Genomic DNA, 57,671 nt, shown 5'->3' on the forward strand with positions numbered 1-57,671 from the left:
ATCTTCCACTGGCTGTGTGACTGCCTACGATGGTGCGGAAGCATCTTCCACTGGCTGTGTGACTGCCTACGATGGTGCGGAAGCATCTTCCACTGGCTGTGTGACTGCCTACGATGGTGAATAAGGATATATAGCCTAGCTCACTTTAGTCGTATGACAGTTAACTTGCAGTTGCTATCGTAGTGATTTCCTAGGCTGTGTGTTGTTGACGAGGTTGACAATGTTGAGTTGCGATCAAAACTTGACTTTATCCTGAGTTTTGTTAGCTTTATTGATCTACCTCGTCTTCTTCTAAGTCATTGGGCTTATCACAAAGAAATCCCTACTCTTTGTTAGAGTTAGAGATTGTGTGAAAACTCGTTGGCTGTGATTTTTGGCACTTATTTATCCCCCCTAACCCCCTTTTTAAGGGGGATTTAGGGGGATATAAAACTTTGTGCTACCGACAAAAATTGCGTTTGGTTGGTGCGTTAAATAATGCTTTAAGAAACTGTACCTTACCTAAGATGATAACCCTAACTTCTATGCTTCAAAATAATCATCTCAAAGACCGCCGTCTTCAGTTTATCCGAACCCACCAAGAGGCTTTTGATGTTCAGCCAACCTTCCCTCTTCCTCTTTTTGAAGAGATAATTCTTGAGATAGAAGGTTCTTGTTATGTTGAATCCTCTTGCCAAGTTGAGGGTGGCCGACTGCTAGCAGGGCGTCATGAGGTTTGTAAATATCCAGGAAAGACTTGGCCGGAATCTCTAGCTCAGGCATTTAAGCTCTTAGATAAAATCGAGAATCGGTTGGGTGTACGCATTAATCGTGACTTGTTTGAGCAGTTTTCAGCAGCACATATTGGCTCTCGCAAAATCACGAACAACACTATTGGCATTCACTTGGGTTCAAAGCTTGAAGATTCCAGTGCAGTGTTCTATCTCTATATCGATGACGAGGAAGATCCTGAAGAATTAGCAAGGACAGCGATCGCTCTCGATGGCGGTCACTACTCAGATGAATTAACACAGGTGTTGATTAGAGATACTAAGGCAATTGCCTTTAAACTTTTCTTAGACGGTCGTAGTAGTGTCGATATATGTCCTTATGCTCCAGCACAGCCTGGATCATTAGGAACTAGAGGAAAGTATCTTACAGCCTATATACGAAAATACTTTTCACAGAAAGTGAATTCTATTTTCAGTGGCTCTTATCTCCTCATGGCATGCTTCTCTAAAGCCTATGCAACCCCAGTCTTATGGTTTTACTTCACAAACATCAAAGACATACCAAAATATTTTTTATTTAATAGCTTAGGTGATAGAATATATGATTTTTGTCAAAGTCAAAGTTGCATCACAGGTACTGGTGTGACTGTTACAGAGCCAGAGTTAGAGAAGAGTCGATTAGAAAATTTTTGTTTCTACTACGATCAACGTGACGGATGTCAACCGCATCCGGGATTTTGATTTTTATTGAAAATGACTCTGACAACGAGATCAAAACTTAGAATAACCGATCGATATCAGGGTTGTGATTTTGTCAGAATCAAACAGTAATATGAAGTCGCAAAAAGAACGCTATAGCGGTTCTCAATAAAATGAGGTACACACCGCTCGCAACTGATGCCCACGGAGGCATAAGCCCACGGAGCCCTATGCCCTATGCCCGCGAGATCACCTCATCTTACTGAGAAAGGCTATACATATCAATCTCCCCGTCACCCTCTCCCCGTCAATCATCTGTAGCAAACACTCTGCTGTCATCGACTAACCCACCTAATTGTGTTTTGTAATTGTCCATCGCCATGAGCAATAACCCCTTCGCTGTTTCCCTCAACCCTTTTGTCCAAGTCAAAAGCACCGAAGACTACTACACCCTGAAGTCGGCAGAATCCGATCCGACCGCTTTGCTAAGCTTAGCAATAACGTATTCAAAACTGCTCTTCTCTTTCCCTATTCTTCTAGTGCTTCCTGCTGAGTTGAAAATCTTTGAATTCGTCTTTGAATATCTCCTAAAATGCTCCGTACCTTGTTTAAATCACTTGTTAACAAATGGTCTGATAAAATGTCAAGAACTATATCTAAATCAACAGAATAGTTTAACAACAGTAAAAGGATATCATTTTCATAAATGCTGGCACGGCTAAATTGTCCTTGACGGTAGAGAGATGGCAAGGCATAACACTTTAAAATTAGGAGTCCTACCACTGTGACACATCGAAATTTTCGGTTTCCAAAGCTTTGCTCTCCTACAAACTCTTGCGATATTTTTCGGAAGAGCTTATTTTGGGTTAACAATACGTCAATTTGTAATCCCTCAAATCTTCCACGAAGAAATTTTTGATCTTCACTCTGGATACCAATCTCTGGTAAAGTTTCAAGCTCGGCACGAGCCAGGATCAGGTCAATATCTTGAGTATTGCGACCCTCCACATAGCTGAGTAGAGCTACCCCGCCAACCAGAACATAACGAATCTCTCGTTGGGCCAGCGCGTCAAACAATCGTTCAACAGTCTGAAAAAAATCATAACCTTCTGACATTACACCACCCCAATTCTTAACATCAAATAAGATTCCATTTCTGATAATTTCACCGATCGCTATTGCCATTGACTCACTTTCCCAATCATCGTTTCCCATTATCTACGCTATGAGCCATCACCCCTTCGCTGTTTCCCTCAACCCTTTTGTCCAAGTCAAAAGCGCCGAAGACTACTACACCCTGCACTCGGCAGAATCCGATCCGACCGCTTTGCTAACCCTTGCCACAACGCCCGGAATCGGTATTGCTCTCGATCGTCTCAAGGCAGGCAACACCACCACCGCATCTCTCGTGCAAGGGTTAGCCGAAGTTGATGGTCGGGCAGCCGCGGAACAGTTTGCACTGACGCTACAACAATTGGATGAGCGGGGTTGGTTGAGTTACGCTGTGTTGCCGCTGGCAGTGGCGGTTCCGATGGTGGAATCTGCCGAATTGAATCTGACCGAACCCTACTGGACACAAACCCGTCTGGGCCTGTCTCGCTTTGCCTACCAACATCCCTACGAAGGCACAATGGTGCTGGAGTCCCCCCTCTCCAAGTTTCGGGTCAAACTCCTCGACTGGCGAGCAAGTGCGCTGCTGGCTCAACTCGCCCAGCCCCAAACCTTAGCAACACTGACGCCACCGCCCTACCTCGGACCAGAAACCGCCTATCAGTTCCTCAATTTGCTGTGGGCAGCGGGATTTCTGACGGCTGACCCTGAACCTCCCTCGCTCCAGCTTTGGGAGTTTCATAACCTGCTGTTCCACAGTCGCAGCCGCAACGGTCGCCACGACTACCCAGTCATAGCTCATGACATTGAGCAGTGGTCTGATTTCCCGGTAGTGAAGCCACCAATGAGCGACCGGATTGTGCCAATGCCGCGTCCGAACTTGGGGGCGTTGATGTGTAACGATGCCACGCTCACGGAAGCCATCGAAGCACGAAAATCGGTTCGAGAATATGACGATAACCATCCGATCTCGATCGAGCAACTAAGCGAACTACTGTATCGCACCGCCCGTGTTAAGGAATTACTTAGCACAGAAGAGTGGTATGGTAAGAATTGGCGAGAAATACTAGATTTTAAAGCAGATATTGAATATGGCGAGTTGAGCCGTCGCCCCTATCCTGGTGGCGGGACAATGTATGAATTAGAAATTTATCCGGTAGTACGGCTTTGTCAAGGCTTGAACCAAGGAGTGTATCACTACGACCCTCTGAATCACCAGCTAGAGCAGATAGTCGAATCGGAGGATGATATCTTCGCTGCATTAGGTTATGAATTTCTCAGTCAAATAGGCCCACAAGTCTTCTTGGTGATTACGGCACGGTTCGGTCGGCTATTTCGTAAGTATCGATCTATTGCTTATACAGCAGTGCTTAAGCACGTTGGCGTGCTACAGCAAAACTTATACTTGGTGGCAACCAATATGGGTCTGGCTCCCTGTGCATTGGGGGTTGGCGATAGCGATGCTTTTGGTCGGGCGACGGGTCTAGACTATGTGGAAGAGTCGGCTGTTGGAGAATTTGCCATTGGATCGTTGCCTAACCGCAATGTTGAAGCAAGTGGACTGGAGTCGATTGAGGTTGATGGTTCAGAAGGGCTGAGTGAGGCAATGATCTCAGCCAGTGAGACTGAATTGGGTGGAGTTGAGGCTGAACCTGAGTCTGGTGAAACAGGAGTATTGGGAAGTCAGTTTGAGTCAGTTGGGCTAGTGGCAAAAATTCCGCCGACTCAGGTGTGGGAAAGTCTTGAAAATAGCTCGGTGCAAGTTGAGGACAGTGAGGCCGAGGTTGTTGACTTGGCTCCTTCAGATGCGATCGCTCAGGCTCCAGATTCATCGAGTGTCGCTGAGGGTGAACGGGAGTCGGCGGTTTCAGCCAGTCAAGTTGAGAGTTCTGCGTCCCCAATATCCGTGGCACTCCACCCCAATGAACTCGACGATCGCATCCCCGGACTGGCTGAACTCCATAACCAAACCCTCGGCGACCCCCGCATCACGATCGTAATCCTAGACGGCGACCCAGATTACACATTGTCCTGCTTTACCGGAGCTGAAGTCTCCAAGGTGGTTCCCTACTGGCACGAACCAGCAGAACCAATCAGCCCACAAGATTACGCCACCTACCAAGCAATCCGCGACCAGGGGCTAAAGGGTAAAGAGAAGGAAGCTGCATTCTACGCTGCTCTACCAAAAAACAAGGAGCGGGTTGAACTCAATGACCATGCCTGCCACGTCACCAGTATCATTGTGGGGCAAGAGCATAGCCCTGTTTTCGGTGTGGCTCCCAACTGTCGGGTAATCAATATGCCCCATGATGCCCTAGGGAACTATGACGATATGCTATCACCCCTCAACTTAGCCCGTGCCTTCGACTTAGCCTTAGAGTTGGGGGCAAATATTATCCACTGCGCTTTTTGTCGCCCCACCCAAACGGGGGAAGGGGAAGAGATCCTTGTCCAAGCGATTAAGAAATGTCAAGACAACAATATTTTGATCGTCGCGCCGGTGGGGAACAATGTACACCAATACTCGTGTCTGCCCGCCATGCTGCCGGGAACTTTGGCAGTGGGAGCCGCAAAAGTCGATGGTACACCAGCCGACTTTAGTAATTGGGGGGGCAATAACACAGAAGAAGGTATCCTCGCTCCAGGTGTAGATATTTTGGGAGCGCAACCCTGCACTGAAAAACCCGTGCGTCAGACAGGAAGCAGCATGGCTGCTCCCACGATCACGGGCATTTCTGCGCTGCTAATGAGTTTGCAACTGCAAGAGGGCAAACCCGTCGATGCCGAAGCCATCCGAACGACACTGCTCAATACCGCGATACCCTGCGACCCAAAGGTTGTAGAAGAACCAGACCGCTGTCTGCGCGGCTTTGTCAATATCCCGGGCGCTATGAGAGTGCTGTTTGGGCAACCCTCCCTCACCATTTCCTTCGCGGGCGACAAAGTGATCCGCACCGAACGGGCAGGCTATGCCGCCCCCGTCGCGAGTCATGCCCCCCCCACTACCCAAGAGGTTGTTGCCAGTGCAGCGATGCCTGCTGTCTTGCCCGCCACACTAACCGAGGCATCCGTCACCGCCGCCGCGACTCCCGCAGACACAGGCACTGTCGAAGCCAGCACCGCCTACTCTGGCAACGTTTACGCCCTAGGGACGATCGGCTACGACTTTGGAGATGAAACCCGCCGCGACTCTTTCCAACAACAGATGGCTCCCGCCGAAGTCAACGGCATCACGGTGCCGGCAGACCCCTACGATGCTCGCCAGATGGTCGAGCACCTCGATCGCAATCCAGATGAAGGCCGTTCCCTGATCTGGACCTTGAACCTCGATGGAGACACAATCTATGCCCTAGAGTCAACCGACGGCGAAGTCTACGAGATGTTTGTACTGATGTTGGCGGGGCAACTCGAGCCAGAAGCGAGCGATGATTTTGTGGAGCGGGTCAGCATACCCGCCCGACGCACCAACCGCACGGTGGAACTCTCCTCCGGTGAGGTTGTGCCTGTAGTGACGGTACCTTACCCGCGGGGAATGTACGGCTGGAAAGTCAATACCCTGGTGAACTCGGCGATGGCGGCAATCTCTCGTCGGGTGGACGAAGCCCAAGCACCCCTCGTGCGACAGGCTCTGACAGCCTTCCTCAGCCGAGTCTACAACGATCTTCGCAATGTGGGGCAGACTTCGCGCGATCGGGCCCTCAACTTCGCCGCCACCAACATCTTCCAAGCCGCTGTGACCTTTGCTCGGGCGATCGCGGAAGGTCGGCAACTCGACACCATTAACGTCGAAAAAAGCCCGTTCTGTCGCATCAACAGTGACTGTTGGGATGTCAAGCTTGAGTTCTACGACCCAGACAATAATCGTCGGGGGCGCAAAGTTTTCCGCTTTACCCTGGATGTGGTGCTTCTGATGCCGGTGACTTTGGGTGAGGTGAGAAGCTGGTCACTCCCTAGTAAAGAGAGTTGAACGCACCGGTGACGGACTCAGATCGATGCCGGTAACATAGGGAGTCGGGAGTCGGGGAAGGTGGAATTATTGACCTAGACTCGATCGTGCCCATGTAACCGGAAACGATATACAGCCTATTCCAGGTTTATGAAGTACACCCCAGAAACCGGGTTTCTTTACAGTTCTCGCCTCTCAACTAATTCTGTTCAAGAAACCCGGTTTCTCGCGATCTACCTTTACATGGAATATGCTGTAATATCAACTTCCAGGTTTATGAAGTACACCCCAGAAACCGGGTTTCTTTACAGTTCTCGCCTCTCAACTAATTCTGTTCAAGAAACCCGGTTTCTCGCGATCTACCTTTACATGGAATATGCTGTAATATCAACTCCGCTAGCTGAGGAATTGTCAAATCGAATCAACAGTCAATACTCAACTATCATTCAGTTTTTCGACCTGCCCGTTAACAGTCAACAGTCAACAGTCAACAAAAATTCCGGTGCAAGAAGTAAAAACATGGGAATAGAATTTAACCATTTATATGTTACTCTCGACGCAGAAACGCTAGAGTCGATCGCCAAATCAGACTTCATCAGCCAAGAATTCTGCACAATATCCAGAGATACAGTAGAAACTGATAAAGAGAGTTGGGCGGGAACTTATCTCAGGGGAAAACATAGCTATCTTGAGCTTTTTGCTCCAGGGGGTGCTGAAGGCTTTAGGGAAGGTTTTTCGGGTATTGGTTTCAATAGTAAACAAGCAGGACAGATTGATATTGTAGATGGAAAGCTAAAATCCTTACTAACCCAAGAAACGTTTTCTGGTTTGCAAGTTCGTCAAACCGAAGATAGAAAAGTGCCCTGGTTTCATTATTTGGCGCTCAAATCAGAGACAGAACCCTTCAATGCGTGGTTGATGGAATTCCATCAGGATTATTTAGACTATAAAAACATCAAGCTTACCAGTGCTGGTTGCTTTGACCGTGCTGCTTATCTCAAAAACCTTGCTACTTCCGAAACTTCTTTATTTGACGACATTTCAGAAGTTCATCTGGAATTGACTTTAGCCGAACACGAGGAACTAGCATTACTACTTCGAGTCTTTGGCTATGACTCATCTTGCGTAGGAGATATTACTACCTATCGTTCTCATGGTTTTACTTTACAAGTATCTCAGCAAGTTGCTCCAAGTTATCGAATTCGCAAGGTTTTTTGCACGATGAAGGCTCAAGTTCATCAGGAAAAAAAGTTCACTTTCGGTGATAATGCACGGTTAAATGTGGGTGGAGAGCTGGCAATTTGGGAGTTTGGATAACTGAAGCAATAAGTTAAAAAATCAGGCTCTCCTAGACTAAACATGATACAGCATTTTTTAGGTAAGTGAGGTACATAGCAAAGATATAGGACACGGCAGTGCCGTGTCCCTACAATTAATCGGGGTAGGGACTTAGGCACTCGCGGTGTGCTGACTGTGGTTAATATTAATTCCAATGCTACCGGATTTGATATCAATAGCTATTCTCGGTTTATAAATTAGTGTCGGTCGAGATTAATTCGCTTTCAGCTTATTAGTTAGGTAGACTAAAAAATCTAAAAAATCTCGAAATTTGAAAGATGTTTTAAAACTTGCAAACCCTAATTCAGTAAAATTTCATGCGACCCCGAAAGTTCTGAAATTTATGCTGTAGGACTGATGCAATGAATATAACAAAGCACCCATAAACTTATGGGTGCTTTATTAATTCACATCAATATATCGAGCCCAATTGACAGCACTAAACCTTACCAGTAGCGGTACACTACTCTGAAGGAACCGTCGCAATTCCGGCGGTACACGACGTGACGGGTCGGACGGTAACAGTTGTATCGATTAGAATAATAGTGACCGCCGTTGACGCTAGCTGATTCTTCAGATGTAAGTTCAGCAAACAGTGAATCGTCCTTTGTTTCTTTCATGATTTGACTCCGTTTAACTTAATAAAATTGAAGGTAAACTAGAAATCTTATCGAATTTCTAGAGCCTCGTGTAAATACTGACTAATACTTCTGGTAGTGCTGTGCGGCTTCCGGAATATTACGGATAATTTTTGAAAATTTACTCGAGCGCACAACCTGACTCAGCTATCTAAACCACTAGGGTTTTGTAAGGGCGATGGCTGTTCGGATCGTACAGATAAAGCTGGTTCGGCTGCGGCAGGAAAAACAGCATATTCAGGTCATCGCTGCTGCTGTTACCGCCGCTGCTGTTACCGCTGGTAATGCTGCCACCGCTGACAGTAGCAGATTCTCCATCGGTGAGTTCGATGAAGAGTGAACCTTGTTGATTTTCTGACATAAATAACTCCTATTAATAGCTATGTACTTACTTACTACCTACGCATACAGGAAAAACCCGGTAACAGTGCCAAAACTCATGGCGGAAACGCCGTATTTTCATGACAGTCTCCCTCTGGCTTCACTCCTCTTGATATTTGGCGAAGTTTGTGGGTGGGAACGGCAAAGCTGTGCGGATTTTTACCTTGACCCTGTGAATTTTGATTTAGACTTCTAAACCTATTCTTTGTTTCCGGAAAGGTGAGAGTAAAGGTGACAAAACAAATCAGCGATCTCTGCCTCTCGCCCAACTCAAAACTCCAAACTCCAAACTATTCCCCTCTCCCCCAGCCGCCATGTCTCTCACTCCCGAAACCGCACCCGCTGAAACCTTTGATAACGACCAGTTTTTGCCCCCTGTCAGCCGCTGGACGACTTTGGGGGGCATTTTGATGGTGGCGACCTTTGGCGGGGCGATCGCCCTTGCTAGCGTCACCAAATACAGCGCTACAGTCAAAGCAGACGCGATCGTCCGTCCGGCCGGAGAAGTGCGCGTCGTGCAAGCAGCCACCGAAGGCACCGTCGAAAGCATTGCTGTCAGCGAGAATCAGACAGTAAAAGAAGGAGATGCGATCGCAGTTGTAGACGCTTCGCGTTTGGACGCTCAAAAAAAACAGTTAGAAGAAATAATTAATCAGTCTCAAACAGCAGCACAGCAAATCAACCAGCAACTGCGCGACTTAGAAAATCAAATTTTGGCCAGCGCCCAATTTAAAACAATCCAAAGTGAAAGTTCCGCCCAACAGGAATTAATCGAATCCGCTTTAGTAAAATTCGCCACCTCGCTACCGGATGTCGCCGAAAGACTCGGCCGAAGTCGGCGGGTTTTGCTAGTCAAGCAATCGTCCATTCAACAACAATTAATTCAAGCTAAAAAAGAACTAAACCAAATTGACTTAAAACTCGAAAATAGCGTGATCCGCACGCCCACGGATGGTACAATTCTCAGACTGGAAGTACGAAATACTGGTCAAACCGTACAAGCCGGCAGCGCGATCGCTCAAATAGTCCCCAGCGACGTACCCCTGGTAGTCAAAGCCAAGGTGACATCCCAAGACATCGCCCGCATCCAAATCGGCCAACCCGTACAGATCAGGATTTCGGCTTTGCCTTTCCCCGATTACGGCACGTTAAAAGGAACTGTCAGCGAAATCGCCCCAGATGCGATCGCGCCTCAAAATCCCGCTAATAATTTAGGCACAGCTTATTACGAAGTGGCAATTAAGCCCGAACAAACTTATTTAACCAAACTCAAATCCGCCAACAGTCAATTCTTCGGAAACTCCCAGGCTAATGTCCCCCGCCAGTATTCGATTCAATCGGGAATGGAGGGCAGAGCCGATATTATTACCGGCGAAGAAACTGTTCTGACATTTGTTCTACGCAAAGCAAGGTTGCTGACAGATTGGTAATTGCTTTTAAGCCCATTTCTTAAATGCTACGGCTAAGGACACGGCCTGGCCGTGTCCTTAGAGATGTTGAAAAAGGTAAGGAGACGGCAAGGCCGTGTCTTTACAGATGTCTTAAATGTGTAACGGGCTTCTAGCCCGTTGCTGACAACGGTGCAAGATGTGAATTTCAACCAAGAGTATCTTAAATCAAAATAACGTGTCAATATAGAAATGTGAGTTCAATTCTATTCTTTCCTCATGGGCAAACAGCGCGTTCTTTCTGGAGTTCAGCCAACAGGCAATCTTCACCTCGGCAATTATCTCGGTGCCATTCGCAACTGGGTAGAAGGTCAAAGTCAGTACGAAAATTATTTCTGCGTAGTCGATTTGCACGCAATTACCGCACCGCACAATCCAGCAACTCTAGCCTCCGACACTTATACAATCGCCGCTCTCTATTTAGCTTGCGGCATCGATTTAGAATATTCTACTATTTTCGTGCAATCCCACGTCTCGGCGCACACAGAACTAGCATGGCTGCTAAACTGCATTACGCCGATTAACTGGCTCGAAGATATGATTCAGTTTAAAGAAAAAGCAGTAAAACAAGGTGAAAATGTCAACGCAGGCTTGCTAAATTATCCGGTGTTAATGGCAGCAGACATTTTGCTTTACGATGCCGACAAAGTGCCCGTGGGAGAAGACCAAAAACAGCATTTGGAACTCACCCGCGATCTTGTGATCAGATTAAATCACCAATTCGGCACACCCGAAAAGCCAGTATTGAAACTTCCCGAACCGTTAATTCGGACTGACGGTGCGAGGGTAATGAGTTTGACAGATGGCACGCGCAAAATGTCGAAATCTGACCCTTCCGAACAAAGTCGAATTAATTTATTGGATTCGCCAGATGCGATCGCCAAAAAAATCAAGCGCTGCAAAACAGATGCCGTGCGGGGGTTGACTTTTGACGACCCAGAGCGCCCCGAAGCTAGAAATTTGCTGACACTTTATCTCCTGCTTTCCGGCAAATCTAAGGAAGAAGTAACAGCGGAGTGTGAAAATATGGGTTGGGGAGAATTTAAACCCTTGCTGACAGAGACTACAGTTAATGTCCTCAAACCAATTCAGGATAAATACAAGGAAATAATGGACGATCCGGGATATTTAGAGTCTGTACTGCGTCGCGGAAGAGAACAAGCAGAAGCTATTGCTAATCAAACTCTAACTAAGGTTAAGACAGCTTTCGGTTATTCTTTACCTGTTTAGTTGTTAGTTGTTAGTTGTTAGTTGTTATTGGTTAAGAATAACAACTGCCAACTGCCCACTAACAACTGCCAACTGTCAACTGTCAACTGTAAAATAACAAATAACCAATAACAGACAAATAATCATGAACCGTTTTCGCACAGCCTGCACCACCCCCGGAGAATTTATAATTACCGCCGAAGTTGCCCCGCCAAAAGGTGGCGACATAACTCACACAATTCAAATGGCCCAACGCCTCAAAAACAGAGTGCACGCCATTAATATCACCGACGGGAGTCGCGCAGTGTTGCGAATGTGTCCCCTAGCAGTTTCGGCGATTTTAGTGCAGCACGGAATTGAGCCAATTTGTCAAGTTGCTTGTCGCGATCGCAATCAAATTGGCCTGCAAGCCGATCTCATGGGAGCCCACGCTTTAGGCATTCGCAATGTATTAGCACTTACAGGCGATCCCGTCAAAGCCGGCGACCATCCTAAAGCAAAAAGTGTATTCGACTTTGAATCAGTACGGCTGTTGCAAGTCATTCAAAAAATGAACGGCGGCCAAGACTGGAATGACAAACCTTTAACAGACGGAGTTACCGATTTATTTGTCGGTGCTGCAGTCGATCCGCAATGCCCCAGTTGGTCTGGTTTACAAAGTCGATTTGAGAAAAAAGTAGAGGCTGGAGCGCAATTTTTTCAAAGTCAATTAATTACAGACTTTGAACTTTTAGATAAGTTTATGCACAATATTGCTGCTGGCTGCAACAAACCAATTTTAGCAGGAATCTTTCTGTTTAAATCAGCTAAAAATGCTGAATTTATTAAAAAATACGTGCCGGGAGTTCACATTCCGCAAGAGACGATCGACCGTTTGGCTAAAGCTCCAGAACCACTGCAGGAAGGCATAAAAATTGCCGCCGAACAAGTCAAGCTAGCGCGGCAGATTTGTCAAGGAGTTCACATGATGGCCGTCAAACGAGAAGATTTAATTCCTCAAATTTTGGATTTGGCAGGAATGGAGCCTCTGAGCTAAGATTAAACGTAGGGGCGGGTTTTACCGATTATCAATGGCTAAAACTAGGGATTTCGCAAACTCGTAAACCCGCCCACCGCCGCGCTACCCTTTTGAACATCAACAGGACAGTCATGGTTCAAACTATAGACAATCCAACAACTTCTCCTGCAGCCGAACAGCGTTTCACTTGGCGCGGTTTGACATGGCATCAATTCAAGGCAATTCAAGCTGGCTTTGAAGACGTACCGAATGTACGCTTATTTTATTGTGATGGAGTTTTAGAAATTGTGGGAATTAGTAAACCTCACGAGGCAACTAGATGTCTGATTGCAGCGCTACTGATAAATTTTTTTCAATTTAATAGAATACAATTTTTTCCGAGTGGCAGTTACAGTCAAATTGTTGAGGGGAAAGTCGAGTATCAGGCAGATTTGTCTTATTGTTTCGGAACAGATAAAGATGTTCCCGATTTGTGTATTGAGGTAGTCATTACTAGCGGTAGTCCGATTAAACTTCAGAAATACCGACTGATGGGAGTACCGGAAGTCTGGTTTTGGGAAGATGGCACTTTAGAGCTTTACCATCTGCGAGAGGAAGGTTACGATCGCATTGCTAGCAGCGAAGTGCTGCCGGAGTTAGACTTGTCTTTGCTTAAACGCTGCATTTTGTTTGCTTCGCCTTTGGATGCGCTTGAAGAGTTTTCTAGAGGAATGGGCGATCGGGAAAATTAATCGATAAACTACTTTGAACAATGCGCGATCGACTAAACGGTTATTAAATAGGAGCAACTGCCAATGACTGACTCAGAAATCCTTAATTCTGATACCCTCAAAACACTAGATACTAGCATATCAGAAGTTACAGTTTACACCGATCGCGCTTTGGTGACGCGGCGCGGTACAGTCGCTTTGACGGGAAACGAACGGGAATTGGCGATCGCCTCTGTACCGGCAAACCTCGAAACAGAGTCAGTCAGGGCCACGGGTGCGGGTACAGTTGCAGTGCGATTGCTGGGAGTGCGAACCGAAACAGTGTTTAGCAGCGAACCTGTGGGCGATCGCATCGCGGAATTAACCCAACAAATCCAAGAATTAGAAACTCAAAAACGGGCAATTAACGACAAAATAACCGCCCGAAAAATTCAGCTCAAATTTGTGGAAGGTTTGAGCGAAAAAAGCGTCGGTTTCTTTTCCAGCAGCATCGCCAAACAGCAGGTAGGTTTAAACGAAACTGGTGAATTGCTCAACTTTTTAGGAACCAATTACCTAAAATATGTAAGCGCGATCGCTCAATACGAAAGACAGCAGCGCGAATTAGACAAGCAAATAGAAGCTTTGCGCCAGCAGTTGTGGCAAGTACAAACTCCCCGTTCCCAGCAAAATTTTAACATCATTGTCGCCGTAGAACCCAGCGGCAGCGGCAATTTTGAACTAGAAGTTTCCTATGTAGTCATGCGAGCCCGTTGGACTCCCCTTTACGACTTGCGAGTCAACACTACCAACAACCAAATTAATCTCAATTACCTAGCCGAAGTCAATCAAAATACAGGCGAAGATTGGACTGGAGTAGCGCTGACTTTATCCACAGCAAAGCCGGGAATGGGAACTTTGCCCCCAAAACTAGAACCCTGGTTTATCGATACTTTACACTCTACAGCCAGATACCGAAATACCGAGTCAATAGCGCGCTCTAGTCAAATTTTATCAGATTCTGATGGAGATATAGTAGACGTATTTGAAGGAGGGATGCGCTTTGGCTCTGCAGGCACTACAATAGACACAGCATCCCAACCCACAGAAGCTGAAACAGCCACAGCCAAAGTATCCAGAGAAGGTGGCACTGTCTCATTTCAAGTAGGGGGAAATACCAATATTCCCAGCGACGGTACACCGCACAAAGTGACGATTTTCAGCGAAAATTATCCGTTTAAACCTGAATATATAGCCGTCCCGCGATTAGTAAGTTTTGCCTATTTGCAAGCAGTTGTTGTGAATCCGCTGACAGGCGCAACTCTGCTTCCCGGTAAAGCAAATATCTTTCGCGACAACACTTTTGTCGGCAGTGTCCAGTTAGAAAATGTTTCGCCTGGTGAAGAATATAAACTGAATTTAGGAATAGATGAAGGGCTAAAAATAGAGCGGGAATTAGTAGAAAGACAAGTAGATAAAAAACTGATCGGTCAGCAGAGGCGCACGAGTTACGCTTATCGCTTAAATGTGACAAACTTGCATCAGGTGCAGATACACCTGACACTAAAAGAGCAATTGCCAGTCAGTCGCAATGAACAAATTAAAGTGCGATCGACTCTCACTAATCCGAAGATAGTAGCAGGTGAAATGGGAGTGCTGGAATGGATAATGTCTCTGCCGCCGCAAGCAAAGCAAGAGTTATATTATCAGTTTGTTGTCGAACATCCTCCAGATTTAGCAGTCACGGGTTTAGATATTTAATTAGGATTTACACTCTTAATCTGTAACGCCAGCTACAGCTTATACTAATTATGAAAAATCTTGCTAAATATCAATTAAAGACGAGCATCTGTAGGGAAACGGCATTGCCGTGTCCGGCGGGGGGTTGTGCAAATCAAAGATAATTTGTATAAGATTGGTAATTGTAGCAAGAATATTTCCAATTGGTATTACTTATCAAAAATTTGACGATCTGACTATCAACAAAAAACCAGGATGAATTACAACTGGCGAAAAGTCTTGCCTAACGGTATAATTCCCTCTTCTTCAAAAAAACGCCCCGATTTTTCAACAATTTGTACTCCAGCGATCGCGCCCCTGTTGTTTAGCATCGTACAAAGCTTTGTCTGCATAGGCTATCAGTGTATCTGGTTGAACTTCCAAGGTGGGTATGAGTGAGGCAATACCCAAACTGACTGTGACAATCTCCTTCACGTCAGACTCTGCATGGGGAATCGCCAGATCGTGAATTCCTTGCTGAATGTTTTGTACCACCTTAATCCCTCCTTTTAAATCCGTATTCGCCAGAAGTACCACAAATTCTTCTCCACCGTAACGCGCTGCTAAATCGGTGGGACGACGGACTACTTTTTGTAATGTTTGCCCTATTCTAATTAAGCAATCATCCCCAGCCAGATGACCGTAGTAGTCGTTATAGGATTTGAATTTATCAACGTCAAATAAAATTAGAGAAAGTGGCTGCTTTTCTGGCGCTAGGCGTTGCCATTCACTTTGAAGGCGATTGTTGAAACAGCGACGGTTAGCCACCTGAGTCAAACCATCTAGATTTGCCAGTTCTTTTAATTTTTGATTGGCATCTTGGAGAGCCAATTCTATTTGTTTGCGGGCGGTAATATCACGGATAGTAACGGAAAAACCATCTCCTAGCTTGACTGCTACGAAGTGAAACCAGCAAGATTTTCCTGATTCATAGTAAAAATCCTGTTCTAAAGATTCCCCCGTCTCGACAATATTAACGAAGCAATTAAATAGTTTTGGATCAATATTACTCAAAAACTTTTTTAGTACCAATTTGCCAATCATCTCTTCATGCCTACTGTTAAAAGCTCTAGAAATCTGGGGGTTGACGACTAAACACCGAAAATCCTCAATCTCGCCTGTTGCGGTGTTACGAACAGCCTGCATTGCCGCAATACCATCAAGGGAACTATTCAAAACACTAGCCAGTAAAGCCCTCGATTGATAAAGTATCTCTTCTGCTTCCCGGCGCTTAATATTTTCTTGTTCCAGAAGCTGTTGCTGGCGTTGAATGGTTAACTGATTTTCCAGACGCGCCACTACTTCTTCGATTTGAAATGGTTTGGTGATGTAGTCTATAGCCCCTGAATCAAAGGCGGTTACTTTGTCGAAGACATCATCTAAAGCACTAATAAAAATCACTGGAATGTGGCTAAAATCTGCATCCGCTTTGAGAGTTCTACAGACTTGATAACCATCCATTTCAGGCATCTTAACATCTAAAAGTATCACATCTGGTCGCTTTACCTTCACCGTTTTTAGTGCCATCCGCCCGCTGGTAACGCTGCGAACAGTGTAGCCGAGTTTGAGGAGCGCATCGCTTAGTAATTGTAGATTTTCTGGCAGGTCATCTACTAATAGAATGTTACCTTTATTTTCGATTTGAGAATTAAGATTCATTGCCACTCCGAGGTTCTACTAAATCAAGAATCTGCTCAAACTTAAATTGACTGGCAAGTTTGGTAAGGGATTTTATCAAACGAGTTTCTGTTTTGGGAATTTCTCCTACGACTTGTAACACGAGGTTAGTATTTGCCTCAAGTGCAGCTTCGTATAATTGAGTAATCCATTCTTGAGTCATACAGGTTAAATCTTCCGATGTCAAGGGACGTGTTTCTGTATCATCCAAGACAGGAGATCTTGTTTCTGCATAGATATATTTGACTCCCAAATGCTTAGCTAGTGAGTCAAAAATAGTGTGTTCAACGAAGGGTTTGCGAACAAAGTCATCACATCCAGCCGAAAGCACGATCGCCTTTTCTTCTTCCAACACACTCGCCGTTAACGCGATTACAGCCGTAGCATTGCCTTTGGTGGTAGATTTGATGTATTTTGTCGCTTCGTAGCCATCCATAACTGGCATCCTCATATCCATCCAGATTAGGTGCGGTTCCCATTCATCCCAAATGGCGATCGCCTCTTGTCCGTTACTAGCTTCTTTCACCTCAAATCCCAAGGGACTCAACAACTTAATTAGTAATTGTCGATTAATAGATTTATCATCGACTGTGAGAATTTTGTAGCTAAGTTGACCGGGCACCAGTCCCAGCACTCTTGAATATTCTCCTGTACTCTTGCTGTTTGTTTCTTGGCCCAATTTGGTCTGAATATACAATTGGAAACTTGTACCTTTTCCTAATTCGCTTTCTACGGAAATATCCCCACCCATCAATTGCACAAATTTCCGGCTAATTGCTAAACCTAAACCCGTTCCTTCCTGCAGATCTTTTCCAGCTTGAGCTTGACTAAAGGCATCAAATAGTTTTGGCAGTTCTGCTGCTGCAATACCCACCCCAGTATCGCGAATACGGAAATGCAAATTAAAAACATCTGTGGTTTCTTGCTCTCCCAGAAAGACATTCAAAGTGATTTGACCCTCGGAAGTAAATTTGATGGCATTGCTGAGTAAATTAATTAAAACCTGACGCAGTTTTACTTGATCGGTACAGATATAGCGCGGCACATTTTCTGTTCGCTGGAATACCAAATTCAATCCGGCATTATTAGCCCGCAGATGCAACATATCTTCTAAATCATTCAGCAAGATATGTAGGTCAAAGTCTGTAGGATTCAGGGTGGTTTTACCTGCTTCAATTTTCGATAAATCGAGTACATTATTAATTAGCGTTAAGAGATAATCACCGCTGCGATAGATAATTCCGGCATTCTCGTATTGTTCAGGGGGCATATTTGTGGCGCGTACCATCAATTGCGAAAAGCCGAGAATAGCATTGAGGGGCGATCGCAATTCGTGGCTCATATTGGCAATAAAGGTACTTTTGGCTTGATTAGCGGTTTCTGCTTTCACTGCCAACTCTCGGGAAATCTTCTCACTTTCCTGCAAAGCCATAGTACGCTGAATCACTCTTTCTTCTAATTCTGCATTAGCTTGTTGTAATTTTAAAGCCGCTTGACGATTTTCCGAAACAATCGCAGATGTCACCATCGTCGTAATGGAAAGTACCCCCACAAATAAAAGTAGTAACAAAAGGGAATTACTAGCCAACGCGGCCTTATAAAAAATACCAATTTGATAAGCCGTAGTGATAAAAGCCATACTACAAATAGCGGTGACTAAAATAGTAGTAACTTTTTGACTAAAACGAAAAACAGACCATAACAGAGGGGGTAAAAGTAAATATTCTACAGGTTGACTCTCAAATAAGGCAAATTTAATGACTATTCCCAAAAGAATAGCAATAATCATAAATTCTCCACTAAGCCAAGACTGCGGGGCATAAAACTTCTGTTTTTTTAAACAACAAATTAACAAGAAAGGGGTAAAAAGTAAGATACCTATACTATCACCAATCCACCAACCCGTGAAAGTTTTTAGAAAGTCAGACTGGGGGACAATTTTCTGATAAATGAATTCACAAGTCCCGATCAAAGCGTTGGGTAAACTAACTCCCAAAAAACTAACGGCGATAAAAATTACTACATGATTGACTTCATTAAAAGGAAATTTTGTGCGAGTTAACCGTCGAATCACAAATACTGCCAATAAATTCCAAATCGTTACACTAATAGTATTTAAAACAATATTCCACCATAAAGTTGGAGATATCGACCAAGTCATGATTAAGGTCGCAATAAATTGACCCATAAAGATACCTAACCAACGAGAATAACCCCACCCCAATAAAGTAGCGAACATCCATCCTGTTCCGGGCCAAACGGGTGAAATATATGGTGGAATAATCGTAATACTGGACATTTTATGATTCGGGAGCAACCAACAAATCAAAGGATAAACAATAGAAATAATCAGAACTTGAAGCCACCAGTGGGGATTTTTTATTTCTAAGCCAAGACCATTTAAGAGGTTAAATAATTGTTTTTTTGCGGTCATTTTTCAGGTCTCAACTTGCTTTACAAAAACTGTCAAATATCAATTATGAACCATTAAAGGTTCAATTAAATCTAGAATTTGCTCAAATTGAAATTGACGTGCTAATTTAGTCAGGCTTTTGATTAAAAATAGTTCTGTTTCAGGAATTTCCTGAATTACTTTGATCGCTTTTTCTGTGTTTGCTTCTAACACAGCTTCAGATAAGCCGATCATCCATTCATGAGGCCTTAAGTAGGTCGGCGCTGTAAAACAAGTTGATTTGGTGCAAATATCTAGTCAGCATCAGCTTGCAACAAAGCAAGATTTGTGAATCCCAGCAAGTGCAAGGTAAGTTCAATCGCACTCAAAGAGGCGATCGCACAACTGGGAATCCCATACTTAGCTTGCAAAAATTTACCTGTAATTTGTAAACTGCAAAGCCACCGGATAATCTTCTTGCTTCAAGCGTTGAATCACCAACTGCAAATCATCTTTATCTTTAGCAGAAACCCGCACGGCATCGCCTTGAATCGAACCTTGAATTTTTTTGAATTCATCGCGGATTAACTTAGTAATCTGTTTCGCGATTTCTTGAGTGAGCCCTTTTTTAAGTTTAATTTCTTGACGCACGCGACTGCCGCTAGCCGGTTCAACTTTGCCGTAATCAAAAATTTTCAAAGATAAATTCCGCTTGGCGGCTTTAGTTTGCAAAACAGTGTGAATTGCATCAAGAGTAAATTCGCTGTCCGTATTGACAGTAATTGATTCTGCACCCAATTCCACGGTAGTTTTGGTATCTTTCAAGTCGTAGCGGCTTTGAATTTCCCGCACAGTTTGGTCAACAGCGTTAACTAATTCTTGCCGGTCGAACTCGCTGACAACATCAAATGAATAACTAGCAGCCATAAATTAGTAATTGGTAATTGGTAATTGGTAATTGGTAATTGTAATTAGTCATTAATTAAGCGTCTCTTAACTAATGACTAATGACTCATGACTATTGATTACTGACTAATAATAATTAGCCATTAACAGCCATTAAACTGAAATAGAATAAAGTAGCTGTGCAAGAAGAACTAATCGCAAACATGAGCGATCGCCCCAGCGGCACATTCAGAATATAGAAAACCGAAAACAACAACCGGGCGATCGTAAAAGCGATCGCAGCCCAGCCCGCCGCCTCTGAATCTACCCCCGTCACAAAAGCCATCAAAGCCGCCGCTGAAAACAGCATAAACGTCTCAAACGAATTTTGGTGAGCCCAAGTTGCCCGCTGAGCGTAAGCAGGCAACCTATCAAACATAGCGCGGGGGGCTGCTTGGTCGTAGCCTAGCTGCAAGCGAGCGAACGCAACCACCAAAAACGGTGCGTAAACCAGCGCAGCAGCAGCAGCAATACAATCAAGCAGAATAACCGACACAGGCAATCCCAACAGCATCATCCGCCTCGCATTTCAATCAAAATAGAACAGAGTAACCACCTTGCGCTGTTCCTCCGCATCCTGGCAAGTTTTCAGTAAAGTGTGGCTTTCGTGAAAAGCAAAACAGATAAGTTGCTGGCAGCGAGAAATAATCTCCTGATTGCACATGGCGCTTGCTTCCGGGAGAGACAAACTGTCATTTTTGGGATTTTCTACCAAATGTATCACTTGTTCGAGCTGGTCGCGAGACTCCCGGGGCTGGCGGCTCATGCTTTGCGGCAAAATCACCGTCAGCAGATTAGGATCTGCTCGCATTGCCCCCCGAATTGCGGCTGAATTGGTGCCTGTAGCGCCAGAAGTGATGAGCTGATTGCCTCCCAGAACTATGGCGTAGCTCAGCATCTCAATTAGCTGCTGGTGGGTAATAGGAACGTGGCGAGAACCCAAAAGAGCAATCCGCTTGGAGCTGGTTTGCTGGATCGCCGCAAGTTCTTGTAAAAAATCATCTACTCTGGGTAGCTCAATTGATTGACTCAAAGAATTTATTAAATTAAATAAAACTACGTTGTGGATTTTAGCAGACTCGCTAGCAATTGCCACCAAAAAGAAGTTAAGAATTGCTGATTTACGAGATCTCACTAGAGGATGAGGAGATTGGAGGAAGCCAGAAGGCAGAATGTCTGAAAGCATTCGGCCGCCGGAGCTGAAGGTATAATTCAAAAAAAATTGAGAATTTAAGAATTGTGGCTTTTTATTTATTTAAACAAAAATTTTTCTCTGCCGAATACCTTCTTTCTTCAGATCCGGGTGCCGAATACCTTCAGCTCCGGGTGCCTTCTTAATGGACTCGATCGCCCCAGCCCAACGATGCCATCATGCCCTCAAGGTCAAAGTGTTCTGCCATTAGCTGAGTAACGCATTCCACCTTGATTGGTTCGTGCAGGCGCACGTTGCCAAAGGTGCTGTCGATAATTTCCACCGTGGCTAAGGTATCCAAATCCACAGACAAAACTGGAATTTCCATTTCTTCTGCCCTGCCGATCACCAGGGGAGAAGGAGGCAAGTGGCCTGTCAGAATTAAGCACTGAGTCGAGCTCTCCAGAGCCGCTAGCTGAATGTCCGTGCGATCGCCCCCCGTCACCACCGCCATATTTCTCGCTTTGCGGAAATACTTCAGAGCCGAACTAACATTCATCGCGCCAATTGTCAAAGTTTCCACCATCAAGTCCAAACGGTCTCGACGGCAGAGCACGTCCGCTTTCAACTGGTGCACCAATTCTTTGACGCTGACACTGCGCAGCAAAGCGCTTCTCGGCAGCATTCCCAAAACAGGAATACCCGCAGCCTCCAGAAAAGGCCGCACAGTCGCCGTTACTGATTCGAGTTTGTCCGAGGGAACGTCGTTGAGCACGACGCCCAGCAACCGCGAACCCAAGCGCCGCTTAGCCGACAGCAAATCATCTACATACAGATCGATCGGGCGCGCTACCAGCAGCACAGAGGCATCAACTGCCTCAGCGACTTGAGGCAAAGACAAATCGAACAGACTGCCTTCCTCCAAATTAGCTGGGCCTTCTAACAGCACCAAGTCTCCGGTGGGGACTTGCAAATATTGCGCCAGAGACAGGCGGTAATCTGTCTTGTCTTCTCCCCGCAAACGCTTGTGAACCGTCTCTTCGTCCAAAGACAACAGGGTTGACGGTACCTGGCTTTCAGAAAGCTTGAGCGTCTCTACTGCGAACCGCACGTCTTCCTCCCCGGCCCCAACTCCCTCGGAGCTGAAACAGGTTCCCAGAGGTTTCCCGTAGGCTACGGCGAGTCCTTTTGCCCGGAGTCCGAGTGCCATCCCCAGGGCGATCGCGGACTTGCCACTATAAGCTTTGGTGGAACCGATCAGCAAATATTTAGTCAATTTGGGTACGCCTTCACTCCTCAATTTGCACCTGTCTATTTCAATAAATTTAGTTTATTCAACACTATTTCTGCAGTGCGACTCAATTGCGCAATACAATTATACTCGATTTTGTCGCTTTTGCCCATATCGTTTTTTTGATTGCAGCTTTTCTTCACCTGATTTAAACCCTTTTTTTCGCTTTTTTTTGCACATTTGATTATTATGACAACTGTTTTATATATTGTTTTAAATTATTTTTGTCAATCAAGTTTAATCAAATTTAATTACTTATATAGGAATTTTTAATATTTTTGTCACTACAATTGCAGGAATTAGACATTGCTATCGAGCCATTTTAGACAACAACACAGAATAAAAGCGAAATTTTATCCCTGCCAAAGCCTTCCCGGAATTTACGGAATTTTTATATTAATTAAATACAGGTACACAGTAGGAAAAAAGCACGGTTTTTGTCCCAAGCAATTTTGCAGATAATTGAAAAGGGATAGGTATTATTAATTATTAATTATAAGTGCGCTCGCCCGCGTAAAAACTGATACAGCGTATTCCCGGTTTGTGAAGTGTAGGGACACGGGGCGCCGTGCCGTGTCCCTACGCAGAGCTCACTATAGGCGGGTGTACTTCATAAATGTGGAATCTGCTGTATCTGGCACTGCGAGCAATAAGCTTACGAATTACGCACGATTGTTGAGAAACCGGGTTTTTTTTTACTAAAAGACTCGCTGTAGACCCTAGATTCGGTAAAAAACCCGGTTTCTGGAGCCCCATGCGTCCAGGACTGAAGCTGTATAAGAGGGGGCTGCTAGGTCGTGCCTAAACACATAAATTGTCTTAGGGTGGGGTGGCATTTCGATCGCCCAAAGGCTGATTGCGATGCCATCCCGATCGGAGTTCAAGGGCTGTAGATTGAGTTTCGTTGGGCGGATCTACAGCGCTTTCCTCTCAGGTACCGAGTCGCAAAATTTGAACGAAATCGGACGGCGCGATCGCACTCGCTGGCACCCCATTCAAAACTGCCAAGAGTTCCCCAGAGTTAGCAATTCTGATGAATGTGGTGGGACTGGCGTCTCCCCCCTCTGTGCCTTGGCTAATGCTCAGTTGAGTGAAGGTCAAACCGCCCGCTAAACTCAGCAAATCCTCCCCTTTTCTAAAGTCTAAAACTAGATCGCTTCCTTGGCCTGATGTCAAGACAAAGAAGTCGCGCCCGCTGCCGCCGATCAAAGTATCGCTGCCTTCATCGCCAATCAACACGTCGTCGCCAGCACCGCCGACCAAACTGTCACTGTCTTTGCCGCCCAAAATCGTATCGTTGCCACCATCACCGTTGATAGTATCGCTGCCTTCATTGCCAAACAGCAGGTCATTGCCAGCACCGCCGCACACTTGGTCAAGACCAGCAGCAACGCCGACAGGCAGGGGGCTGCCAATATCACCAAACACCGTGTCATCCCCGTCGCCGCCACAGAGAGTGTCATTGCCTTGGTCGCCCAACAGCGAGTCGCTGCCCGAGTCGCCTACAACTACATCGTTGCCCTTGCCGCCGCGCGCAGTATCGTTCCCCTCACCGCCAGAAAGGGTATCAGAGGCATCCTGACCGCAGAGGAAGTCATTGCCCTTGACACCCAATAACAAGTCGTTCCCGGCGCTATCGCGGTCAGATTCGCTGTTAGTGCCACCGTAGAGGCTGTCATTTCCCTCCTCGCCCACAAGGGTGTCAGAACCGCGTCCGCCCCAGATCAGGTCGTTATCTTTGCCACCGAAAGCAGCGTCGTTGCCCTGACCGCCGAACATGGTGTCGTAGCCTGCTTGACCGTTGAGGTAGTCGTCGCCCGGTCCGCCCAACAGCAAGTCGCGATCGACCTGTGGCCCAACAGGAATGTTGCTGATCAATCCGCCAAATAGGTTGTCGTTGCCTGCCAAACCGACAAGCAGGTCGTCTCCGCCCAAACCGTTGATGCCGTCGCCACCGCTGCCGCCAGTGAGGATGTCGTTTGTATCGACACCAACCAGGTTGTTTTGAACAAGATTGAAACCCTGAAGAGGACTGATGTCCGGTAAGGTAATTTGCGCGCAAATGCAATCTGGATCTTCAGGTTGCTGCGGGGTTGGAACGGGAGTTGCTTCCTGGATTGGGGTTGGCGCTGGAGTTGGTGCCGGTGTCGGCGCTGGAGTTGGTGCCGATGTCGGCGCTGAAGTTGATGCCGGTGTCGGCGTCGGCGGCACGATAATGGTGGGCGAAAAATTGATGGCTGGTGCAGGTGTCGGCGCTGGTGTCGGCGTCGGCGGCACGATAATGGTGGGCGAAAAGTTGATGACTGGTGTCGGCGTCGGCGGCACGATAATGGTGGGCGAAAAGTTGATGACTGGTGTCGGCGTCGGCGGGGCGATGTCGTTGTCCGCTATGGTGACGCTAACGGGCGCGATCGCAACTGGCAAGTATTCGGCAGCGCTGTCGGGGGCGACACTGGAAAAAATCAACCCGGTGTGAGTTCCTTCCACAACAGTGTCGTCGCTAGCTTTCACGCTGACAGTTTGCGCCGCATTCCAGTTAGCTTCCGTGAAAGTAATGGGTGCGATCGCATCTATTTGACTGCCCGCGGCGAAGTTGACCGTAACTGGCGCTGTCGGCGCTTTGGTGAGGACAATGCTGTAGCTGCCTGCTGCACCGCCTTCTGCGGCATTGGTACTGTTAGGAGTGACGGAGATACCGGGGGAATCGTTGTCGAGAATCAAGACATCGACTTTGGGGATGCCGAGATTGTTGTAAGCCAGATCGGCACTGCTAGCGCTGGGAGTGATGATGCTAAGCTGCGTTCCTTCAACGGCGGAGTCGTCCACTGCTTTGACAGTGGCAGTTTGAGGAACGTTCCAGTTAGCCGGAGTGAAGGTGAAGGAGGCGATCGCTTCTATTTCAATGTCTGTGGCGAAGCTAACTTTAACGTCACTTGAAGGCTGGCTGTTGAGGGCTATTTGATAAGTATCGGTTGCACCGCCTTCGGCGATAATCGTGTTGTCTCCTGTTTGGGTAACAGTCACGCCAGCAGCAGTAGTAGTTGTGTCGTTGTCGGCGATGGTGACGCTGACGGGCGCGATCGCCACGGGCAAGTATTCGGCAGCGCTGCCTGTTGCGACGCTGTGGTTAATTGTGCCGCTGTGAGATCCTTCCACAACAGTATCGTCAGTGGCTGTCACCGTTACTGTTTGCGGCACATTCCAGTTAGCTTCCGTGAAAGTAATGGGTGCGATCGCATCTATTTGACTGCCCGCGGCGAAGTTGACCGTAACGTTAGCAGTCGGCGCTTTGGTAAGGACAATGCTGTAGCTGCCTGCTGCACCGCCTTCTGCGGAATTGGTACTCGTGGGAGTGACGGAGATACCGGGGGAATCGTTGTCGAGAATCAAGACATCGACTTTGGGGATGCCGATATTGTTGTAAGCCAGATCGGTGCTGCTAGCGCTGGGAGTGATGATGCTAAGCTGCGTTCCTTCAACGGCGGAGTCGTCCACTGCTTTGACAGTGGCAGTTTGAGGAACGTTCCAGTTAGCCGAAGTGAACGTGAAGGAGGCGATCGCTTCTATTTCACTGTCTGTGGCGAAGCCGACGGTAACGTCGCTTGAAGGCTGGGAAGTTAATACCGCGCTGTAACTGCCATTGACACCGCCTTCTGCTGCAGAAGTATTTGTAGGAGAAATTTTTACCCCTGCGGTCGAGGTAGCTGTATCGTTATCGGTGATGCTGACTGTTACTGGTGCGATCGCCACTGGCAAGTATTCGGCAGCGCTGCCTGCTGCCACGCTGTGATCGATCGTGCCGCTGTGAGATCCTTCTACAACCGTGTCGTCGGTTGCTGTCACCGTTACAGTTTGCGGTGCATTCCAGTTAACCGGAGTGAAAACGATCGGCGCGATCGCATTTATTTGACTGCCCGCAGCGAAATTGACGGTAACGTTAGCAGTCGGTTTAGTGTTGAGGGAGACTTTGTAACTGCCTGTCGCGCCGCCTTCTGCTGCATTGGTGCTTGCAGGTGCGATCGTGACGCTGGGCGTACTGGGATTAGCGACATCGTTATCGGTGATGCTGACTGTTACCGGCGCGATCGCAACTGGCAGATATTCCGCCGCACTGCCGGCGGCAATGCTGTGGTTAATCGTGCCTGCGTGCAGCCCTTCGACTAAACTGTCGTCGGTAGCTTTCACCGTGACTGTCTGCGGTAGGTTCCAGTTATCTGAGGTGAAAGTAAATGTGGAAATCGACTGGATTTGAAGGCCCGTATTGAAATTGACCTTAACAGGCGCAGTCGGTTTGCTAGTCAGCGCTACCTTGTAACTGCCTGTAGCGCCGCCTTCGGTAGCCGTCGTGCTGCCAGGAGTAATTGTGACTCCGGCGGTATCGTTGTCAGTAATTTGGGCAATAACTGAGGCAGTACCAATCAGGTTGTATTTCGCGTCTGTACTGGTGACTTTGTGGGCGATCGTACTGGAGTGCGCGCCTTGAGCTGCACCATCGTCCACGGCTTGCACATTCACCAGTTGAGGCACGTTCCAGTTGTTAGGGGTGAAGTTTAGGGCGATCGGATTTCCGCCTCCAGCCCCCACGTCGCTTTGGGTGTCTGGGGAGGCGGTGACAGTAACATCGGCTGCTGGCTGGCTGGTCAATACCGCCGTATAGTTATCCGTAGCCCCACCTTCGCCGATTTTGGTGCTGCCACCAGTTTCGGTAATTTTTACGCTCGGCGTGTCGTTGTCGGTAATTGGCAAAGTAAGATTGGCAACAGCAGTGCCGTCCAGCGTCACGGGTACAGCGCCGTCGTAGTTAGCGTCGGCACTGGTGACACTGCCGGTAATGATGCTGCTGTGAGGGCCTTCGGCTAAGGTATCGTCCGCTGCTCGGACAGTGATAGTTTGAGGGACGTTCCAGTTGCTGGGAGTAAAGTTGAAGCTGACGGGGTTTCCAGCGCCCGTCCCCAAGTCTGTCTGGGTGTCGGGTTTAAGAGTGAAGATTACCAGTTCGGTGGGCTGGCTTCTGAGCGCTACTCTGTAAGTATTAGGGCTGCCGCCTTCTGCCAGACCGGGGTTTGGAGGGACTGAGGTGACAACAATGCCTCTGGTATCATTGTCGGCGATCGTCAGGCTGGCTATATCTGGGGAGCCGAGAATGTAGTTTGTGCTCGGAGCGATGGTGAATATGACATTTTCATTGGGGTCAAAAATATTGTCATCAATAGGAGTAATCGTCAGATCGACGCTTGTCTGCCCATCGGGAATAATCACTGTGCCGCTAGTTGGAGTGAAGTTGGTATTAGTACCCGTTGCAGTATAGTCGGTGGTGAAGGTGGCAGACCCCGCTACATTGAAATTGACAGAGAGCTGTCCGTTGCTGTTGGCGACGCGGGTGATTCTAAAGGTGCCTGGAATCGAACCAGCTTCAGCCGGACTGCCCAGTGGGGAAATGCTGAGGACGGGGAGATTTAATTCATTTGGCGGTAGCGTCCCAAATATGGTGGTTGTGGCGTAGCTAGTAGACTGATTACCTTCAAGCGAAAATCTATTTCGCAGGGCAAGGGTCAGGTCGTAGGGGCCTGTGCCAACTGGGAGAGGGTCGACAAATTGATCTGTATCCAGGTCGTCGCCGTATACTGTGTCGTCTAGCGCACCGCCGACGGTAATTTTGTCCTGCAAGAGGGAGTATCGGTCGATTTCGTAACGACCCGGTAAGGCAGTTGACCCCCCTATACCGGTAATCCCCACAAAGGTCGCTGGTAGTGCAGGATCGTCTCCGCTGTCAGTTTCAAAGAGAATTTCCTCCGTACCTGAAACACGACGACCGCCAGTGTCTGCAATAGAGCCATCAAATTGCAAGTCGCCATCAACATAGCGCATTAACTCAAAGTCTACTCTTGTATTTCCAGGGTTTGTAATCCTGTAGGTTTGAGTTAAAAGACTCCCTTTTCTTAGCCCATTTACTACTAGGTCTGTGACCGTCTGAGTCAGTACAAAATTAAGACCACCAAAATTGAAGGTGCTTGTAGCAGTGGTTGCGGTTGAATTTGGGTTAAAGACTGGATTGAGTCCGCCTGTATTGCCGATGGAGCCGGTAGTCAGAAAAGTATATCCTCCTGTACCGCCCACCCTCATGGCTACCCCAGACTGAAAAGTGGTGCTCGCCGGTCCTGAGGGACCGAGGGGGTCATAATTCGCAGGTGAAGCACCTCCAGTGCCACCAACAGCGGAGCCAAAAGACCCAAAGGCATCTACTCCGACTGTAAGGCCTCCATCTCCTGATGCTGTATTCAAGTCAACTAAGGTAAATGCATAATTTTTCAGTGTCTCGGCTTGAATTGGCAGATTTATTTCAATTTGGCCTGTGGTTGCCTGAAGCTGCCAATCTCCTCCTAAATCTGCACTCCCTGTCAGGGTTGTAGAAGCTGCGATTTTTGCTTTTGTAAGGTGGCTTATTTGCTCCACGAATGTTTGACCGCGGCCTGCTGCAACACTGCAACCGTAAAGCAGAATCTCTGCTTTTGCACTCAACGATGCCCCCCATTTTTGCAGTTGGCTGGCGTAGGAGTTGAGAGTATCTAAGCTCAATTGAGCTGTGCCTAATTGCAAGCTGCCGGGACTGCCGTGGCAGAGGACGTGAAGTGCAGATACCTCCTGACAACCGGCGAGATACTCGCTAATCAGGGCAATACCGTCTTGGTTCGAGTCGATGATAACTGTTGTGATTCCGGGTTTGACTCCGGCAACTAAGCTTTGGTAATCTGCAACGGCTGTGTCTATAAAAACAATCTCTGAAATTTCTGTGCCCAAAGTGCCGACCGCCTGCTGAGAATCCGCAGGTTTTGCACTACCAGCAGCGACAGTTGCTGCGTCTTCAAGGGTAAATTGGATCGGGCGATCGCTAATTAAAGAATATGTAGAGAGTTCGTGGGTGAGCGGAGTCATAATACACCTCGGGTAAAAATTGGTAGGTTTTCATTTGTAGCTACAAAATCTTATATGTAGCGTTCTCTGTGTTATGCACTTACTCAAAATTATCTAGGAGTAATTACAATAACTGATATTGGGCGTTTTTATACTTAAGTGTTTGCTAAATAGTGGCTAGAAGGAATTGCTATAATTTAATTCGGCTTTGGGCCACTTACTTGCAAAATTTGAGCATGACAGTGCGACCGCCAAAATGGCAGTTGAAAAATTGTCTCCGAGCACCCCGAACAAAAAAAATCAGGACTTATATTAAATCCATTCGATCGCAAGATTACTTAAAATTCTTGCTGATGACAGGTGGGATTATTTAATCTATTTTCGTAGAAATTAACTCATCCTAATTTAGTTCTTATCCTCACATATTTCCGTAATATTGCTGAGTATTTTTACAAAAATTAATACATGAAAAAAGTTCGGAGTTTGGTGGGGGAAATGTGTCTTGCCTCACATCTTGCACCAATGTCTGAAATAGGCTTTTGGGCTTGTCCCACAACAAAGTACAGTAGTTTTCAATTGGATTAAATACAGGTAGGGACTCAGGCTTTTCCTGATTACTTACGCGAAATGTGTATCACGCTCAACTGAAAACTGCGGTAGATTTACTTTAGCAATGCAGATAAGTGCTGACACCCAAAGGGATTATTGAGAATGCTCCAACAACTCACTTACTCTTTCCGCTTCTCAAATAGGACTGGCGCACCAATCATGTAATTTCGCCGTGGTGGCATTACACTATTGGTGCGCCAGTTATAGCGCCCGTCAATCGATTTTAGATTTTAGATTTTAGATTAAAGAATTGAAGAAAGCGACCCCACTGATAAATCCGGGGGCTGGCGATCGGGATTCGGAACTTTTTTCTCGATCCGCGAATGAATCCGGGGGCTCCGGACTAAATTGCTCGATCGTCAATTGCCGACTTTCCGGAGTGCGGGTGCGCTGAAAGTTAATCATCCATGCGCATCAGCTTCCGGTAAAACGATTTAGAAAAATCGACGCTACGAGTCCGCTGAAAAGTCAGGAGTACCTCAATTAAGCAACTGACAAACTCAGAGCTTTGCATGGTCACTTCGTAGCTAAGTTCAGCATTGCCGTCAAACAAAACCCGACAGCGGGTCAAATCGATCGGCAAGGACGATATATTCCAACTAGCGACAAACGGCACGTTCTCCCCGCCGTCAATTTTTCTTGACCCCTCCAAGCTTTTGAGCTTGTAGAGGCCGATAGCGTGCGGCAAAAACTTGCGCCGGGGCTCTTGACAGAAAGGCGCATAGACTTTCACTTCTTTCTCGTCGGCTGGCTTCAGTTGAGGAATAGACATATTTATACCTCAGACAATTACTACTAGCAGATACTTGAGATCCTCTGAAAAAACTAACAGATATTCGTGGTCGATCGCAAGCAAAAGTCATCCCAAATACTCTATCCAATGCCCGTTTACCCTGTTCGGACAAGCAGCGAACCCGCTGCTTGTCCTCCGGTCTGCTTTCGACAAAACGCCAGAAACTGGTACAGTAAATACTTATCTCTAAAATCAAAAACTATTGGTGGTTGAATCAAGTAACCTATGCAGGAGACTTCTTGGTCAGAAAACGACGCTCGCAGCGAGCTTAACTTGGACATCTCTGATTTAGCTCAAGAAGAGCTCAAGAGTTTGACCTCGAACTCGAAGCTCGGCAAAGTATTTGCCATACCAGACATGGGCGACAGGGTGTTTGACGCGGAAACAAAAGCTCATCTCCCGGTTGCGGTGTCGGTGCCGGGAACTCCCTCTTTTCCTCAAAATCTGTACCGGGGACGCCGCAGAAAAGCCGCCGCAGTACTGGCTGCGATTTGGGCCGGCACGATCGCCCTGCACTTGATTTCTTGGGGCGCGTGGGTAGTGTGGGGGCTGACGGGACTGCTGTGGATGCAAGCATTTCGAGTTTTGTTTGCTTCGCCCAAGCCCGCACTGCCGCCTCTTGCCGACGAAAGTCGAGAGGATTGGCCCTACGTGTCGCTGCTAGTGGCGGCGAAAAATGAGGAAGCGGTGATTGCCCGATTCGTAGAATCCATCTGCAATGTAGACTATCCGATCGACCGCTACGAAGTTTGGGCGATCGACGATCACAGCACCGACGGCACCCCGGTAGTATTGGAACAGCTCACCAAAAAGTACCCCCAGCTCAAAGTATTTCGCAGAGGAGCAAATGCCAGCGGCGGCAAGTCGGGAGCCCTGAATCAAGTGTTGCCACTGACTCGCGGGGAATTTGTGGGAATATTTGACGCCGACGCGACAGTAACGCCGGATTTGCTGCGCCTGGTGCTGCCGGTGTTCGATGGAGAAAAGGTAGGGGCTGTGCAAGTCAGAAAAGCCATCGCCAATGCTTCGGTAAATTTTTGGACTCGCGGCCAAGAAGCAGAAATGGCTCTCGACAGTTTTTTCCAACAGCAGCGGATTGCGATCGGCGGCATTGGAGAATTGCGCGGTAACGGCCAATTCATGCGTCGCACCGCCTTGGAAAGCTGCGGCGGCTGGAACGAGGAAACGATTACCGACGACCTGGATTTGACGGTGAGGCTGCACCTCGAGCAATGGGACATTGAATTTCTCGCTTTCCCAGCCGTGTCAGAAGAAGGAGTCACTAACGCTCGCGCCCTGTGGCACCAGCGCAATCGCTGGGCAGAAGGCGGCTATCAGCGTTATCTTGACTACTGGCGGCTAATTTTGCCGGGCCGCATGGGAACTTGGAAAACCTGGGATTTATTTGGATTTTGGGTATCTCAATATTTCTTGCCCACAGTAGCGCTACCCGACTTTGTGATGTCAATTGCGCTGCGCCGGATGCCGATCGCCAGTCCCCTAACTGTGATGACCCTTACTTTGTCAGTGGTGGGAATGTTTGTCGGTTTGCGCCGCACTCGCAAAGAGACCAAATTTGACGTTAAAAGAGTTTTTGCCACCTTGCGGCAAACGCTGCGGGGTACTGTGTATATGTTCCACTGGCTGTTGGTAGGGACTGTAACGGCTCGGATTGCGGTGCGGCCCAAGCGGCTCAAATGGGTTAAAACCGTCCATCAAGGCGCTGCTAGTAGCATCAAGTAAACGATTAGCAGAAATATCTCGGCACAGTATTGCCCAAAGTCCGAAGATTTTCGGACAAAAAAAACACCAACGCTCGCCAAATATGTCCCCACCACAGCCTAATAGTAAAATTTGGCAATTCTCAGAAAAAAACACTTTGAAACTGTTTAGGTAATTAATAGGTAATCGGCGAGGGGTAATAGCGAATAAGTAATCGGCAATACAAAAGTCTAAAATTAAAAGATAAAAGCGAAAATTTTTAACTTTTAACTTGACAAAAAACCAATTACTATCTATTAATTATGAATTGCCAATTAGGACGAATTGCTTGTTGCCAACTACCCGTCACCCGTAATTGATAATGGATTTGTTAGAGTACCAAGCTAAATCTTTATTTCGCCAGATGGCAATTCCGATTTTGCCGTCGCAGCGGATTGACAATCCCGCCGACCTCAAAGGACTGAAAATTCCCTACCCAGTTGTACTCAAATCGCAAGTGCGGGCTGGGGGAAGGGGCCGGGCGGGCGGTATCAAGTTTGTGGAAAATACGATCGATGCAGTAGCTGCAGCCCAAACAATTTTTAATTTGCCGATCGAGGATGAATATCCCCAAGTCCTGCTGGCAGAAGCAAAGTACAACGCCGACCAAGAATTGTACTTAGCGGTACTCCTAGACCCCGTAGCGCGACGCCCGGTTCTTCTGGGTTCGAGCCAAGGAGGTATGGATGTCGAAGGGTCGATCGAGCAAATGCAGCAAGTTGCCGTAGACCAGGAATTTTCCCCATTCTACGCCAGGCGTCTCACGCTGAAAATGGGATTGCAGGGAGACTTGATTCAATCCGTGAGCACCATTGTCGAGAAAATGTACCGGCTGTTTGTCGAAAAAGATTTAGATTTAGTAGAAATCAATCCTCTCGGCATCAGTCCAACGGGAGAGGTAATGGCTTTAGACGGTAAAGTCACCGCCAACGACGAGGCCTTGGGGCGACATCCAGATTTGGCAGCACTCTCGGAGAATAGGCTCTTGGGCGGGCTGGCACGGGAAAGGAGAAGTCCCCAGGTCCCTGGCGATCGCCCCCATTCCTACTCGAAGGCTCAGCAATCGCCCGAGTTTGACCCCAAATCTAAATCCCCAACCTCGAATTCCGAATCCCTGCAATTAACCGAACTAGACGGGAATATCGGAATTTTGTGCAACGGAGTTGGCCTGACAATGGCAACTCTGGATGCTGTAACCCACCAAGGAGGAAAACCAGCTAATTTTGTGAATATTGGTTCCCTAGACCGCTACTATGCAGCAAATGCCCTGCGCGATCGCGCGGATTTGGGTCTGGAGTTAGTCGCTCAGGATAAAAGCGTTAAGGTGATACTTATAAATATTTTGGGCAGCGCCTCCAAGACGGAGGAAATAATCGCCGCAGTAGCCGGCTATTTGGAACGGAAAGCTCGCGCTAACCGCCACATCCAAGTTGTGCTGCGGCTGGTAGAGATCGATGCTGATGCTGTTAAAAAGCGTTTGGGACAGTTGCCGGTGCAGCTAGCTAGCACTTTGGATGAGGCCGCGGCCGCTTCTGTATCCTCCGTCAAGTAGCGGCAGTCGATCGGCAAAAAACAAGATTTTTGTACAGATGAAGGCCTTCTGCTTTTTACAGATCGAGTGTCAAGTGGGAACAAATGAATTTAACTCCTGAAAGCAAAGTCCTAGTACAGGGCATTACAGAATCTCCCGCGTCAACCCGCGCCGCCCTGATGATGAAAGCATACGGCACGAATGTAGTCGCCGGTGTCAGTCCCGGTCGGGGGGGGCTGGAAATGGAGGGAATTCCGATTTTTGATTTGGTAGAACAAGCAGTGGCGGCAGTGGGTCACGTTGACACTGCGGTAATTTTTGTAGACGCTTACTCGGTGCTGGATGCGGCTCTAGAAGCGATCGCGGGAGGAATTCGGCAAATCGCGATCGTCACTGGGGGAGTGCCTCCTCTGGATATGGTGCGCTTAGTCAGAAAAGCAGAGGCTACTGAAACTTTGGTAATCGGACCTAACAGTCCGGGGATAATTGTGCCCGACAAACTGCTGCTGGGAACTCACCCCAAGGAATTTTACACTCCCGGCCCGGTGGGGGTGATCAGCCGCAGCAGCACTTTGACTTACGAAGTGGCCCTAGAACTGACTGAGGCAGGGTTGGGACAGTCGATGGCGGTTTGTATTGGCTGCGACGCGATTGTCGGTTCTTCTTTTATGCAGTGGCTGCAAATTTTGGACGAAGACGACAGTACCGAAGCGATGGTTTTGGTGGGGGAAGTTGAGGGCTGGAGCGAACAAGCTGCTGCTTCTTACATCGCCTCGGCGATCGACAAACCCGTGGTTGCTTATCTGGCCGGTCGCTACGCTCCCAAGGGGCCGTCTTTGGGCCACGCCGGCATCCTGATCAGTTCTCGCGCTGCTGCGCAGAAAGCCTTTGGAGTTACGCCCCCAAACAAAATGGCGGCTTTTGAAGAGGCGGGCATACCTGTGGCGGCTCGGCCTTCGGAGGTTCCAAAGTTGCTCAAAAAATTGCTCAAGAAAAATTGATTGCTTCGGGAGTCATAACCCTCGTGGCGGTTGGGATAGGGGTAGGGCGGGGGCGGGTTTGGTCTCAAAATTGCCTGCAGAATGCCACAAATGCGGGCTAAACCCGCCCCTAAGACACATTTATAATTTTTTTACCACAGTCCTCTGACCGGCCTCACAGGCTGCGGTGCGGGTGCTGGCAAGGGTGCGGGTTCGGCGCGGCGCGGCGCTGGAGGCGGAATTGTTGGCTGCACGCTGCGCCGAGGTTCGATCGGACTTTCGGTGCGAGTTGTTTCAGTTGTGCGATTTGTCGATCGCATCACATCTTGAAGCAGGCTTTGTATATTTCCGGCTAAACTCTGAACTTTCCCAACAGCGGCGCTAATGCTGGCAACATCTACGTAAACCTCTGTTAGAGGATACTTTTTCAGGATTTCCAGCAGCGATACCTTACCGTCATCCCCGGCCGCCAGTATCATCGCCGCCCGCAGAGCTTTCCCGCTTTCTGTGCGGCGCTGAGTGCGAATTGCTTGACCGATTTCGTCAGTGATTTTTTCTCCCGGGGTGCTGTAAACTACCCGGGCCAGATTAGCAGGCTTTAAACCGATTTCTAGACCCATCAACCCCCGCAATATTTGCGCGTCCATTTTGGAAAACCGGATAATTTGTTGTAGGGTTGGGGTCGTCGTGCCGTCTTTAGCAAAGTCTTCTAAGTCGCTGATATTGATGGCTTGTCGGATCGGGCCAAATGTGAGGACAATTTTTTCGGCTGCTAATGCTGTACTGCTGCTAGATAATATGCTCCCGCTTGCTCCTAAAACTAGGGCAATGCCGATCGATACAAATTTTGTTAATTTCATATTCATTTTTACCGCTCGATTAAAATTATTTTTTCGAGATTTGTACATTATAGATGCAGCAGTTATATTCTACAAGGTCGCCTGTCTAATTTGTTCCCGCATCACACCCACAATCTCGACCGAGACTTTTTCTCGATCTTGACTTTAAGAATAAGTAACCACATCTGCCGCAATATTTTTGCTTCTATTCATTCTGCCTTCTACCTTCTACATCTGAGTGCCTTCTACATCTGAGTGCCTTCTACATCTGAGTGCCTTCTAGAAGTTATGTTGAAAACCAAGCGCAAATCCAAAAAATCCAAACACAAGCACAGCGAAAAAACAACAGCGCTAAGCAAAAAAGAAGTAGCAGCACAAAAACGCAAAACTTCACAAAAGCGCAATGAATTGCTGCAGGCGATCGCCATAAGCTGCTTAGTCAGCCTTGCTGCCAGCATCCCCCTGTTGTTCGTAGCCCGCCCTAAGATTGCTGTTGCAGGAGGGGCAGCCGCAGCCATCTTGCTGCTTTCCTACAAGTACCCCCGTCAAGCTTTGTGGGCTTTTCTAATTTACCTGCCTTTCAGCGGTACAATTACTTACGCAATTGGTGGCGGGAATGCTGCATTTCAAGTAGCAAAAGATGCTTTCTACATACCAGCCCTCATCGCCCTAATTCAAAGCTGCAAAAAGAAACAGTTACCCCTGTTCATTCCCAAACAAATGCTTTCTACCTTCAGCATCCTGTTAATGATGGCCATGCTGACTTTAATTTTTGTCAACGGCGATATGCAGCTCAACCCGATGAAGGGCGACAAACCAATTTTGCAAGGAATTCTCGGCTTAAAAGTATTGATAGGTTACATACCGCTGATTGCTTGTACCTATTATTTGCTCCGCACTAAGAAGGATTTGGTATTTTTTAGTCGAATGCACATCGTTTTGGCGATCGTTTGCTGCCTTCTCGGTTTGATTCAATACCTGTTGCTGCAAAGTGGAAAGTGTGCAGGTACTCGAGGAATGATCGGAGAAGAATTATATAAAGCAACGCTGCAAGCTAGATGTTTTGTCGGCGGTTCTTTGGTGTTCAGTCCAGAAGTCAAATTTATTCGCTTGCCGGGAACTTTTGTCGCCCCTTGGCAGTGGGCGTGGTTTTTAATTTCTAATGCTTTTTTAACCTTTGCCTCTGCCTTTTGTGACCCTTCATTCTGGTGGCGACTTATCGGTTTATTTGGCATGGCATTAGTATTTGCCAATGCAGTTATTTCCGGTCAAAGAGCTGCTTTAATTATGGTTCCAGTTGCCACTGCCATCCTGCTAGTTCTCACTGGTCAATTAGTTAATTTCAAACGATTTATTCCCATCGGTGCAGGACTGGCGATTCTGCTGTTTGTCGGTGCAGCAATTAACCCGGGAATTATCGAGCAGCGGTGGGAGAGTTTTGTTAGCCGCTGGAATGCTGCACCGCCCCAGCAGTTTCTCTTTAATCAATTCGAGCAGAGCAACAATTTTATCATTGACAGACCTTTCGGTAGAGGTGTGGGACGAGCAACTAATTCAACGCGAATATTTGGTACCACGCAGCTAATTGAAACTTTCCAACCTAAGTTGATCTACGAACTCGGTTATCCGGGAATGATTGCTTTTCAAATCATGGTTTTACACTTGGCTTTTCTAACTTTTAGAGCTTACCGCTCTGTCAAGGACAAAAATTTGCGGAGTTACGGAGCAAGTTTTTGGGTCTTTGTTGGATTTATTACGATCAATACTCAATACTATCCGCTAGATGTAGATCCAGTGTCCGTGTATTATTGGGTTTTAGCTGGGGCGATTTTAAAGTTGCCCAAAATTGACAAACAGGTGCAGGATGAAAAACACCAGGAACTTGAGTCAAATGATTTGGAAGTTCACCAGCCATTAAAGGAGAAAAAAATTATTGCATCTTCCCCAATTTGAGAAGAGTTTTTAGTGTTGAGTTTGGTGGATTCTTTCTTGTTCGCTAACCCGCTTTCGCTGCGGGGGAATGCCAATGTAGCCCGTCGTGCTGAGTTTATCTGTGCTAAAACCACCCCGACAGCATATTTTGGTTCTTAACTTTACTGCGGTTGCCAAACCGGATTGCTAGCATTCAAATCCTTGTCGTTTGTCAATTTAGTCAATGCCGAACCGTCGCGATTAATTACATACAAATTGCTTTTGTCTCCTTGGATTTCGTTAAATATAAAAGTGATTTGCTGGCTGTCAGTAGACCAAGCTAATTCTGAAATTCCCGACGGTTTTAGCCGAGGAGCTAGTTGATTTAGCTGGTTCCCGTCAGCATTGATTGTGTAGAGTTTTTGATTGTTGAACTCTCCGGCGACGAAGGCAATAAATTTGCTATCCGGCGACCACGAAAGTGCGTCGTAGTTTCTGGGTTTTTGGGTGAGGTTCTTGGCTGTCCCCCGGTTAATGTCGAGCAGGTAGATATCTTGCTGTTCGCCTGATGAATCGCCGGCTTTATTGTAATAGTAAGCAATGCGGCTGCTGTCGGGCGACCAAAATAGTTTGACGTTGTAAACCTCATTTTGCGGGTTGTTCGTCAAATTTTTGAGGTGGGTTCCATCGGCATTAATTGTGTAAATTTGCTGTTTCGGATAAGCGCCGAAAAGGAAAGCAATTTTTTTGCTATTGGGCGACCAAACAAGTTGGCTTCCGCCGGAAACATACTCGCCGGAACTTTTAGTTAGTTTGGTCACTTCCGAACCGTCGGCATTCATTTTGTATATATATTTATCCTTGACAAATGCTACCTGGTGGGCGTCCGGCGAAAGGTAAAATTGCGATGAAATTTCGGTTTTAAGTGGAGCTCCTCCTAATTCCCAATTCCTAACTAATTTAGTTCCTAGGATGCCTGAAGTGTCGCTTGTATAAAGTGATTGGCTGCCGGGAGTATCCGAGGTAAAACCGTCGCAAGAGCGAGCAAAAACAAGTTTCTGACTGTTGGAAAACCAAACTATTTCAAAATTAGCTGCTTTGCAAGCATCCCCAGCAAACTGTTTAGTTAGTCGGGAACCGTCAGCATTAACTGTATAGATGTCGGTGTCTCCGCTAACGAAAGCGAGTCGCTGGCCGTTGGGCGACCAAACTAGGGTAGGACTAACATCTATATTGGGTGCAAGTTCGCGGCGGGAGGAACTGCTAGCATTGATGGCAAATAAATTGTTTCTCACCTCGCAGCCCCGCCTTTGGAGGGCGGTAAACGCCAGTATCCTTGGTTTTTGGGCTGCGGGCGTTCCGGGGCTGTGAAGGCTCAAAAAAAAGCTGATTGAGAGTGTTAGGGAAATAAGGCCGATCGGCTTAATTCGCAATAATTTATTCAAAAGCATTTTGTCAATATCATCTCCTTACTTTTAAATTTTCACAGTCTTCAGTCCTCATATCCCCGACTTCTTAAAGTCCTGCGGGGATATGGCAAATTCTAACTCCAAACTATTACCAATGCCCCATTCCCAATGCCCCATTCCCAATGCCCCATTCAAAGTGTTTGTCTGTCGATATGTCTCGACAGCCTCAAACTCTGTTTAATTCTGCCAATAATTAGCTCGAACATTTTTTTGCGGGACGGATTTTTGCTGCTGGGCGGCATCCCTAACTCGCAACACATCAAGTTCAAGTCAGTTGCACTCATTGCCAACAACTTTTGCCTCACCTCTTCTTCATTACCATTCTTAGCTTGTAAACGCAGTTCTTCATAAACTTCTAGAACATTTCTAGCCGATAAATTAGCAGGTTTATTAACATCAGCACCGCTGGAAATATCCGAAGTTTTTGACCCAGCAGAAAGCCCTCCCCGCTTGACTTGAGTTTCAAGCTTGGTTAATTTTCGAGCAACGTCCCGCAAGATTTCCTTAAGTTCGCCAATTTCCTCAACTAAGCCCCCACTTTCTTGTTCGGAAGCAGCCAAAATTTCTTTTTTAATCATTTCAGATACTCCTCACACTCGCGCCATAGTTTTTCAAATTCTCTAACTAATTCTCGCGGCAGTTCTCCCTCATTAATCGCCCGTTTTAGCCCGACGCTTTCGCGAATCGTCGATTCTAAGAATCTAACTTCTATGTTATTATCTTTTGATATCTCATCGCAAAGTCTCTTTACTTCTCTCATGTAAAACTGAACTTCATTTGTCAGCAATCCTCCATAGGTTTTAGCTTTATTCATAAACACTGCAATTTTGGGAAACGGATAAGGCTCAATTCGTTTCTGGAGCGAGTTTAAAACTAAACTCAATCCCCTAGAACCAAAATAATCGGGATTGACGGGAATCAATATTAAGTCGCAGCAAGAGAGTACGCTGTAGGTGAGGAGGCTGAAGGAAGGCGAACAGTCAAAAAGCATCAAGTCGTATTTGGGGAGATTGGCAGAGTTGGCGATTTTGCCGATGAATCTGCGGATGAAGTCTTTAACACTTTTTCCCTCAAATCCATCGATATCCAACCAATACAATTCTTCAACTGAAGGGACAAAATGCAACTGTTCGTCAATCTGATAAATGGTGTCGAAACCAACAGGAAATTTAAAGTTTTGTCCGGCTTTTTTAAAGACTTCTAGAGCGTCGTAAATTGTGAGTCTGTGCTTGATAGATTGTTCGTACCACTTACCAAACTTGTCATCTAAATGACCTGTATTTTCGTTAAGTCCGATCGCCTCTGTGAGCGACATTTGCGGATCTAAGTCTAACATCAAGACTTCTCGGTCTGTTCCTTGGGATATAATATTTCCCAGACTCCAAGTGACGGTGGTCTTTCCGACACCGCCTTTGAAGTTGATTACGGCTATTGATTTAGGACTCATGGCTGGCTTTGTTGGGATTTTGCTCAATTTTTTATTAAAACATAACGATCGCCAAATTAGCGTTTGCTAAGTATTATTACTCCAATAATGGCGATCGCCTTGAGTAGGCGATCGCCAGATTAACAGCGAGTCTCTTTTTAGAAAAGAACGTCAGGAAACTTGAAAACGTGGCTAGCAATATTCCGCACCTTTGCTAATGGAACAGGTAATCCAGTTACACTGTAGCCTTGATTTGGTACTACTTTCTGCGGCAGTTCTGGCTGTTGCTGCGAAACTAACAACCTGAATTTACCCGGTTCGACGACCAATATCTCCTGTTGAGGAATGAAAAATATCCAGAGATCGGCTTGCGAAGTCCATCCCCAACAGGGACGGTTGCGATCGTCAAAAGCTTCAAAAAACAAGTTTCCAGTTTGCTTGGCTTTTAAATCGGTCTTATACTCAGCAGTTGCAGTTGAACCGTTTGGGCGAATTAGTACGCGGTCAATACCTGCTTTCTGATACTGTGGCAAATCTGAGACATCCTCAATGCGATAGCCATGAATCTGCAACCACTTGTCTACGATCGCCTCTCCTGTCTTTCCTACTTTCTTTTGAGTTTGGAAGTCGTATTCCTGTTTTTGGGAAAGCGGGGGTAGTGGCTGGGAGAATTTGGCTTCGTTTTGCTGATTATTGTTGTACATGATTAATTCCGTCAGCTAAGTTTTGAGTAGTGAATCACTACATCCCTAGCTTCGAGGGTGGGTGTCTGAGATTGTGACCGGCTAAACTGTCTGATGTGTCCGACTTTCTGTCTGAGTTTGTGTCTGACTTTTATTCGTTCAGTTACAATAGCCATAAGTGTTGGAGTCAGGCTATGGTGATAAAAGGATTAAGCGCATCTCCAGAAGGCATCAAAAAAGCAGAACGAGCTTTACTCAGAAATAGTTTAAATAAGAAGGCTTTAGCGGTAGAGTTAGGAATAGCTCGCTCAACAGTTGGTTTTTTTTTTAATTCTAAACGAGTCTCGCGCTTGAATTTTGAAGAGATTTGTAAAAAGCTAGCGCTAGATCCGAGAGATATTATTGCTAATCCATTCACTGAAACTGAGACAGAGGAAAAAGAACACAGTAACCCTCATTTTCAAGATGCTGAACCTGAGCAAATTGAGGAAGTGCTGGACAACTTTTGTGACATTGAGGTTGTAGTCGAGAGGGTGCGATCGCACTCTCCTCTCTGTGCTGAGGATTTCGATGAACTGGGAAGAAACAAGGCTAAGGAAAGAGATTTTAAGGGAGCCATTGAAAATTTCGATCGAGCAATTAAGATCAATCCTGATTATGCAGATGCCTACAATAACCGGGCTAATGTTCGCCATGAACTAGGAGACGATGCCGGAGCAATTGAGGATTACACAAAGGCGATATTGCTCAATCCTGATTGTGCAGATTTTCACAACAACCTGGGTATTATTTCTTCTAACTCAGATGATTACCGAGGAGCGCGGGCCGCTCACACCCGAGCAATTCAACTAAATCGTCGCTATGCTCAAGCCTACAATGACCGAGGTTTTGCTCGTTTACAAATGGGGGATGTGCCAGGGGCACTTAAAGATTTCACCAAAGCAATTGAACTAAATGCTGATGATGCCCTTGCTTGGAATAATCGAGGTGATGTCTACTTTTTGAAATTAGACGATCTGCAAAAAGCACTTGATGATTACACCCAGTCAGCTTGGCTGAACCCCCATAATGAAAAAACCTTCTACAACATGGGGCTTATTCACTTTAGGTTGGGGGAAAAAAGAAAGCGTGTGAGGATTACACTCAGGCAATTCAGCTTGAACGGAAATTTGCTGAAGCTTATCACAACCGAGGCATTGTCTACGGTCAGTTGGGAAATCACCAAAAAGCAGCTCTGGATCTTCACCACGCTAAAAATTTATATCGGGTACAGGAAAAAGAAGAAAATTATCAAGAGGTACTTAATCTAATAGAAGAACTTCAGCAAGAAGATTGAGAGCGATCGCATTCAGTAAAGGGATAAAAAGAGCGATAGTTACATTGCTTAAAGCTTCATTCACTGTAATGCTTCTTACAAGCTGCGATCGCAATTTCGACCTCCGTAACTTGGTAAACCAAACGATGTTCGTTATCAATGCGCCTCGACCAAAAACCACTTAACTCGTATTTCAGAGGTTCTGGTTTACCCAATCCTTCAAAGGGCGATCGATCTATATCTTTAATCAATTCTACAATTTTGCGATAAATCTTTTTGTCTAATTTGGCCCATTCATTAAAATCTGCAAAAGCAGAAGATTCAAAAATAATTCTTCTGCTCATTGCAAATCCTGTAGATCGACTTCAACTAAATTTTGCCTGTCTTTAACATTTTCAATAGCTTTCAACAGTTTGTTTCTATTGACTTCCGATTTCAAAAGATATTCGGTTTCATCGCATTCTGAGACAATTATTTCAATCTCTTTATCTCCAAAAATCGCTTTGATTTGTTCTAAAAAGTTACGGTCTAGTTCGCTGGCTTTTAAACGATAAACTGTTGACATCGTTTTTACCTATTTTTGATTGCGTTAAAAATTAATATTGCCTTTAAATACAGTTTGAAGTTGACACTAATGGCTGGCAAAATAGCCAGCCATCAATTTGTTTTAGCGTTTTACCAACTTCTTAGAAACCTTCCGCAAACGAATTGATTTTGGCGTTACTTCCACCAATTCATCCTGGCCGATGTACTCCAAAGCGCGTTCCAAACTCATATCGACTGGTGCTTGCAATTGCGCCAATTCTTCACCGCCAGATGCGCGGTGGTTTGTCAACTGCTTCGACTTGCAAATATTCAGCTCCATGTCTTCATCTCGGTTGTTTTCTCCGATAATCATCCCTCTGTAAACCTTGGTTCCGGGGGTAATGAAAAATACGCCACGGTCTTCAGCATTTTTCAGTGAATAAGTAGTTGCAACTCCTTCTTCAAAGGAAATCAATACTCCGTTGCGACGGGCGATAATTTCTCCACCGAGGGGGCGATAGTCGAGGAAACTGTGGTTCATAATTCCAGCGCCGCGAGTCAAGCGCATGAACTCGCCTCGGAATCCAATCAAACCGCGAGCGGGGACTGAAAATTCGATTTGGGTGCGACCGGTGCTGCTGACGTGCATATCTTGCATTTCTGCTTTCCGCTGACCGAGGCGTTCAATGCAGCCGCCGACTGCTTCTTCGGGTACGTCTAACACCAAACATTCAAAGGGTTCGCAGGGACGACCGCCGATTTCGCGGTAGATTACTTGCGGCTGAGATACTTGAAATTCGTATCCTTCGCGGCGCATATTTTCGATCAGAATGCCGAGGTGAAGTTCGCCGCGACCTGATACGAGGAATTTGTCGGGAGAATCGGTTTCTTCGACGCGCAAGGCGACGTTGGTTTCGAGTTCTCGCATCAGTCGATCGCGAATTTGCCGAGATGTCACCAAACTTCCTTCTTGACCGCAGAACGGCGAATCGTTCACCGAGAAAGTCATCTGCAAAGTCGGTTCGTCAACCTTGATTAAAGGCAGCGCTTGCGGGTCGTTCGGACAAGTAATTGTCTCGCCAATATAGGCATCAGCAAAACCGGCAACGGCGACAATATTACCAGCAGAAGATTCTTGGATATCAATCCGCTTCAGGCCTTCAAAGCCCATCAATTTGCTGATTTTTGATTTGACAAGCGCGCCGCTTTCTGTGATTAAGACGGCTTGTTGGCCAACTTTAATTGTGCCGTTGTGGATGCGGCCGATGACAATGCGACCCACGTATTCGGAATAATCCAAGGTGGTGACTTGCAGTTGCAGAGGTTTGTTGGGGTCGCCTACGGGGGGCGGTACGTGGTCTAGAATTTCTTCAAACAGCGGTTTCATGTCCACTGCTTCGTCGTCCAAAGTTTTTTTAGCAGTACCGTTGAGTCCGGAACCGAAAAGATAGGGGAATTCGCATTGATCGTCGTCGGCGCCGAGTTCTAAGAACAAGTCTAAAACTTTGTCAATAGCTTTGTGGGGGTCTGCTTGGGGTCGATCGATCTTGTTCACAAAGACGATCGGGCGCAGTCCTTTTTCTAGGGCTTTTTTGAGCACGAACCGGGTTTGTGGCATCGGGCCTTCGTTGGCGTCTACGATCAGCAGACAGCCGTCAACCATGCCGAGAACTCGTTCGACTTCGCCGCCGAAGTCCGCGTGTCCGGGCGTATCGACGATGTTGATCAGGGTTTCTCCGTACCTGACGGCGGTGTTTTTGGAAAGGATGGTAATGCCGCGTTCGCGCTCGATGTCGTTGGAGTCCATGACGCAATCTGGGATTTCTTCCCCTTCGCGGAAGATCCCGGACTGTCTGAGGAGAGCGTCCACAAGGGTGGTTTTGCCGTGATCGACGTGAGCAATGATGGCGACGTTGCGAATGGGAAGACTCATAATGCGTCTGGAACGTTAAACGGATTTAACTAAAGATTTCTTAATAATTGTAGCGCATGAAGTCAAGGGTCGATCGGGGCGGCTTGAAGATTGGAGTGCGATCGTGGCTAGAATCAAGATTATGGAAGCGCAACCGAGAGAAATGGAGCGTTACACCACGCCTGACTGCATAGTTTTTTTTCGATCGGAGATATTGAGTTGGCCCTGGTGAAGAAGCTTTGATAGGGGGCGATCGCCGATATTAAGATGAGGGTGCAAGTTCGATCGACTTTATGGAAGTACAACCCAGAGATATTCAGCGTTACACTACCCCTGACGGCAAAGTTCCTTTCTCGGAGTGGTTAGACTCCCTGCGGGATCTCAAGGCAAAATTTAAGATTGACCGGCGACTCGATCGAGTGGGGACTGGAAATTTCGGAGATTATCGATCAGTCGGAGAAGGTGTCTATGAGTTGAGGATAAATTACGGCCCCGGCTATCGGATCTATTTTGGACAAGTAGAAGAAACAATTGTACTTTTGTTGATAGGCGGGGATAAAAGCACTCAAGAGCAAGATATCCGCAAGGCTAAAACATACTGGACAGATTACAGGAGTTAAGACAATGACAATGCCTAAGAGCTTACCTTATCACCCCTATAAAATTTCAAATCTCAAAGAGCCGGCATATTCTGCTGGCTATCTCACAGAGATACTTGAGGAGGAAGAAGGAGATTTGGAATTAGGAATCATGCGAAAAGCACTTCGAGATGTATTTGAGGCTCTGGGCGAACCAAATATGTCTGCTGAAGATGCCTCATTGCATTTGGAAAAATTAGATGTTTTGTTGTCGGGAGAAGGAAGTGCGACAATTTATGCTTTGGCAAGTTGGCTGAATGCTCTGGGATTGAAGTTATCTGTTGTGGTTGATGAAGGGGATAAAGGGGAAGAGAAAGATTCTGTTAGTGCTGCAGAGTTTGCGGAAGTTGGTAATGTTTGATTTGGGGCGATCGTCCGTATTAAGATGAGGGTGCAAGTACGATCGACCTTATGGAAGTACAACCGAGGGAAATTAGGCGTTATATTACCCCAGACGGTAGAAATCCTTTCGCAGAGTGGCTTAGTTCCCTGCGGGATTTGAATGCGGTAGTTAAAATTGAGCAAAGGCTTGACCGAGTTCGCTTGGGGAATTTAGGAAACAGCAAGTCTGTTGGGGAAGGAGTCTGCGAATTAAAAATTGATTTTGGGCCGGGGTATCGCGTGTACTTCGGGCAAGTTGGGTCAACAATAGTGCTTCTCCTTTGCGGTGGAGATAAAAGCACTCAAGAACAAGATATCCGCAAAGCGTATGAGTATTGGAAAGAATATGGAGAACGCCAAAATGCCAACGAGCGATAGTTATCAGGATTATCTGATTGAAGCCCTCAAGGATAAAATGCACGCTGCGGCTTATCTAACAGCGCATTTGGAAGACGAAGAGCCTGAACCTGGTTTGCTGGAACTCGCACTTAGCAATGTATTTGAGGCTCTTGGCGAACCAAATATGTCTGCGGAGGAGGCCTCATTGCATCTGGAAAAATTAGATGTTTTGTTGTCGCAGAATGGAAGTGCAACAATTTATGCTTTGGCAAATTGGCTGAATGCTCTGGGATTGAAGTTAACAGTTGCAGTGGCTCAAGAGGATGAAGGGGAAGAGTCAGGTTCTGTTGCTGGTGTTGAGTTGGCGGAAGTTGGTAATGTTTGATTGGGGTCGATCGAGCTTTAAGCTACTAATTAGACCTTGAGGGCGCTCGAATGCCGATCGCTAAAGGAAGTAGCCGATCGCTCTGGAGTATCCTACAATACTGTTATAAAGTTATGCCCGATCGCCCGGTATGGCAATGGCTGACATCGGTGCTGTGCTAAAATTGGCGCGGACGTTTGATGTGTCGATCGCAGAATTGTTGGATTTTGTCGGACAACAGTAACAAATTACACTTAAAATAAACCAGCGCTACCAACGCCAACCAGTTCGACCTCGCAGGGACGATCGACTGTGGGCCCAAGCAACAGAGGCGAGAGTTGGCGGATGGGACGGGGCGAGGTCAGAAAGAGATGATATATTCTCAACGCGAATTGTAGCTGTTCGATCGCCCATATCGGTCTACAATTTGTAACGTTGAGCCTTATTGAAGTGCAGGAGTGGAGCTGGCTTGGATAACGCTAGTCTGTCGAGAAAACCCCCGCAAGCCTCGGAGCTTGTCGCCGACGAAATTCCAGAAGCAGTGCGAGACCATCCATACCCAGAAGCAGGGCAGAGTCAGTCCAAGAAAAAAGGGCTGATTTGGAAACTGCTAGGGTTGGCCGCACTAGCCTGTGGGGTCAGCATCTGGCTGCACCTCAACTTTAACTTGTTCCCAGCCACCAGTCAGGCCGAGCAAACTCAACAAAACCCAGCGCCCACCAGTTCCGCGTCTCCGTCTGTCGCGAGTCCAGCTACCACCCCAAAAGTCCCCGCAATCCCAGAAAACCTGCTGGGACACTTGCCGTACCCAGAAGCACCAGCCAAAGACTTAGTAGGCGTCACCTCCGACGGTAGCGTCAAACTCCGCACCTCAGCAGCAGCAAAATATCAGGAAATGGTCAACGCCGCCGCAGCATCAGGCATCTACTTCGCTCCCATATCCGGCTTTCGCTCCCTGCAAGACCAACAGCACGTATTTTTTGACGTGAAAGCCGAACGCAGGCAAAACGCCAGCAAGCGAGCCGAAGTCAGCGCCCCACCAGGTTACAGCGAACACCACACCGGTTATGCGATCGACATCGGCGACGGCACCGCCCCGGAACACAACCTCAGTCCCAGTTTTGAAAATACCGAAGCATTCAAGTGGTTAGAAGCCAACGCCGTCGCCTTCAGCTTTGAAATGTCCTTCCCGAAAAACAATCGCCAAGGCGTCAGTTACGAGCCTTGGCATTGGCGGTTTGTGGGCGACAAGCAAAGCCTCGAAACTTTCTACAAAGCTCATTCCATGAAAAAGTAGAAGGAAGAAGGAAGAAGGAAGAAGGAAGAAGGAAGATTTTCCACATCTCCGGCTTTGCCACTCTCCCACTCTCCCACTCTCCCACTCTCCCACTCTCCCACTCTCCCACTCTCCCACTCTCCCACTCTCCCCCACTCCCACATTCCCCCACTCCCCCACTCCGGTGAGCCAAACTCGTGATTGCAATCTATCCAGGCAGCTTTGACCCCATTACCTTCGGTCACGCAGACATTATTGAGCGGGGCTGCAAACTGTTCGATCGGGTAATTGTTACCGTAGTCAGAAACCCCAGCAAAACCCCTCTCTTCACCGTAGAGGAACGGATCGAGCAGATCCGGCGCTCTACTCAACACTTGCCAAATGTAGAAGTAGACAGTTTTGAAGGTTTGACAGTAAACTATGCTAAGATTCGACAAGCCAAAGTGCTGCTGCGGGGGCTCCGGGTATTAACAGATTTTGAAATGGAACTCCAGATGGCCCACACCAATAAAACCCTTCTGGGCGAAATTGAAACAGTTTTTTTGGCAACTTCTAACGAGTACAGCTTTTTAAGTAGTAGTGTAGTTAAAGAAATAGCCAAGTTTGGTGGCTCCGTAGATCATCTTGTTCCGAAACACGTCGCCCTAGATATTTACAAATGTTACGCCAGCAGGAACCAACTCGCATCGAACCCGATAGTAACGGCCTCCGCACTGAGAACGAATCACCTCAGAACACAGCCGCCTTCGGAGACCCCACCCGAACCGCAGGAGTAGACATCCAGCGGGAATTGAACCGGCTTGAGGAAATTGTTCTCGACAGTCCGCGAATTCCCATGACCAGACGCACTCTGGTGGATGAAGAACAGTTGCTCGATCAGTTAGACTTGGTGAGGCTAAATTTGCCGATCGCCTTTCAGGAAGCCGAGACGATCATCCGGCACAAGGACGACTTGCTTCAAGAAGCGGAACTTTACGCTCAGGAAGTGATAGAAGCAGCAGAACAGCGAGCTGCAGAACTTTTAAACGATATGGGCCTGCTCCAGCAGGCGAAGATAGAAGCAGATCAGTTGCGGCAGCAAGTTTTGCTCGACTGCGAGGCAATTCAGCAGGCGACGCTGGCGGAAGTCGAACAAATTCGCTACCAGGCTCAAGAGGAATTGGAAGAGATGAGAGTCAGGGCGATGGCTGAATGCGAGGAAATTCAAAACGGAGCCGACGATTATGCTGACCAAGTGCTAGATAATATCGAGCACAAGCTGAGCGATATGCTGCGCGTGATCCGCAACGGGCGCGATCGGTTGGATAGTGTTTCTGCGTCGCACATCCATCACAACAACGGTTAGCCAACAGTGAACTCATTGCTTGAACATTTCTAAAAGTCTACCTAATTTAGGTAGATTTTTTTTCGCAATAGTCTCTATAGTCTTTATTCCTCATTTAGGTAGATTTTTTTTCGCAATAGTCTCTATAGTCTTTATTCCTCAGTCCCAGCAGTCGGTGACTTATTTTTGCCGACATAAGTTTTGTGAAGATAGGAGCAAATATAAAATTTTATGCTAGAGTTTGGTGAAAACTCATCAGACAAAAAATTCCTAATTGGGTTCCAATTTTTACAATCTAATTTTTACCATGCAAAAAGTTTCTAATCGGTTCGCTGAATTTGATTTGATCCGAGCTTTAGCGATCGTCAGTGTGGTGATTACTCATGCTGGGTTCTTGGTATTTCGCGATCGCAGAATTCTATTTGTGGCGATCGATACATTTCAACTATTTTGCGTACCTGCATTTTTACTGCTGAGCGGCTTTTTTCTCACCAACAAACTGGAAAATCAAAATAATCCCGCACTGGTAGTTAAAAAAAGACTGTCAAAAATTATACCCCCTTATCTGTTTTGGTCAGTAGCTTTGTACATTTTCAATAATTGGGGGGAAATCCAAAAATTTGATTTACTGTCATTACTCAGAGATATCTTGACGGGTTCAGTGATGCCTCCCTATTACTTCATCGTTGTGATTGTTCAATGCTACGGCTGGTGGTGGCTTCTCGTGAAATTAAAATTTTTAGAACCCAGAAAAGTTTTGGCTTTGGGTTTAACAATTCAAACAATTTTTACAATCTTCTTCTACTTAACCGCTCTCAAATACATATCAATACCTCTACCTTTGATGGAGCGCTGGATTTTCAGTTGGATTTTGCCATTTTCAACTGGTCTATTTTTGGGCGTTTCCTATGACAGGATTCAACCCGTTCTAGAACGAAGAAAAATACCAATTTTAGCGGCAACGATCCTTGTTTATCTAGCTAGCATTTTGGAATATTACCTGATAAGTGGAGTTAATTCGGAGGCATGGTTTCTCCGATCGTTTTTTAAACTATCTTCTCAAGGATACGCAATTTTGTTCGTATTATCGATCCTCGCATTTTCTAAGAGTATTGCACTTCCCAGTAGAGTATCTGGGTTAGTCAAAATATTGGCTGCTTACTCATTCCCTATATATCTCCTGGATTCGACAGTAGTGAAATATGTGTTGTTAGTGTTTTATAAGTTTATTGATCCGGTAAATCCCCTGCTGAAGCTCGGCTTTTTAGTTATGGGGACTTTGTTAGGTTGTTGGGCGATTATTTACCTGTTGGAAAAAGTTTTGCCAAAAAATTACAGGCAGTACATTTTGGGAATTTAATCAAATTTTGTGTTTCAGCGGATGTCTTCATAAAACTGCTTGAGATACCTTGGGGAAACCCCAAAACCCCACAAAAATCCAATCGAAAGATAGATCGCAATAGCTTTAAATTCGCCCCAATTCGCCACTCGCCGATCGCTACTTTCCACTACCCGATTCACTAACTTAATTTTACCCCGTCGCACTAACTTCAAACACAAATCCGCTTCCTCCATAATTGGCAGCGCAGCATCGAAACCCTCGCATTCCCAAAAATCGGTACGGCGACAAAAAATAACTTGGTCGCCAAACAGCAGGCGCAATCCTTGGAAAAATAAATGAGGTCGAAATACCAGCGGCGCGTAATAAGTTTTCAGGTAATTGTGGAGGGAAAAACCCCATCTTGTTTGTTGCGAACCAGCCATCAGAGAGATAAACCCGCCGCCGGAAATTTCGGCATCGGACAATGTTTTCTGGATGACTGCTACAATGTCGTCGGGAACTAAAGTATCGGCGTGGAGAAAGCACAAAATTTCGCCGGTGGCGACTTGAGCACCTAAATTCATTTGCACGGAACGTCCGGCTGTACTGCTAGAAATAACGCGGGTGGCTGCGGAAAGTGCGATCGCCACTGTTTCGTCTTGACTGCCGCCGTCTACCACTAATACTTCCCAAGCCGGAGGATTGAGAATGCTGAGTTGGCGGAGGGTGCGTTCCAGACAAGTCGCTTCGTTGAGGGCTGGGATGATAATAGAAACGCGATCCATCTCGTTGAAATTTATGCCAAAAGTATTATAATAAAAAACTGTGGCGATTCGCAACTAACGAGAAAATAGAACTTATGCGCGCGGATTCAGAAACCCGGTTCCTGCCTGCAAAATCGTCACGAAACCTCAGATTTTTCACAAAAATTAGGTTGATGGGCGTCCGAGAAAATCAAGCCAAAGTGCGATCGCTATCTATATTTTCCACTAAGCAGGACTGAGAAAATCGTGCAGAAAACAGAAGTAAAAAATGATTTAGAATTTTATGATGAAAATGCCGATAATTGGTGGGACGAAAATGCTAAAATTTATGCCTTATACCATCTAAACAAACCCAGATTTGAGTTTTTCGACAGACACGCGACTAATTGGCAAGGGCTGAAAACCTTAGATGTCGGGTGCGGCGGCGGCTTTTCTTGCGAGTTTATGGCCGAGAGAGGCGCTGTGGTTTCTGGAATAGATCGATCGCAAAAATGTATTGTAGCGGCTCAAAATCACGCAGTTACCAGCGGTTTGGAGATTGACTACAGGCAAGGTTTTGCCGAAAATATGCCCTACGATGACAATACCTTTGATGTTGTAATCTGCGTGGATGTTTTGGAACACGTTGCTGATTACAAAAAAGTTGTGTCTGAGGTTCACAGGATTCTCAAGCCTGGGGGACTGTTCTTTTTTGATACAATCAACAGAACTTTTTCCTCGCAAATTGTGATGATTGGACTGATGGAAAATACATTGCAGGAAATTAAGCGGGGCGTTCACGATTGGGAAAAGTTTATTACCCCGGATGAACTGTCTGTGGTAATGCGCGATACGGGTTTCGGCAAGATTGAAATTAAAGGTTTCGACCTGTTTGGAGAAATGGGCGCTATTTTAGCCGAGTTGCAAGGTTTTTGGGGGAATTTTAAAAGTGGAAAGCAGCTATTTCCTTCGGGGGGAAGTTTCCAACAATTTTCTCAAGCGCTAATCTCTAATATCGCTAACTATGTTGGTTACAAAAAGTCTGGCTTGTTTAAAATCAAAATTAATGAGGATACGTCGATTATGTATGTTGGCGTAGGGGCTAAGAATTAGCCGGTTAATTGTTGATTGTTGATTGTTGATTGTTAACTGTTGTCATTAGGGGCGAGTTTGAGACGGATTTTGGCGATCGACAAATTTGGCTAAAACCCGCCTCTATTGCATTTTGTAGGGTACGCGCGCAGCGGTACACCTTACCCTGTTGAGTGCAATACAGATATTCCGCAGGCACGGCGCCGTATCCTTACTGTATTGCCGGCAATTGAGAATTGCTATATTGGCGATCGCACTACAAACCTAATTTCCCGAACTAACTGCAAATAATTAGCAAGTAATTTTAAACTTAAGCCATCGGGCTTCTCAGCTCTACAACCCAAAAATACCGCCCCGTATCCATTTCGGGCTGCGTGCGCTGAGCGTAAACCCAGCCAGACAGTCTTTTGTAACAAATCTTAATATTAAATGCTTGACAATCTATGTAAATTGCATGGTAGCTTATTGAATATTAATTGCAATAACGGCCGGAAGTTAACAGTACCTGGAGTTCAATCACCGTGACAGCAGCAATAGTTTCCGCGTCAGCCTCGCGAATCAGCGACGGACAACCCGCCTACAGCCAAAAACTGATGAGTTTGGGTAGAAATTGCGAAATACCTGACCTCGATAACTCCAAAGATGTAACCCTCGCCGTCTTAGAAGGAGTGGGAACTCTCACGGTGTGCGATCGAACAGTCACTTTAAAACCGGGAGTATTTGTGTTTTTACCCGCCGGCATCCCGCGCAGTCTAACAGTACAAACGGCGCTAAATTTGTTACTAATTGACTGCGAAGCCGACCCGGATATGAGCGAGTCAGTTTGGTTGATGAATTTTTAACTTTAACCCGATGAAAAAACACTGTCCTTGCTGCCTTGACTCCCTAATTTCTCAGGTTTGCCACAACCGCGTCTACTGTTTTTGTCTGAATTGCAGGCAGGAAATGCCAAATCCTGACTCAAAAAAAATAAATTTTAAACAGTGTCAAGTTTCACCTTCGGAGTAAAAATGTCAAAAGCAATTGGTCTTTTCTACGGAACTACAACTGGGAAAACTGAGTCTGTAGCTGAAATGATTCGGGATGAATTTGGCGGCGATACAGTCACCTTACACGAGATCGGCAGCGTTGAAAATGATGCTTTTGCCGAATACGAATGTCTGATTATCGCTTGTCCCACTTGGAATATCGGCGAACTGCAAAGCGACTGGGAAGGTTTTTTTACCGAACTAGATGATATTGATTTTAGCGGCAAAAAAGTAGCTTATGTGGGAACTGGCGACCAAGAAGGCTACCCGGATAATTTTATGGATGCCATGGGGATTCTGGCTGAAAAAATTTCCGAACAGGGCGGCGAAACAGTCGGTTATTGGCCGATAGAGGGCTATGATTTTAATGAATCTAAAGCAGTCGTTAATGGCAAGTTTTTGGGTCTGGCTATTGATGAAGACAACCAATCAGAACTGACGGAATCGCGCATCAAATCTTGGGTATCTCAACTCAAGAAAGAATTTAGCTTGTAGACTGAACGGTAGCAGGGTGAGTTTTGTAATTAGATGATGTTGGGCAATCAAAATTACGGACTCAACCCGCCCCGAACATCTAGCAGATCAATTATTATTGTTAATAACTCGCTCTCAAACTTAAAATAGATGAAATTTAGTTCAGATGACGTACTTTGGTTAAGTGTAAGTCCGAGTTTGCAATTCTTCGACCGCTCGCTGCTTTCCTACTTAAATGATTCTGTACCAGTGCAAATATGGGAATACCAACAAACTGAAGACGAAGCTTGCTCTTTAGATATGGCTGTTGAACTTTTGCACGATTTTTTAACATGGCGCGATCGCCCAATTCATCTAATAGGCCACAGTACCAGCGGATTAGTTGGTTTAATGTATGCGCGCCGCTATCCTCACAAAGTAAGTTCTTTGGGGCTTTTATCTGTCGGTTTGCCATCTGCTATTAATTGGCAAGCACATTACTATACGTATCTTTCAGCTTTTCCCTGGAGCCGCAAACAAGTTTTGAATCAAATAGTAGGCGATATGCTGGGATGCCAAAATCAAATTATCCATCAAAAATTCATATCATATTTTGAGGATGACTTAGCGTGTTCTCCTTGTCCTCACTCTTTATTTAGGATTAGTAATCCCCGCGATCTAGGTGTAGAAGTACCTTTGTTAATATGCAGCAGCAAAACAGATTTTCTGGTATCTCCTGTTGTCATGCGTCGCTGGTCGAAATTTATTAAAAAAGGCGATAGGCTTTGGGAATGTCAAGACGGTAGGCATTTCTTTCACCACTTCTATCCAGAACAAGTGGGCGAAGAAATACTGAATTTTTGGCTATCTGTACACAGCCACAAAGCAATTTTAAATTTTAAATTTTAGGTGAAGGTTGCTATTCATTGTTCAATTTATCGAGGCTTAATGTGGCAAAGACAGATTAATTTCGGTAATTCAGGGCAATTTTTGCATACCTGCTTCTACTTTTTTGGCGCAGTTGTCCCAGTTGATTCCGCCAAGTTGAGTTGCTAGGGTTTTGAGGCATGAAGTTTGAGTTATCATCAATATTCTTTTGAGATTTTAGAATAATTTTTTAAATTATCAGTTTTGGACGCAAAAACGCGGTTTCTTCACGTAATTTGGTCATATTACGCTCGAAAGTGACAACGATCGACCGGTTTTTTGTTGGGAAGCGTGCGTCCTGGACTGATTATTTAACATACAGCAGATTCCACGTTAATCAAGTACACCCGCCTCTTGCTCCCCGTAGGGACTACCTCTGCTATGTACCTCACTTGCGACGACCAAAAGTGCTGTATATTCAGATGTTTGAGTAAATGGTATGCTAATTTTATTAGATTTGTTAATCAGTTTTGTTTGAATGAACCGCAGAGGCGCTCTTGACGCAGAGGAAGGTAATAATAAATTTAACAGGAATTATTAGCAACGATTATAAAGTATATTAACCTCAGGTTAAGAAACTCAGCCTTAGCCTGGGCAGAGGCATACTAAGTATCGATCGCATTTTAATGGCTCGATCGCCCCAGCTCCTAAAATAGCGATCGAGCAAACATATATACTTAAATCTTAGGGTGAGTACAGGGACACGGCCCCTACCAAGTCACAATTTATCAAGAATTATGCCAGCAAGCTTTCTCCCAAAATCGATCGCACAGCTAACAGAATCTACCTCAATTGCTTTAGCGCAAAGCATTCAACGAGAGGGAATTACAACTCCCCTATCTTCTGGGCCAATTGCCACAACCTACGTGCGCCAAGGCAGGGGAAACACCCCTATTGTGCTAATTCACGGCTTTGACAGTTCCCTGTTTGAATTCCGTCGCCTGTTGCCGCTGCTGGCTGCCGAAAATGAAACTTGGGCGGTTGATTTGTTGGGTTTTGGCTTTACAGAAAGATTGGCGGGTTTGGCATTCAGTCAAAAGGCGATCGCCACTCACCTCTACTATTTCTGGAAAACGCTAATTTCGCAGCCTGTAATCTTAGTCGGTGCTTCTATGGGAGGTGCAGCAGCAATTGATTTCACCCTCACCCATCCCGAAGCTGTCAAAAAATTGGTGTTAATAGACAGTGCAGGTTTTGCCGTCACTTCTAATAAGGGAAAATTTCTCATTCCTCCCTTAGGATATTTGGCAACTTCATTTTTGCGAAATCCCAAAATCCGCCAGCGAATTAGCATCAATGCTTATTTCGATAAAAAATTGGCTTCTCTAGACGCTCAAACTTGCGCTGCTTTGCACTTGGAAATGCCCAACTGGAATCAAGCTTTAATTGCGTTTACCAAAAGCGGCGGTTACGGAGGTTTTCGGGACAAATTGTCGCACATTCAGCAGCAGACGCTGATTTTGTGGGGAAAACAAGACCGGATTTTGGGGACGGCAGATGCGGAAAAGTTTGCCAGGGCGATCGGCAATTCTCAACTAATTTGGATACCCGACTGCGGGCACGTTCCCCACTTAGAAAAGCCAGAGATTACGGCGCAGCATATTTTAGAATTCATAAATAAAAGCGGACTCACGCCAAACATTTAAACGTAGGGTGCGCTGCGGCGCACCTTAGATATACAGCAGATTCCACGTTTATGAAGGACACCCGCCTATCGATCTATCCCCCCGTAGGGACACGGCACGGCGCCGTGTCCCTACTTCATAAACCTGGAATACGCTGTATGTTTTATCTTCCGCATTTGGTATGTATAGTTTGATGTCAAACAGACAGGTTTCAAACTTTCGGCAAATACTTTTGTACGATCGTCCATCCTGTGAGCAACACAGCCACAAATCCCCCAAACAAAGCCAAATTAGTGCTGATGTGGAGGGGACGCGCCCAAGGATGTTTAGGGCCAATTTGCAGCCCGCTTCCCACAGAAACCAATACCAAAGCTACAACAGCTAATCCCGCCGGTAAATGAGCCGAGTGACCCAAATTGCCGTAGTATCCCAGCGTACCGACTACACCAATTCCCAGCAGTAAAATTACCAAAGTCGCCATCCCCGCACCAGTCGCCAAATGGAAAGGACGCAGCCATTTTGGGCGCGGTTGTTTCGTACTCCTAGAGGTAAACATCCACGTTCCAGTAACTGCAAGCAACAGGTAAGCCAAAAGCGCAACACCCATTGACCAAGCCGCTATTTTCCACAACCACAAGAAAGAAGGCAGATTCATGATTTAAATCCCTAATTAGGATTTTCCACAAAAGGTTTCTTTCCGATTTTACCTGGACTTGAAAGCAAAAATAAATGATTTTGAGAGAAAGTGCGATCCAACTATCCGCAGCTTGCATCCGTCTTACCTTGGACTCAACGCACTTTCTCTCATACTCAGCTTAATTTACGTTATAAATTTGTCGCCACAGTTTTTAGGAGCCACCTTCCCATTCTAGCTTTCTGCTTTTGCTCTCAATGAAAGGCATTTTATAATACCCTAATTTTTGTTCTAAAATTAACCGGAAAAAAGGCAGACCTTCTATCAAATATCTTTTCCACAACCTTCTCGGTTCACTTAACAGTCGGTACGCCCATTCTATGCCGACTTCGCTCATCCATTTGGGAGCTCTGGCTTTGCAGCCAGCTTCAAAATCAATGGTTGCACCTACGGCTAAG

50 protein-coding genes and 1 pseudogene (1 of these 51 running past the window's edge) are annotated in these 57,671 nt (G+C 46.3%); 27 read left to right on the forward strand and 24 right to left on the reverse strand.

Annotation, left to right across the window (positions count from 1 at the left end):
• The first annotated feature begins 458 nt into the window (after positions 1–458).
• Complete coding sequence (locus QUA99_RS14340; protein WP_333237695.1) at positions 459–1,451, forward strand: LynF/TruF/PatF family peptide O-prenyltransferase; 993 nt, start codon at positions 459–461, stop codon at positions 1,449–1,451.
• Positions 1,452–1,937: 486 nt separating this feature from the next.
• On the opposite strand, the gene QUA99_RS14345 is transcribed toward QUA99_RS14340, so the two are convergent.
• Positions 1,938–2,594 carry a hypothetical protein gene (locus QUA99_RS14345; RefSeq protein WP_333237697.1) on the reverse strand — a complete coding sequence of 219 codons (657 nt, stop codon included), beginning with the start codon at positions 2,592–2,594 and terminating at the stop codon, positions 1,938–1,940.
• Positions 2,595–2,634: 40 nt separating this feature from the next.
• Here QUA99_RS14345 and QUA99_RS14350 point away from each other — a divergent pair, with 40 nt between their 5' ends.
• Together QUA99_RS14350 and QUA99_RS14355 are read left to right on the forward strand one after the other, a co-directional pair.
• Complete coding sequence (locus tag QUA99_RS14350) at positions 2,635–6,486, forward strand: PatA/PatG family cyanobactin maturation protease (protein ID WP_333237699.1); 3,852 nt, start codon at positions 2,635–2,637, stop codon at positions 6,484–6,486.
• Between the two features lie 129 nt (positions 6,487–6,615).
• Positions 6,616–7,782 (forward strand): DUF5829 family protein, encoded by a 1,167-nt coding sequence (locus tag QUA99_RS14355; RefSeq protein WP_333381341.1) that lies wholly within the window; start codon positions 6,616–6,618, stop codon positions 7,780–7,782.
• A 467-nt stretch (positions 7,783–8,249) separates the two neighbouring features.
• Here QUA99_RS14355 and QUA99_RS14360 read toward each other — a convergent pair whose 3' ends face one another.
• A complete protein-coding gene (locus QUA99_RS14360) occupies positions 8,250–8,423 on the reverse strand; it encodes a hypothetical protein (RefSeq protein ID WP_333237703.1) in 174 nt (57 codons plus the stop codon).
• Positions 8,424–8,592: 169 nt separating this feature from the next.
• Positions 8,593–8,802, reverse strand: a complete 210-nt coding sequence (locus tag QUA99_RS14365; RefSeq protein ID WP_333237705.1) for a secretion protein HlyD — start codon at positions 8,800–8,802, stop codon at positions 8,593–8,595.
• A gap of 334 nt (positions 8,803–9,136) precedes the next feature.
• Between QUA99_RS14365 and QUA99_RS14370 the strand changes: the two genes are divergently transcribed.
• From QUA99_RS14370 to QUA99_RS14390, 5 genes are all read left to right on the forward strand, one after another.
• Positions 9,137–10,252, forward strand: a complete 1,116-nt coding sequence (locus tag QUA99_RS14370; RefSeq protein WP_333237707.1) for an HlyD family efflux transporter periplasmic adaptor subunit — start codon at positions 9,137–9,139, stop codon at positions 10,250–10,252.
• Positions 10,253–10,489: 237 nt separating this feature from the next.
• Positions 10,490–11,500, forward strand: a complete 1,011-nt coding sequence (gene trpS, locus QUA99_RS14375; protein WP_333237709.1) for a tryptophan--tRNA ligase — start codon at positions 10,490–10,492, stop codon at positions 11,498–11,500.
• A 124-nt stretch (positions 11,501–11,624) separates the two neighbouring features.
• Positions 11,625–12,515: a methylenetetrahydrofolate reductase gene (locus QUA99_RS14380; protein ID WP_333237711.1), complete on the forward strand. Its 891-nt coding sequence runs from the start codon at positions 11,625–11,627 to the stop codon at positions 12,513–12,515.
• Between the two features lie 113 nt (positions 12,516–12,628).
• Positions 12,629–13,228, forward strand: coding sequence for a Uma2 family endonuclease (locus QUA99_RS14385; protein ID WP_333237713.1), 600 nt, complete (start codon positions 12,629–12,631; stop codon positions 13,226–13,228).
• Positions 13,229–13,291: 63 nt separating this feature from the next.
• Positions 13,292–14,947: a mucoidy inhibitor MuiA family protein gene (locus QUA99_RS14390; RefSeq protein WP_333237714.1), complete on the forward strand. Its 1,656-nt coding sequence runs from the start codon at positions 13,292–13,294 to the stop codon at positions 14,945–14,947.
• A 306-nt stretch (positions 14,948–15,253) separates the two neighbouring features.
• On the opposite strand, the gene QUA99_RS14395 is transcribed toward QUA99_RS14390, so the two are convergent.
• From QUA99_RS14395 to ebsA, 9 genes are all read right to left on the reverse strand, one after another.
• On the reverse strand, positions 15,254–16,624 hold the full coding sequence (locus QUA99_RS14395) for a diguanylate cyclase domain-containing protein (protein WP_333237716.1): 1,371 nt from the start codon (positions 16,622–16,624) through the stop codon (positions 15,254–15,256).
• On the reverse strand, positions 16,614–19,076 hold the full coding sequence (locus tag QUA99_RS14400; RefSeq protein ID WP_333237718.1) for an MASE1 domain-containing protein: 2,463 nt from the start codon (positions 19,074–19,076) through the stop codon (positions 16,614–16,616). The genes QUA99_RS14395 and QUA99_RS14400 overlap by 11 nt, the downstream gene beginning before the upstream one ends.
• Before the next feature lie 39 nt (positions 19,077–19,115).
• Positions 19,116–19,289: a hypothetical protein gene (locus QUA99_RS14405; protein ID WP_333237721.1), complete on the reverse strand. Its 174-nt coding sequence runs from the start codon at positions 19,287–19,289 to the stop codon at positions 19,116–19,118.
• Between the two features lie 180 nt (positions 19,290–19,469).
• Positions 19,470–19,961, reverse strand: a complete 492-nt coding sequence (locus QUA99_RS14410; protein ID WP_333237723.1) for a YajQ family cyclic di-GMP-binding protein — start codon at positions 19,959–19,961, stop codon at positions 19,470–19,472.
• A gap of 115 nt (positions 19,962–20,076) precedes the next feature.
• Complete coding sequence (locus QUA99_RS14415) at positions 20,077–20,493, reverse strand: MAPEG family protein (RefSeq protein WP_333237820.1); 417 nt, start codon at positions 20,491–20,493, stop codon at positions 20,077–20,079.
• 15 nt (positions 20,494–20,508) lie between these two features.
• On the reverse strand, positions 20,509–21,012 hold the full coding sequence (locus QUA99_RS14420) for a hypothetical protein (RefSeq protein WP_039887610.1): 504 nt from the start codon (positions 21,010–21,012) through the stop codon (positions 20,509–20,511).
• 301 nt (positions 21,013–21,313) lie between these two features.
• Positions 21,314–22,411, reverse strand: coding sequence for a phosphotransacetylase family protein (locus QUA99_RS14425; protein WP_333237725.1), 1,098 nt, complete (start codon positions 22,409–22,411; stop codon positions 21,314–21,316).
• A 921-nt stretch (positions 22,412–23,332) separates the two neighbouring features.
• Positions 23,333–29,335, reverse strand: coding sequence for a DUF4347 domain-containing protein (locus tag QUA99_RS14430; protein ID WP_333343345.1), 6,003 nt, complete (start codon positions 29,333–29,335; stop codon positions 23,333–23,335).
• A gap of 985 nt (positions 29,336–30,320) precedes the next feature.
• Positions 30,321–30,695, reverse strand: a complete 375-nt coding sequence (gene ebsA / locus QUA99_RS14435) for a type IV pilus biogenesis protein EbsA (protein ID WP_333237730.1) — start codon at positions 30,693–30,695, stop codon at positions 30,321–30,323.
• Positions 30,696–30,941: 246 nt separating this feature from the next.
• Here ebsA and QUA99_RS14440 point away from each other — a divergent pair, with 246 nt between their 5' ends.
• The 3 genes from QUA99_RS14440 (at position 30,942) to QUA99_RS14450 (ending at position 35,009) form a co-directional block, all read left to right on the forward strand.
• Positions 30,942–32,459: a glycosyltransferase family 2 protein gene (locus tag QUA99_RS14440; RefSeq protein ID WP_333237732.1), complete on the forward strand. Its 1,518-nt coding sequence runs from the start codon at positions 30,942–30,944 to the stop codon at positions 32,457–32,459.
• 340 nt (positions 32,460–32,799) lie between these two features.
• Positions 32,800–34,029 (forward strand): succinate--CoA ligase subunit beta, encoded by a 1,230-nt coding sequence (locus tag QUA99_RS14445; RefSeq protein ID WP_333237734.1) that lies wholly within the window; start codon positions 32,800–32,802, stop codon positions 34,027–34,029.
• A gap of 83 nt (positions 34,030–34,112) precedes the next feature.
• Positions 34,113–35,009, forward strand: a complete 897-nt coding sequence (locus tag QUA99_RS14450) for a CoA-binding protein (protein WP_333237736.1) — start codon at positions 34,113–34,115, stop codon at positions 35,007–35,009.
• A 131-nt stretch (positions 35,010–35,140) separates the two neighbouring features.
• Here QUA99_RS14450 and QUA99_RS14455 read toward each other — a convergent pair whose 3' ends face one another.
• Positions 35,141–35,848 carry an alpha/beta hydrolase gene (locus QUA99_RS14455; RefSeq protein WP_333237738.1) on the reverse strand — a complete coding sequence of 236 codons (708 nt, stop codon included), beginning with the start codon at positions 35,846–35,848 and terminating at the stop codon, positions 35,141–35,143.
• Between the two features lie 267 nt (positions 35,849–36,115).
• Here QUA99_RS14455 and hpsL point away from each other — a divergent pair, with 267 nt between their 5' ends.
• On the forward strand, positions 36,116–37,780 hold the full coding sequence (gene hpsL / locus QUA99_RS14460; protein WP_333237739.1) for a hormogonium polysaccharide biosynthesis protein HpsL: 1,665 nt from the start codon (positions 36,116–36,118) through the stop codon (positions 37,778–37,780).
• Between the two features lie 140 nt (positions 37,781–37,920).
• Here the strand turns inward: hpsL and QUA99_RS14465 are convergent, their stop codons facing one another.
• The 4 genes from QUA99_RS14465 to QUA99_RS14480 all read right to left on the reverse strand — a co-directional run bounded on the left by QUA99_RS14465 (position 37,921) and on the right by QUA99_RS14480 (position 41,337).
• Positions 37,921–39,189: a DUF5050 domain-containing protein gene (locus QUA99_RS14465; protein ID WP_333237741.1), complete on the reverse strand. Its 1,269-nt coding sequence runs from the start codon at positions 39,187–39,189 to the stop codon at positions 37,921–37,923.
• A gap of 149 nt (positions 39,190–39,338) precedes the next feature.
• The gene (locus tag QUA99_RS14470) at positions 39,339–39,785 is read right to left on the reverse strand and encodes a hypothetical protein (protein WP_333237743.1); all 447 of its coding nucleotides are present in this window, start codon (positions 39,783–39,785) and stop codon (positions 39,339–39,341) included.
• Positions 39,782–40,654, reverse strand: coding sequence for a ParA family protein (locus tag QUA99_RS14475; protein ID WP_333237746.1), 873 nt, complete (start codon positions 40,652–40,654; stop codon positions 39,782–39,784). The genes QUA99_RS14470 and QUA99_RS14475 overlap by 4 nt, the downstream gene beginning before the upstream one ends.
• A gap of 137 nt (positions 40,655–40,791) precedes the next feature.
• Positions 40,792–41,337 (reverse strand): hypothetical protein, encoded by a 546-nt coding sequence (locus tag QUA99_RS14480; RefSeq protein ID WP_333237749.1) that lies wholly within the window; start codon positions 41,335–41,337, stop codon positions 40,792–40,794.
• 173 nt (positions 41,338–41,510) lie between these two features.
• On the opposite strand from QUA99_RS14480, the pseudogene QUA99_RS14485 reads away from it, so the two are divergent.
• Together QUA99_RS14485 and QUA99_RS33135 are read left to right on the forward strand one after the other, a co-directional pair.
• Positions 41,511–42,344: pseudogene (locus tag QUA99_RS14485) on the forward strand (tetratricopeptide repeat protein); the annotation flags it as partial.
• A 122-nt stretch (positions 42,345–42,466) separates the two neighbouring features.
• On the forward strand, positions 42,467–42,652 hold the full coding sequence (locus QUA99_RS33135) for a hypothetical protein (protein ID WP_445251012.1): 186 nt from the start codon (positions 42,467–42,469) through the stop codon (positions 42,650–42,652).
• Positions 42,653–42,708: 56 nt separating this feature from the next.
• Here QUA99_RS33135 and QUA99_RS14490 read toward each other — a convergent pair whose 3' ends face one another.
• From QUA99_RS14490 to typA, 3 genes are all read right to left on the reverse strand, one after another.
• Positions 42,709–42,975 carry a Txe/YoeB family addiction module toxin gene (locus tag QUA99_RS14490; protein WP_333237753.1) on the reverse strand — a complete coding sequence of 89 codons (267 nt, stop codon included), beginning with the start codon at positions 42,973–42,975 and terminating at the stop codon, positions 42,709–42,711.
• Positions 42,972–43,196: a hypothetical protein gene (locus tag QUA99_RS14495; RefSeq protein ID WP_333212008.1), complete on the reverse strand. Its 225-nt coding sequence runs from the start codon at positions 43,194–43,196 to the stop codon at positions 42,972–42,974. Before QUA99_RS14495 ends, QUA99_RS14490 begins: the two co-directional genes overlap by 4 nt.
• Before the next feature lie 102 nt (positions 43,197–43,298).
• Entirely contained in the window at positions 43,299–45,089 is a 1,791-nt protein-coding gene (typA, locus tag QUA99_RS14500; RefSeq protein ID WP_333237756.1) for a translational GTPase TypA, read from the reverse strand.
• Positions 45,090–45,361: 272 nt separating this feature from the next.
• On the opposite strand from typA, the gene QUA99_RS14505 reads away from it, so the two are divergent.
• The 4 genes from QUA99_RS14505 to QUA99_RS14520 are packed head-to-tail and all read left to right on the forward strand — an operon-like array spanning position 45,362 to position 46,811.
• Complete coding sequence (locus QUA99_RS14505; protein WP_333237758.1) at positions 45,362–45,688, forward strand: type II toxin-antitoxin system RelE/ParE family toxin; 327 nt, start codon at positions 45,362–45,364, stop codon at positions 45,686–45,688.
• Positions 45,689–45,692: 4 nt separating this feature from the next.
• On the forward strand, positions 45,693–46,067 hold the full coding sequence (locus QUA99_RS14510) for a transcriptional regulator (RefSeq protein ID WP_333237761.1): 375 nt from the start codon (positions 45,693–45,695) through the stop codon (positions 46,065–46,067).
• 50 nt (positions 46,068–46,117) lie between these two features.
• The gene (locus QUA99_RS14515; protein WP_333237764.1) at positions 46,118–46,465 is read left to right on the forward strand and encodes a type II toxin-antitoxin system RelE/ParE family toxin; all 348 of its coding nucleotides are present in this window, start codon (positions 46,118–46,120) and stop codon (positions 46,463–46,465) included.
• Positions 46,449–46,811 carry a transcriptional regulator gene (locus tag QUA99_RS14520; RefSeq protein ID WP_333237767.1) on the forward strand — a complete coding sequence of 121 codons (363 nt, stop codon included), beginning with the start codon at positions 46,449–46,451 and terminating at the stop codon, positions 46,809–46,811. Before QUA99_RS14515 ends, QUA99_RS14520 begins: the two co-directional genes overlap by 17 nt.
• Positions 46,812–47,060: 249 nt before the next feature.
• Here QUA99_RS14520 and QUA99_RS14525 read toward each other — a convergent pair whose 3' ends face one another.
• Entirely contained in the window at positions 47,061–47,204 is a 144-nt protein-coding gene (locus tag QUA99_RS14525) for a hypothetical protein (protein ID WP_333237770.1), read from the reverse strand.
• A gap of 55 nt (positions 47,205–47,259) precedes the next feature.
• Between QUA99_RS14525 and QUA99_RS14530 the strand changes: the two genes are divergently transcribed.
• The 4 genes from QUA99_RS14530 (at position 47,260) to QUA99_RS14545 (ending at position 50,750) form a co-directional block, all read left to right on the forward strand.
• A complete protein-coding gene (locus QUA99_RS14530) occupies positions 47,260–48,087 on the forward strand; it encodes a M15 family metallopeptidase (RefSeq protein ID WP_333237773.1) in 828 nt (275 codons plus the stop codon).
• A gap of 176 nt (positions 48,088–48,263) precedes the next feature.
• A complete protein-coding gene (gene coaD / locus QUA99_RS14535) occupies positions 48,264–48,842 on the forward strand; it encodes a pantetheine-phosphate adenylyltransferase (protein ID WP_333237776.1) in 579 nt (192 codons plus the stop codon).
• Positions 48,725–49,411: a DivIVA domain-containing protein gene (locus QUA99_RS14540; protein WP_333237779.1), complete on the forward strand. Its 687-nt coding sequence runs from the start codon at positions 48,725–48,727 to the stop codon at positions 49,409–49,411. Before coaD ends, QUA99_RS14540 begins: the two co-directional genes overlap by 118 nt.
• 286 nt (positions 49,412–49,697) lie before the next feature.
• The gene (locus QUA99_RS14545; RefSeq protein WP_333237782.1) at positions 49,698–50,750 is read left to right on the forward strand and encodes an acyltransferase; all 1,053 of its coding nucleotides are present in this window, start codon (positions 49,698–49,700) and stop codon (positions 50,748–50,750) included.
• Between the two features lie 14 nt (positions 50,751–50,764).
• Here QUA99_RS14545 and QUA99_RS14550 read toward each other — a convergent pair whose 3' ends face one another.
• Positions 50,765–51,496, reverse strand: coding sequence for a TIGR04283 family arsenosugar biosynthesis glycosyltransferase (locus tag QUA99_RS14550; RefSeq protein ID WP_333237785.1), 732 nt, complete (start codon positions 51,494–51,496; stop codon positions 50,765–50,767).
• 225 nt (positions 51,497–51,721) lie between these two features.
• Here QUA99_RS14550 and ubiG point away from each other — a divergent pair, with 225 nt between their 5' ends.
• The 5 genes from ubiG (at position 51,722) to QUA99_RS14575 (ending at position 56,600) form a co-directional block, all read left to right on the forward strand.
• Positions 51,722–52,567 carry a bifunctional 2-polyprenyl-6-hydroxyphenol methylase/3-demethylubiquinol 3-O-methyltransferase UbiG gene (ubiG, locus tag QUA99_RS14555; RefSeq protein ID WP_333237788.1) on the forward strand — a complete coding sequence of 282 codons (846 nt, stop codon included), beginning with the start codon at positions 51,722–51,724 and terminating at the stop codon, positions 52,565–52,567.
• 500 nt (positions 52,568–53,067) lie between these two features.
• Positions 53,068–53,388, forward strand: coding sequence for a hypothetical protein (locus QUA99_RS14560; RefSeq protein ID WP_333237790.1), 321 nt, complete (start codon positions 53,068–53,070; stop codon positions 53,386–53,388).
• 168 nt (positions 53,389–53,556) lie between these two features.
• Entirely contained in the window at positions 53,557–54,069 is a 513-nt protein-coding gene (fldA, locus tag QUA99_RS14565; RefSeq protein WP_333237792.1) for a flavodoxin FldA, read from the forward strand.
• Between the two features lie 129 nt (positions 54,070–54,198).
• Positions 54,199–54,936, forward strand: coding sequence for an alpha/beta hydrolase (locus QUA99_RS14570; protein WP_333237794.1), 738 nt, complete (start codon positions 54,199–54,201; stop codon positions 54,934–54,936).
• A 755-nt stretch (positions 54,937–55,691) separates the two neighbouring features.
• On the forward strand, positions 55,692–56,600 hold the full coding sequence (locus QUA99_RS14575; protein ID WP_333237796.1) for an alpha/beta hydrolase: 909 nt from the start codon (positions 55,692–55,694) through the stop codon (positions 56,598–56,600).
• Positions 56,601–56,790: 190 nt separating this feature from the next.
• On the opposite strand, the gene QUA99_RS14580 is transcribed toward QUA99_RS14575, so the two are convergent.
• Positions 56,791–57,234: a DUF4079 domain-containing protein gene (locus QUA99_RS14580; protein WP_333237798.1), complete on the reverse strand. Its 444-nt coding sequence runs from the start codon at positions 57,232–57,234 to the stop codon at positions 56,791–56,793.
• Between the two features lie 193 nt (positions 57,235–57,427).
• Positions 57,428–57,671, reverse strand: partial view of a WecB/TagA/CpsF family glycosyltransferase gene (locus tag QUA99_RS14585; RefSeq protein ID WP_333237800.1) — the 3' end only. The gene runs 551 nt beyond the window's last position; the window shows 244 of its 795 coding nt (coding positions 552–795); the start codon falls outside the window, past its right edge; it ends in the stop codon at positions 57,428–57,430.

The sequence above is a fragment of the Microcoleus sp. F10-B2 genome (assembly GCF_036704965.1).
GTDB lineage: Bacteria > Cyanobacteriota > Cyanobacteriia > Cyanobacteriales > Microcoleaceae > Microcoleus.

What these genes read in the sequence shown, in the direction of transcription:
- QUA99_RS14380 (WP_333237711.1), top strand. Translation starts at nt 11,625, where the DNA reads ATGAACCGTTTTCGCACAGCCTGCACCACCCCCGGAGAATTTATAATT.
- QUA99_RS14550 (WP_333237785.1), bottom strand. Translation starts at nt 51,496, where the DNA reads ATGGATCGCGTTTCTATTATCATCCCAGCCCTCAACGAAGCGACTTGT.
- ebsA (WP_333237730.1), bottom strand. Translation starts at nt 30,695, where the DNA reads ATGTCTATTCCTCAACTGAAGCCAGCCGACGAGAAAGAAGTGAAAGTC.
- QUA99_RS14365 (WP_333237705.1), bottom strand. Translation starts at nt 8,802, where the DNA reads ATGTCAGAAAATCAACAAGGTTCACTCTTCATCGAACTCACCGATGGA.
- QUA99_RS14455 (WP_333237738.1), bottom strand. Translation starts at nt 35,848, where the DNA reads ATGAAATTAACAAAATTTGTATCGATCGGCATTGCCCTAGTTTTAGGA.
- QUA99_RS14540 (WP_333237779.1), top strand. Translation starts at nt 48,725, where the DNA reads ATGTTACGCCAGCAGGAACCAACTCGCATCGAACCCGATAGTAACGGC.
- QUA99_RS14405 (WP_333237721.1), bottom strand. Translation starts at nt 19,289, where the DNA reads ATGATCGGCTTATCTGAAGCTGTGTTAGAAGCAAACACAGAAAAAGCG.
- QUA99_RS14370 (WP_333237707.1), top strand. Translation starts at nt 9,137, where the DNA reads ATGTCTCTCACTCCCGAAACCGCACCCGCTGAAACCTTTGATAACGAC.
- QUA99_RS14510 (WP_333237761.1), top strand. Translation starts at nt 45,693, where the DNA reads ATGACAATGCCTAAGAGCTTACCTTATCACCCCTATAAAATTTCAAAT.
- QUA99_RS14545 (WP_333237782.1), top strand. Translation starts at nt 49,698, where the DNA reads ATGCAAAAAGTTTCTAATCGGTTCGCTGAATTTGATTTGATCCGAGCT.
- QUA99_RS14350 (WP_333237699.1), top strand. Translation starts at nt 2,635, where the DNA reads ATGAGCCATCACCCCTTCGCTGTTTCCCTCAACCCTTTTGTCCAAGTC.
- QUA99_RS14580 (WP_333237798.1), bottom strand. Translation starts at nt 57,234, where the DNA reads ATGAATCTGCCTTCTTTCTTGTGGTTGTGGAAAATAGCGGCTTGGTCA.
- QUA99_RS14450 (WP_333237736.1), top strand. Translation starts at nt 34,113, where the DNA reads ATGAATTTAACTCCTGAAAGCAAAGTCCTAGTACAGGGCATTACAGAA.
- QUA99_RS14385 (WP_333237713.1), top strand. Translation starts at nt 12,629, where the DNA reads ATGGTTCAAACTATAGACAATCCAACAACTTCTCCTGCAGCCGAACAG.
- QUA99_RS14505 (WP_333237758.1), top strand. Translation starts at nt 45,362, where the DNA reads ATGGAAGTACAACCCAGAGATATTCAGCGTTACACTACCCCTGACGGC.
- typA (WP_333237756.1), bottom strand. Translation starts at nt 45,089, where the DNA reads ATGAGTCTTCCCATTCGCAACGTCGCCATCATTGCTCACGTCGATCAC.
- fldA (WP_333237792.1), top strand. Translation starts at nt 53,557, where the DNA reads ATGTCAAAAGCAATTGGTCTTTTCTACGGAACTACAACTGGGAAAACT.
- QUA99_RS14520 (WP_333237767.1), top strand. Translation starts at nt 46,449, where the DNA reads ATGCCAACGAGCGATAGTTATCAGGATTATCTGATTGAAGCCCTCAAG.
- QUA99_RS14465 (WP_333237741.1), bottom strand. Translation starts at nt 39,189, where the DNA reads ATGCTTTTGAATAAATTATTGCGAATTAAGCCGATCGGCCTTATTTCC.
- QUA99_RS14490 (WP_333237753.1), bottom strand. Translation starts at nt 42,975, where the DNA reads ATGAGCAGAAGAATTATTTTTGAATCTTCTGCTTTTGCAGATTTTAAT.
- QUA99_RS14495 (WP_333212008.1), bottom strand. Translation starts at nt 43,196, where the DNA reads ATGTCAACAGTTTATCGTTTAAAAGCCAGCGAACTAGACCGTAACTTT.
- trpS (WP_333237709.1), top strand. Translation starts at nt 10,490, where the DNA reads ATGGGCAAACAGCGCGTTCTTTCTGGAGTTCAGCCAACAGGCAATCTT.
- QUA99_RS14475 (WP_333237746.1), bottom strand. Translation starts at nt 40,654, where the DNA reads ATGAGTCCTAAATCAATAGCCGTAATCAACTTCAAAGGCGGTGTCGGA.
- QUA99_RS14410 (WP_333237723.1), bottom strand. Translation starts at nt 19,961, where the DNA reads ATGGCTGCTAGTTATTCATTTGATGTTGTCAGCGAGTTCGACCGGCAA.
- QUA99_RS14515 (WP_333237764.1), top strand. Translation starts at nt 46,118, where the DNA reads ATGGAAGTACAACCGAGGGAAATTAGGCGTTATATTACCCCAGACGGT.
- QUA99_RS14430 (WP_333343345.1), bottom strand. Translation starts at nt 29,335, where the DNA reads ATGACTCCGCTCACCCACGAACTCTCTACATATTCTTTAATTAGCGAT.
- QUA99_RS14390 (WP_333237714.1), top strand. Translation starts at nt 13,292, where the DNA reads ATGACTGACTCAGAAATCCTTAATTCTGATACCCTCAAAACACTAGAT.
- QUA99_RS14355 (WP_333381341.1), top strand. Translation starts at nt 6,616, where the DNA reads ATGAAGTACACCCCAGAAACCGGGTTTCTTTACAGTTCTCGCCTCTCA.
- QUA99_RS14345 (WP_333237697.1), bottom strand. Translation starts at nt 2,594, where the DNA reads ATGGCAATAGCGATCGGTGAAATTATCAGAAATGGAATCTTATTTGAT.
- QUA99_RS14470 (WP_333237743.1), bottom strand. Translation starts at nt 39,785, where the DNA reads ATGATTAAAAAAGAAATTTTGGCTGCTTCCGAACAAGAAAGTGGGGGC.
- QUA99_RS14575 (WP_333237796.1), top strand. Translation starts at nt 55,692, where the DNA reads ATGCCAGCAAGCTTTCTCCCAAAATCGATCGCACAGCTAACAGAATCT.
- QUA99_RS14360 (WP_333237703.1), bottom strand. Translation starts at nt 8,423, where the DNA reads ATGAAAGAAACAAAGGACGATTCACTGTTTGCTGAACTTACATCTGAA.
- QUA99_RS14400 (WP_333237718.1), bottom strand. Translation starts at nt 19,076, where the DNA reads ATGACCGCAAAAAAACAATTATTTAACCTCTTAAATGGTCTTGGCTTA.
- hpsL (WP_333237739.1), top strand. Translation starts at nt 36,116, where the DNA reads ATGTTGAAAACCAAGCGCAAATCCAAAAAATCCAAACACAAGCACAGC.
- QUA99_RS14525 (WP_333237770.1), bottom strand. Translation starts at nt 47,204, where the DNA reads ATGGGCGATCGAACAGCTACAATTCGCGTTGAGAATATATCATCTCTT.
- QUA99_RS14415 (WP_333237820.1), bottom strand. Translation starts at nt 20,493, where the DNA reads ATGCTGTTGGGATTGCCTGTGTCGGTTATTCTGCTTGATTGTATTGCT.
- QUA99_RS14480 (WP_333237749.1), bottom strand. Translation starts at nt 41,337, where the DNA reads ATGTACAACAATAATCAGCAAAACGAAGCCAAATTCTCCCAGCCACTA.
- QUA99_RS14440 (WP_333237732.1), top strand. Translation starts at nt 30,942, where the DNA reads ATGCAGGAGACTTCTTGGTCAGAAAACGACGCTCGCAGCGAGCTTAAC.
- QUA99_RS14395 (WP_333237716.1), bottom strand. Translation starts at nt 16,624, where the DNA reads ATGAATCTTAATTCTCAAATCGAAAATAAAGGTAACATTCTATTAGTA.
- QUA99_RS14570 (WP_333237794.1), top strand. Translation starts at nt 54,199, where the DNA reads ATGAAATTTAGTTCAGATGACGTACTTTGGTTAAGTGTAAGTCCGAGT.
- QUA99_RS14445 (WP_333237734.1), top strand. Translation starts at nt 32,800, where the DNA reads ATGGATTTGTTAGAGTACCAAGCTAAATCTTTATTTCGCCAGATGGCA.